Below are 56935 nucleotides of genomic sequence, written 5' to 3'. Positions count from 1 at the left end.
GGGGCCGACGATGCGGGTGAAGAGGGTCAGCGCCTCCTCGGGGCTCATGACGTCGAGGTCCACCAGGTGGGCCCCGGCCAGGTCCACCATCCTGGCCCGGCTGGTGATCAGGGTGGCGCAGCCTGCGGTGCCCGGCAGCAGGTGCCTGACCTGGGCGGCGTCCCGCGCGTTGTCCAGCAGGGTCAGCACGCGGCGCCCGTCGAGCAGCGAGCGGTACAGGGCGGCGCGTTCCGCCAGGCCCTCGGGGATCGCCGAGTCCGCGGCGCCCAGGGCCCGCAGGAAGGAGCCGAGCACCGCGCCCGGGTCGGCCGGGGCCGAGCCGGCGCCCTGGAGGTCGACGTACAGCTGCCCGTCCGGGAAGTCCTCCCGCGCGGCGTGCGCGACCTGCACGGCGAGCGTCGTCTTGCCCACGCCCCCGATCCCGGCGACCGCGGAGACGGCCATCACCCGGCCGCCCGCGGTGGCCAGTTGGGCACCGAGCTCCGCGACGAAGGCCGCGCGGCCGGTGAAGTCGGACACGGCGGCCGGCAGCTGGGCCGGCCTGACCTGCGGGGCGGCGGTGGTGGACGGCTCCTGCACGTGGTTGAGGGAGGCGTCGGCGTTGAGGATGCGGTTTTGCAGGTCGGCCAGCTCGGCGCGCGGCTCCACGCCCAGCTCCTCGATCAGCAGGCGGCGCGCGTCGGCGTACACGGCCAGGGCCTCGGCCTGCCGCCCGCTGCGGTACAGCGCGAGCATCAGCAGCTCCCGCAGCCGTTCCCTCAGCGGGTGCGCGGTGGTCAGCGCCGTCAGCTCGGACACCGACTCGGCGTGCATCCCGGCCTGGAGGCCGACGTCGAGGCGCTGTTCGAGCAGCGCCAGGCGCCGGTCGGCCAGCTTGGTGCGCTGCATCTCCGCTTCCGGGCCCGGCACCCCGCCCAGCGCCTCGCCGTCCCACAGCTCCAGTGCCTGCCCGTACAGGCCGTGCGCCTCCACCAGGTTTCCCGCGGCCAGGGTCTTCTCGGCCGCCGTGGTCAACTCGCCCACCCGGTCCAGGTCCAGCCGGTCCCGCGGGCCGAGGCGCAGCGCGTAGCCGCCGAACTGACTGACCAGCACGTCCGTGCGCGGCGCGAAGGACTTGCGCAGCCGGGAGGCGTACGTGCGCAGCGCGGCCACCGCCTGCTGCGGGGGCTCCTCGCCCCACAGCGCGTCGACCAGCTCCTGCGCCGTCGCGATGCGGCCACGGCGCAGCAGCAGAGCGGCGAGCAGCGCCCGTTGCTGAGGAGATCCCGGGGGCAGCTCGCGCTCGCCCTGCCGGGCCCTGACCGGCCCCAGAACAGCGAACTCTAAGGCAGGCGCGTGCTCCCCCGTGGTCCCCTCAAGATCGACCATGGCGTCCTCTGCTCTTACCTCTTCACCTATGGGGCGCGAACATCGAAGTCTATCGGCCCGAACTGCCATCCAGGAAGACGGGATTCGACGGGCCGGGCAAGGCAACGGTACCCGCCGGGGGCGTGGGGGGTCCCCGCCTCCCCGCCCCCCGGGCCGGGCCCCCCGCCCCGCCGGGGCCCGGCCGGGGCACGCGCCGCGGCGGCCCGCCGGGCGCGGCACCGTGTCCGTGTGTTCGGGTCCGCTTCTATGCTCGGGGAATGACTACGAGCGCGCAGGAACCGACTGCCAACGCGATGCGGCGCGCGCTGCGCCGGGCTCGCGACGGGGTGGCCCTGGACGCGGCGGAGGCGACCGTGCTGCTCCAGGCCAGGGGGGCCGACCTGGAGCAGCTGGCACAGGCGGCGGCCCGGGTGCGGGACGCCGGACTCGAAGCCGCCGGCCGGCCCGGGGTGATCACGTACTCGAAGAAGGTGTTCATTCCCCTGACCCGGCTGTGCCGGGACCGCTGCCACTACTGCACCTTCGTGACCGTTCCCGGCAGGCTGCGCCGGGCCGGCCACGGCATGTTCCTCTCCCCCGACGAGGTGCTCGCGCTCGCCCGGCGCGGCGCGGAACTCGGCTGCAAGGAGGCCCTCTTCACGCTCGGCGACAAGCCGGAGGACCGCTGGCCCGAGGCCAGGGCGTGGCTCGACGAGGCCGGCTACGACGACACCCTCGCCTACCTGCGGGCGATGGCGGTGCGGGTCCTGGAGGAGACCGGGCTGCTGCCGCACCTCAACCCCGGCGTGCTGACCTGGCAGGACTTCCAGCGGCTGAAACCCGTGGCCCCCTCAATGGGGATGATGCTGGAGACCACCGCGACCCGGCTGTGGTCCGACCCCTCGGGGCCGCACCACGGCTCGCCCGACAAGGAGCCCGCGGTGCGGCTGCGGGTGCTTGAGGACGCCGGCCGCTCCAGCGTCCCCTTCACCACCGGCATCCTCATCGGGATCGGCGAGGACCACGCGGAACGGGCCGACTCCCTGTTCGCGCTGCGCCGGGTGGCCCGCGCCCACCGCGGCATACAGGAAGTCATCGTGCAGAACTTCCGGGCCAAGCCGGACACCGCGATGCGGGCCATGCCGGACGCCGAACTGTCCGAGCTGGCGGCGACCGTGGCCGTGGCCAGGCTGCTGCTCGGCCCGGCCGCCAGAATCCAGGCCCCGCCCAACCTCGTGGACGAGGAGTACGCGCTGCTGATCCGCTCCGGGATCGACGACTGGGGCGGCGTCTCCCCGCTGACCCCGGACCACGTGAACCCGGAGCGGCCCTGGCCGCACATCGAGGAACTGGCCGCCAGGACCGCGGCCGCCGGCTTCACGCTGCGCGAACGGCTCACCATCTACCCGGAGTTCGTCCGCCGTGGCGAGCCCTGGCTCGACCCGCGGCTGCTGCCGCACGTCACCGCGCTCGCCGACCCCGCCACCGGCCTGGCCCGCGAGGAGGCGATCCCGCGGGGGCTGCCCTGGCAGGAGCCGGACCGGCCGCTCAGTGCCGCGGGCCGCACCGACCTGCACCGCGCCGTCGACGCCGAGGGCCGCACCGGCGACCGCCGCACGGACTTCGACGAGGTGTACGGCGACTGGGAGGAGCTGCGGGAGCTGGCCGCGCCGGGGATGGTGCCCGAGCGGATCGACGCCGACGTCCGCGAGGCCCTCTCGGTGGCCGCCGCCGACCCGACCCGCCTCACCGACGCGCAGGCCCTCGCCCTGCTGCACGCCGAGGGGCCCGCGCTGGACGCCCTGTGCCGGGTCGCCGACGACCTGCGGCGTTCCGTGGTCGGCGAGGAGGTCACCTACGTCGTCACCAGGAACATCAACTTCACCAACGTCTGCTACACCGGCTGCCGTTTCTGCGCCTTCGCCCAGCGCCGCACGGACGCCGACGCGTACACCCTCTCGCTGGAGCAGATCGCGGAGCGGGCGGCGCAGGCCTGGGAGGTGGGCGCCGTCGAGGTCTGCATGCAGGGCGGCATCCACCCCGACCTGCCGGGCACCGCCTACTTCGACATCGTGCGCGCGGTCAAGGAACGGGTGCCAGGCATCCACGTCCACGCCTTCTCGCCGATGGAGATCGTCAACGGCGCGGCCCGCACCGGGATGCCGGTGCGCGAGTGGCTGCTGGCCGCGAAGGAGGCGGGGCTCGACACCATCCCCGGCACGGCCGCCGAGATCCTCGACGACGAGGTGCGCTGGGTGCTGACGAGGGGCAAGCTGCCCGCCGCGACCTGGATCGAGGTGGTCTCCACCGCGCACGAGCTGGGGCTGCGTTCCTCCTCGACGATGATGTACGGCCATGTCGACCAGCCGCGGCACTGGCTCACCCACCTGCGGACCCTGGCCGCCATCCAGCGGCGGAACGAGGAGAAGGGCGTGGCCGGTTTCACGGAGTTCGTCACCCTCCCCTTCATTCACACCAACGCCCCGGTGTACCTGGCCGGAATCGCCCGCCCCGGGCCCTCGCACCGCGACAATCGAGCGGTGACGGCGATGGCCAGGCTGCTGCTGCACCCGCACATCACCCACATCCAGACCAGCTGGGTGAAGCTGGGCACCGAGGGCGCGGCCGAGATGCTGCGCTCCGGCGCCGACGACCTGGGCGGGACGCTGATGGAGGAGACCATCTCCCGGATGGCGGGCTCGGCCTACGGCTCCTACCGCTCGGTGGCCGAGCTGCGGGCCATCGCCGCATCGGTGGGCCGCCCCTCCCGGCTGCGCACCACCACCTACGGCGAGGTGACGGCCGAGCGCGCCGAGCGGGCGCGGGCGGCCGACGGGCACCTGCCGCGGCTGCTGCCCGTGCTGGGAGGTGCGTGATGAGCACACCGGCGGACGGCGCGCTGTGGGGGCGCGCCGACCAGCAGGACTACCGCAGCCGGGTGCGCGGCTGCCTGCTCGGCGGCGCGGTGGGCGACGCGCTGGGCGCCGCCGTGGAGTTCCTGTCCTGGGCGGAGATCCGCGAGACGTACGGGCCCGAGGGCATCACCGACTACGCCCCCGCCTACGGGCGGCGGGGGGCCGTTACCGACGACACCCAGATGTCGCTGTTCACGGTGGACGGCCTGATCCGGGCGCACGTGCGGCGCGACACCGGCGCCTGGCACCCGCCCACCGACCTGCACGCCGCCTACCGCCGCTGGTACACCACGCAACGCGAGTGGGGCCCGGACGAGCGGCGGCCCGCGGACGGCTGGCTGGCCAGGCAGGAGTGGCTGTACGCGCAGCGGGCCCCGGGCCGCGCCTGCCTGAGCGGCCTCGCGGACGAGGTGATGGGCACCCTGGAGCAGCCGAAGAACCCCGACTCGAAGGGCTGCGGCACGGTGATGCGCTCCGCGCCCTTCGGGCTGCTCGTCGGCTGGGAGCCGCACCTGGTGTTCCAGCTCGGCGTGGAGTGCGCCGCGCAGACCCACGGCCACCCGACCGGGCTGCTGGCCGCGGGGGCGTTCGCCGCGATCGTGCACGCGCTGGTGCGCGGGGACGACCTGGACACGGCCGTGCAGAAGGCGCTCGTGCAACTCGCCTCGCGGCCGGGGCACGAGGAGACGACGGACGCGCTCAAGCAGGCGCTGGGCGCGGTCAGGCAGGGCCTGCCGAGCCCCGAGCGGGTCGCCTCGCTCGGCGAGGGCTGGACGGCGGAGGAGGCCCTGGCCATCGGCGTCTACTGCGCGCTGGTCGCCGAGGACGTCAGGCACGGCCTGCTGCTCGCCGTCAACCACGGCGGGGACTCCGACTCCACGGGCTCGGTCTGCGGGAACCTGCTGGGCGCCCTGCACGGCGACACGGCCCTCCCGCCCGCCTGGGTGGCGGAGGTGGAGGGCCGCGCCACGATCCTGGAACTCGCCGACGACTTCGCCATGGAGATGACCCAGGGCCCGGCCCTGCACGGCCCCGCGGACTCCGCCCGGGTCTGGCTGGAACGGTACCCGCGGGGCTGACCCGCGGGGCCGGCCCCGCGGGGCGGGCGCCGCGCTCCGGGAAGGGCCGGCTCAGTCCCCGCTCAGGTCGTACAGCGTGACGCCGTCGACGGTGGTGGCGGTGAAGTTCTCCGCCACCCACTGGGTGATCTGCGCGGCCTCGGAGTCCCCTGAGCCCATCATGCCCATGCCGCGGTCGGTGCCGTCGCCCACGAAGTAGTGGATGCGGCCGGCGGCGACCAGGCCCTGGAAGCGTTCCAGGGTGGGGGAGGGGTCGGTGCCGTTGAAGCCGCCGACGGGCATCACCGGGTCGCCGGTGGCCAGTTGGTAGCCGGAGGCGACCTGCGAGCCGACGGCGGCGGCCACCCAGGTGTAGGAGTCGGCGTCCTCCTCCAGGGCCGCGGTCAGCTCGGCGCTCGGCTCGCTGGCGTCGAGCAGCCCGCCCTGGCCCTGGCCCGGGCCTGAGGCGCCCGGCTCGGGGCCGCCGTTCGCGCCGCCCTGGCCCTGGGGGCCGTTCGCGCCGCCCTGCGGCTGGGCGCCCCCGCCGGGCGCCCGGCCGCCCACCGGCGCCTGGCCTCCGGCCGGCGCCTGGCCCGGGTTGGCCTGCCCCGGCTGACCGGGCCCGCCCCCGCCGGGCCCAGGGCCCTCCAGGAACACGCGGGCCCCGCCCATCGCGCCGGCCGTGGCGGGGCCGGCCAGCGGGATGGAGCCCGTCTTCGGGGTGTTCGCGGTCTGCGCCGCGAAGGCCGCGGGACCGGCGAGCGCGGACAGCAGCGCCGCCGCCCCCGCCGCAAGCGCCAGGCGCCGCCCCCAGCGGCCGGCGGCGAACCCGCCTACCCCCGGCGCCGCTTCCCCGGTCCCGGCGCGGGAGAGGAGGCCCGCGACCGCCCCGGCGAGCAGCCCGAGCGCCGCCAGGAGCCCGGTGACCAGCACCACCCCGCGCAGCCACGGGTGCCAGCCTTCCGCGCGGCCGAGCAGCACGTACGCCCAGCAGGCCGTCAGCGCCGTGGCCGCGGCCAGCGTCGCCGCCGCGGCCGGATGCCTGCGCCGCCGCCACAGCACGGTGGCGCCCATGGCGACGACCGCGCCGATCGAGGGGGCGAGGGCGATGTTGTAGTACTGGTGGAAGATGCCCTGCATGTAGCTGAACACCAGCCAGTGCGTGACCAGGAAACCGCCCCACAGCAGGAAGGCGGCCCGCACCGGGCTCGTACGGCGGCGGCGCCTCGTGGCCCACAGGCCGGCGACGAGCAGCAGCAGCGCGGCCGGCAGCAGCCAGGCGATCTGGCCGCCCATGTCCGAGCCGAAGAGCCGCCCGATGCCGGTCTCCCCCCAGCCACCGCCCTGCGGCGCTTCGGGTGCCTGCGTCGCCTCGGTGCCGGGAGCGAAGATCACCGCTCCGCCGGTGCTGCCGGTCTCCTCGCCGTTCAGCCGCCCCAAGCCGTTGTAGCCCAGGGTGAGTTCGAGGATGCTGTTGTGCTGCGAGCCGCCGATGTAGGGGCGCGAGCCGGCCGGCCACAGCTCGACCAGGGCGACCCACCAGCCCGCCGAGGCCACCAGTGCCAGGCCGCCCGCCAGGAGCTGGCCCACGCGGCGCAGCGGCCCGGTCGGGGCGCACAGCAGGTAGACCAGCGCCAGGGCGGGCAGCACCAGGAACGCCTGCAGCATCTTGGCCAGGAAGCCGAAGCCCACGCAGGTCCCCGCGAGCACCAGCCACCGGGTGCGGCCGTCCTCGACCGCCCGCAGCACCGCGTACCCGGACAGGGTGAGCAGCAGCACGAGCAGCGCGTCGGGGTTGTTGAACCGGAACATCAGCGTCGCCACCGGCGTGAGGGCCAGCGTCGCGCCGGCCAGCAGCCCCGCCCCCGGGCCGAACCGGCGCCGCACCGCGGCGTACAGCACGCCCACGGTGGCCACGCCCATCAGGGCCTGCGGGACCAGGATGCTCCAGGCGTTCACGCCGAACAGCCGGGCGGAGAGCTCCATCACCCACAGCGAGGCGGGCGTCTTGTCGACGGTGATGGAGTTGGCCGCGTCGAAGGAGCCGAACAGGAACGCCTTCCAGCTCTCGCTGCCCGCCTGCACGGCCGCCGAGTAGTAGGCGTTGGCCCAGCCGGACGCCCCCAGGTTCCACAGGTACAGCGCGGCGGTCAGGGCGAGCAGCGCGAGCAGCGCGGGCCGCGCCCAGCGCGGGTCGCCAGGGCGGCCACGCCACAGGCGGCGGCCGAACTCGCCCGCCGGGGGCAGGCGCCGCGGGCGGCGGTGGGGCGCCACGCCGGGTGGCGGGGCGGCGGCCGGGGCGGGAAGCGGGGGACGGGTGGGGGGAGCGGTCATCGTTCCTTCTTCTGACGGGGGGCAGGCAGCGGGCGGGGGGAGGTGGGGCGCGGGGGCGCCGGGGCCGCGGGGGGCCGTCTGCCGAACACCCAGGCGCGGAACAGCAGGAACCGCACCAGGGTGGCGGCGAGGTTCGCGGCGATCAGCACCGTCAGCTCCACCGCGTGGGAGGGTTCGCCGCCCGAGGCGTGCAGGAGGGCGAGGGAGCCGCTGGTGAGGGCGAGCCCGAGCAGGAACACCGCGAGCCCGCGGGCCTGGTGCCGGCCCGCCCTGGCCCGCCCGCGGACCCCGAAGGTGAGGCGGCGGTTGGCGGCCGTGTTGCCGACCGCGGTCAGCAGCAGCGCCAGCGCGTTCGCCCACTGCGCGCCCACCGGGCCGCGGAGGGCGACGAAGAGCAGCAGATACGCGAGGGTGCTCGCCGCCCCCACCGCGCAGAACCCGATCAGCTGCCTGCCGAGCCCGGCCGGCACGCCCGGCACCCCTGGCACCCCTGGCACCCCTGGCACCCCCGGCACGTCACCGTACGGGTCCCCCGCCCGGTGCAGGGCCGCCAGCGGCAGCCGCCCGCGGGCCAGGGCCCGGCCGACGCGCACCATGCCCTTGAGGTCGGCCACGGCGGTGGCGACGATGTCGACCCGGCTGTCGGGGTCGTCCACCCAGTCCACGGGCACCTCGTGGATGCGCAGCCCGGCGCGCTCCGCGAGCACCAGCAGCTCCGTGTCGAAGAACCAGCCGGTGTCCGCGACCATCGGCAGCAGCCGCTGGGCCACCTCCCTGCGTATCGCCTTGAAGCCGCACTGGGCGTCGGAGAACCTGGCGCGGAGTGTCCCGCGCAGCAGCAGGTTGTAGGCCCGGGAGATCACCTCACGGCGCGGGCCGCGCACCACCCGCGAGCCGTGGGTGAGCCGGGAGCCGATCGCGAGGTCGGAGTGCCCGGAGATCAGCGGGGCGACCAGCGGCAGCAGGGCCGCCAGGTCGGTGGAGAGGTCCACGTCCATGTAGGCGAGCACGGGCGCGTCCGAGGCCGACCAGGCGTGGCGCAGCGCCCTGCCCCGGCCCTTCTCCGGCAGGTACACGGCCGTCACCTCCGGCAACTCGCGTTGCAGCGCGGCGGCGACCTCGGCGGTCGCGTCCCGGCTCGCGTTGTCCGCGATGGTGATCCGGAACGGGTAGGGGAACGTCGACCGCAGGTGCGCGTGCAGCCGCCGCACGCAGGGCTCCAGGTCGCGCTCCTCGTCGTAGACCGGGATCACCACGTCGAGCACGGGGGCGCCACGGGCGGCGACCACCGGCCCGCGGGCGGGCAGCGCGCCCGGCTGTGGGGTCAGTGTGTCCATGCTGGCGACCCTCGAATCCCGCCCTGTCCCACCCATGTGACCCGCCTGTGTGCCACCTGTGAGTCGAGCCGCGGGCCGCGGCCTGATCTCGGGCCGTGGGAAGAAGGCTGTGGGCCTGATGCGCCGGGGGCCGCGGGAAGTGGGTTGTGGGCCGCGGGAAGTGGGCCATGGGCCAGGTGCCATGGGCCAGGTGCCGTGTGCGGTCGGGGCGGGGCTTGCGGGCCGCGTCCGCTGGGGGTGGGGGCCTGCGTGCCGCGTCGGGTCGGGGCTTGCGGGCTGCGCCCGCTCGGGGCGGGGCCACGAGCCATGCGGGTGGGGCCGGGCGGGAACTCGGCCGCGGGGCCCGCGAGGAAACCGGCCGGGCCGCCGGCGAGTGCGCGCGGCAGGGGCTCAGCCTGCGGGGAACTCGGCCGTGTCCTGCACCGGGTCCGGGGCCGGGGCGTGAGCCGGATCGGGGGCCGGGCTGTGAGCCGGTTTGGGGGCCGGGCGCGCGGCTGTGCCCCGAACGGCCCCTCGGACAGCGGCCGTTCCCCGAGCCGCGTCCTGCGCCGGGTGGATGGCCGCGTCGCGCACCGGCTCCCGTACCGCCTCGCGCGGTGGATGGGTGGCTGCCTCGTGCGATGGGTGGGCGGCCGTGTCGCGCGGTGGGTGGGCGGCCGGGGGCCGCGCCGGGTGGGTGGCCGGGGCGGGCGTGCGGGCGGCGGGCAGCGACACCGTGAACTCCGTGCGGCCCGGCACGCTGCGCACCGACACGGTGCCCTGGTGCGCGGCCACCACCGCCGTCACGATGGCCAGGCCGAGGCCGGTGCTCCCGGCGGCCCTGGAGCGCGAGCCGTCGCCCCGGGAGAACCGCTCGAAGACGGTCGGCAGCACCTCGGGCGGGATGCCGGGCCCGTCGTCGGCGACGCGCAGCACCACGTACTCCCCCTCGCGGCGGACCGAGGCCGTCACCTCGGTGCCGGGCGGGGTGTGGGTGCGGGCGTTGGCCAGCAGGTTGACCAGCACCTGCTGGAGCCGCGCCGGGTCGGCGCTCACGCACATCGGCTCCCCGGGCAGCGCGAGCCGCCAGCGGTGGTCCGGGCCCGCGGCGCGCGCGTCGCCGACCGCGTCGACCACCAGCGGCGACAGGTCGACTTCCGTCTTTGCGAGGGGGCGTCCCGAGTCGAGCCGCGCCAGCAGCAGCAGGTCCTCCACCAGCGAGGTCATCCGGGTCGCCTCCGCCTCCACCCGGCGCAGCGCATGGGCGGCGTCGGGCGGCAGCTTCTCGTGCCCGCGGCGGGTCAACTCGGCGTAGCCGCGGATCGAGGCCAGCGGGGTGCGCAACTCGTGGCTGGCGTCGGCCACGAACCGCCGCACCCGGGTCTCGCTCGCCTGCCGGGCCGCGAGCGCGGAGGAAACGTGGTCGAGCAGCCGGTTCAGCGAGGCGCCGACCTGCCCCACCTCGGTGCGCGGGTCGGTGTCCGCGGCCGGCACCTTCTCCAGCCGGCCGACCTCCCCGCGGTGCAGGTTCTGCCCCGAGACCCGGATGGCGGTCCCGGCGACCCGGCGCAGGGGGCGCAGGGCCAGCGTGACCACCGGCACCAGCGCCAGCCCTCCGGCGAGGAGCGCCGCGGCGGCGAGGACCGCCTGCACGGCGACGACCTGCTGCACGGTGTCCTGAACGGTCGTCATCGGCACCCCGGTGACCACCGTGTCGCCGTTGTGGCCCTGCACCGCGATCAGCCGGTAGTCGCCGAGGCCGGGGATGGCGTGCGTGTGCGGCTCCCCGTCCGTCGGCACCTCGACGGAGGCGGCGACCTGCGCGGCGGACAACTCGTCGACGGCGGGCGGGGTACCGCCGTCCAGCACGCCCGCGCTCACCGTGCCCTCGTCGCGCACCAGCACGCCCAGGGCGCGCGAGTCGATCCCGGGACGCTTCAGGAAATCGAGGCCGGGCGGCAGCTCTTCCTCGTCGCCCAGGTGCATGAACACCGTCCCGGGAACGGCCTGTTGACCCGCCTCCCGCACCCGCTGGTCGAGCTGCTCCATGAGGAACGCCCGGATCGCCACGGTGCTGACCAGGGCGCCGGCCGCGAGCACCACGGCAAGCAGCAGCAGACAGGAGGCCACGAGGCGGGTGCGCAACGGGCGCCCGTGCCACCACCCGGCCCGCGCCGCCCGGGGTGGCGCGGAAGGCGGAGGCGGAGCGGGGAACTCAGGGGAGCGCGGGGAAGGGGGCATGGCGGCGTGGGGCACGAGGAAACACCAGGAAGCACCGGGGAAAAGGGGACTCAGGCGAGAGGCGCACGAGTCGTGGGGGGAGCAGGAGGAGTGGGAGAAGCAGGGGCAGCGGGAGGAGTGGGAGAAGCAGGGGACGTGGGCAGCGAGGGAGGTGCGGGGGGCGTGGGAGGGGTGGGCGGCGTGGTGGGCGCGGGGGCCGCCGGCTTGAGGACGTAACCGGCGCCGCGCTTGGTGTGGATCATGGGCGCGCGTCCGGCGTCGATCTTGCGCCGCAGGTAGGAGATGTACAGCTCGACGACGTTGGCCTGTCCGCCGAAGTCGTAGGACCAGACCCGGTCGAGGATCTGCGCCTTGCTGAGGACCCGCCGCGGGTTGCGCATGAGGTAGCGGAGCAGCTCGAACTCGGTCGCGGTCAGCTCGACCGGGTCCCCGGCCCGGTGCACCTCGTGGCTGTCCTCGTCCAGGGTGAGGTCGCCGACCACGAGCAGCGACTCGGGCCGCCTGACCGCCGCGCCGGAACGCCGCAGCAGCCCGCGCAGCCGGGCGACGACCTCCTCCAGGCTGAACGGCTTGGTCACGTAGTCGTCGCCGCCCGCGGTGAGCCCCGCGATCCGGTCCTCCACCGCGTCCCGTGCGGTCAGGAACAGGATCGGCAGGTCGGGGGCGTGCGCCCTGATCCGGTGCATCGTCTCGATGCCGTCGAAGTCCGGCAGCATCACGTCGAGCACCACCGCGTCCGGCCGGAACTCCCGGGCGGCCCGCACGGCCCCCGACCCGTCCCCGGCGGCCCGCACCTCCCAGCCCTCGTAGCGCAGAGCCATCGACAGCAGATCGGCGAGCGAGGACTCGTCGTCGACGACGAGCACCCGCAACGCGCGCTCGGCCCCTGAGGGAACCAGCGAGTGGGAAGACCGCATGCGGCCACCGTGCGCGGCGAACCTGAGCGTTTCCTGAGAGACGGCTGTGAACACCCTCAGAACGCGCCCCGGCCCCCAGGGGCACGGCCCCCGCCACCCAGCCGCCCCCGGCCCGCCCGGGGGCAGTCCCTCCCGAGGGAACCGGGCCGCGGCCCGGCGCCGACCCGGGCGCCGCCCCCGGCCCCGGGCGCCGGCCCGCGGGAGGCGCGGCTCCGGAGGGCGCACCGGCACGCGGCAGCCCCCCGGCTCCGGGGCGGGCGCTCAGGCGGCGGGGCCGTGCACCTCGCCGAGCAGCCGGAACCTGCGCGGCTCTCCCGCCACCGGCCAGGCGCCGTCGCCTTCCCCGGCGCCCGTCGCGTAGACGAGGGCGTGGCGGCCGTCCTTGCCGACGAGCAGGTGGGCCGCGGCCAGCCCGGCCGGAGGCGCGGCCCGCAGGGCATCCGCGGCAGCCTCGGCCCAGGCCCGCGCCTCCTCCGCGCTCTCCGTCTGCCGGTGCACCAGCGTGACCACCTCTCCGGAGGAGCCGGACTCCGCCAACCCGCCCGGCCCCGCGGCCCCGCCCGACCCGGCAGGCGCGGGAACCCGGGCGTCCCCCGCGCCGGAGGCACCCGAGCCGGCCTCGAACCGCACGCTGCCGTGCAGCCGGTAACGCACCACACCGGGGCGCTCGATGCCCTCGATCGCCTCGTCGATACGCCCCACCATCGCCGGCCGGTGGGTCCGCATCCACTCCCGGTGCGCCTCGTCGCTCGTCCACCTGGCGTGGCAGAGCAGCACGCGCCCGTCCACGCTCGCGAAGCAGCTCAACCGCCGGAACGCCACGGGCCGCAGCCGCCTGCTCAGCTCCCGCCACTCCCCGAGCAGCGCCTCGGCGGCACGCCGCTGCCGTTCCGGCGTCCCGACGATCCACTCGCTGATCAGCGTCGTTCCCGCATCGAAGGTGCCCATCCCGATTCCTTTCCCTGGGCCGGGCGACCAGCCTGAAACATCAACCTCCCTTGAAGTCAACTGTCCGCGGAGGCGGCGCCGCACCGCCGGCCCCCGCACCCCTCACCCCCGAGTCCCCTCCGCACTCCCGCGCGGCCGGGCCCTCCGGCCCCCGGCGGGCGGGCGGCGGCGCGGGTGGGAAGCCGGCCCGCCGCTCAGGCCACGCCGGAGACCAGGCCGACCCGGTAGGCGAGGACGACCGCCTGCACGCGATCCCGCAGCCCGAGCTTCGACAGGATGCGCGACACATAGGTCTTGACCGTCTCTGCCGTGATGAACAGGGCGGCGGCGATCTCCGCATTCGACATTCCCTCGGCGATCAGCTTCAGCACCTCCACCTCGCGGGGGGCCAGGGCACGCGTCACCTCCTCCCGGGCCGGGCGCGCGGAGTCCGCCGGGCGCAGCCGTTCGGCGAAGTGACCGATCAACTGCCGGGTGACGGCGGGCGCGAGCAGCGCCTCGCCACGGGCCACGGTCCGGACGGCGCTCACCATCTCCGCGGGCGGGGCGTCCTTCAGGAGGAACCCGCTGGCCCCCGCCCGCAGGGCCTCGTAGACGTAGGAGTCCACGTTGAAGGTGGTGACGACCAGGATCTTCGCCGGGTCGGTGGCCTCCGGGCCGGCCAGCCGCCTCGTCGCCTCGATGCCGTCCACCAGGGGCATCCTGATGTCCATCACGATCACATCGGGCCGCAGCCGCCGCGCGCACTCGATCGCCTCGTGGCCGTTCTCCGCCTCTCCGGCGACCTCCATGTCGGGCTGCGCGTCGAGAATGGTCGCGAAGCCGGCGCGCACCAGCGCCTGGTCGTCGCAGACGAGCAGCCGGATGGGCCGGGGCACGTCGCTCATGGGCACTCTCCTGGGTCGGCGGGGCCGGGGCGGCACGGAATCACGGCCCGAACGCTGAAGCCGCCGTCCGGCCGGGCGCCGGCGATCAGTTCACCATCGAGCATCCGCACCCGTTCGCGCAGGCCGTTCAGCCCTCTTCCCCCTGCCGGGAGGGGCTTTCGCGGCTTCGGCAGGTGCGCGTCGCGCCCGGGGCCTTCCGTCGTCACCTCTATCTCCAGTCGCTCGTCGCCGTGCCGCACCTCCACCGCGGTCGGCCGCCCGGTCGCGTACTTCATCGCGTTGGTGAGGGCCTCCTGCACCACCCGGTAGGCCGCCAACTCCACGTCCACCGGCCGTGGCCGGGGCGCGCCCTCCTCCCGCCACTCGACGGGCTGGCCGGACAGCCTGGCCTGGCCGACGAGGTCCGACACCTTGCCGAGGGCCGGGCCGCGCCCCGCGCCCTGGGCGTCCCCCGCGGGGGCGGCGGCGCTGGTCGCCTCCAGCACGCCGAGCAGGGAACGCAGCTCCGTCAGCGCCCGCCGCCCGGTGCCGCTTATCGCGGTGAGACTCTCCCCGGCGCGGTCGGGCGCGGTGCCGAGGAGGAACTGCGCCGCGTCGGCCTGTACCACCATGGCGGTCACGTGGTGGGTCACGACATCGTGCAACTCGCGTGCGAGGCGCGCGCGTTCGGCGCCGATGGCGAGCTCGGCGGCCAGCAGCCTGCGCTCCGCCTCCTCCGCACGCCACCTGCGCACGGCGGCGCCGGCGAGCCACGCCACCGCGAGCACCGCGTAGAAGGCGAGGTAGTCGGGGACCTGCTGGGGCGAGCCCCGATGGTGCAGCACCGCCGCCAGCACCGCGTAGCCCGCGCTCGCCGCCACCGCGAGACCCTGGCGGTGGCGCGCCCGGTGCGCCCCGGCCGCGTACAGGGCCAGGTAGAGGCCGATCCCCCCGAAGGTCTGCGGGCAGCCCAGCGCCTGGTGCGCCGCGAAGGCGGCGCCGATGACCGCGAGGCAGGCTCCCGGCCGCCGACGGCGGAACATCAGCGGCAGGGACTGCGCCAGGGCCAGGGCCACGCCGGCTGCGTCCTGCCGGCGTTCGGGCAGGTCTCCCAGCTGGGGGCCTATGGCGGAGAGGGTGGGCACGAGGGCCAGCAGGGCGAGTGCGGCGGCGAGGACGGCGTCCTGAACGAACGCGCCGCGCCCGCGCCACCAGCCGAGGGGCGCCCGGAGGAGACGAGCGCTCCGGGCCGCCTGGGTGAGCATCACAGCCGTTTCCTTCGGTGCGGTGGTCCCGGTGGGCCTGTCGTGGCGTCCGGGGGGTGGTCAGCGGTCGGCGTGCCGCCTCGGGAGGAGGCCGCCGCGCCGGTGGGCGAGGAGGAGCATGGGGAGGGCGAGCAGCAGGCTGAGGAGAACCGGTACCAGCGAGGCCTCCAGGCCGAAGTCGCCCCCGGTCAGCAGGGCCGGGCCGTCGAGGTCGGCGCGCAGCAGGCCGTCGCCGGTGTGGCCGGAGACCGGTATGCCGAGCAGCTGCTCCGTGGCGTTCCACGCGAAGTGGAGGCCCGCGGCGAACCAGATGCTGCGCCGCCACAGGAAGGCGGCCCCGAGCAGGACCCCGGCCTCGATGGCTATCGCCAGCGAACTCCAAAGGCTCGCCCCCGGGTTGCCCAGGTGCAGGAGGCCGAACAGGGCCGCGGTGACGGCCAGGGCGCCGCGGCTGCCGCATATCCGCTCGAGCGCCTGCAGGGCGATGCCGCGCAGCATCAGCTCCTCGGTGATCGCCGCGCCCGCCGCCGTGACGAGCACGGAGGCCGCCACCGGGAGGAGGCGGTGGCCCGACGAGCCGAAGGAGTATCCGCCGAAGGCCGCTATCAGGGCCACGGAGGCGAGGACGAACCCGAGGCCGGTCCCCGCGCCGAGCAGTGCCTCGCGCCCGGCGCCCGGGCGGGCGGTCTCCGGGGTGCCGCGCCGGGCGAGGCGGCGCATCACCAGCTGGTAGACGCCCAGGGCGCCGGCCGCACCGAGGAGGGGGAGGAGGGTGCCGCTCACGGTCCCCTGCTCGCCTCCCGAGGTCAGGGCCGAGACCGCGCCGATGCCGAGCAGGCCGGCCGACATCCAGCCGAGCGGGGACCGGGCGAACCGGGCACCGCGGCCCCGGGCCTCCGCGCCGGCATCCACAGCGGCATCCGCGGCGGACTCGGCAGCGAACTCCGGGGCGGCGCCGCGGCCGGCGGGCGGGGGTGGGGTGAGCGTCGTAACCATGGTGACCTCCGTGGGATTGGCCGCCCTCCGGCGACCCACTCCGTACGGTAGGAAGACGGGCGCCCCCGCGAATCACCCGCCGATGGACGGTTTTTGTAGCTCTCACGGGGGACAACGGCCGCCCACAGCCCATCCTTTCGTCACCCGCGCCCTGCCCACGCCCCGCCCTGCCCCACCCTGCCCACGCCCCACCCTGCCCGCGCCTTGCCGAGCCTGCGTCCGCACCCGCCCCGCGCCCGCACCGGCCCCGCCGGGCCCCGGCCCGCGCGTGCACCGGCCCCGCCGGGCCCCGGCCCGCGCGTGCACCGACCCCGCCTCGGCCCGCGCGTGCACCGACCCCGCCTCGGCGCCGCCCTCCCGCCCCCGGCCCACGCCCGCGCGCCTCGCGTACCGTTCCGGTGCCGGGCTCCGCCGCATCGGGCCCACCGCATCGGGTGCCCCACCGCATCGGGCTCCGCCGCATCGGGCCGCGCCGTTCCGGAGCCGTGCCGAGGACCGAGCCGTCCCGCACCCGCCCCGGCTCAGGCCGTTGCCGCCGGGCGGGGGGCGGCCCTCGGGGCGAGGCTGCCGGAGGCGGCCAGGACGAGCAGGCCGGCCACGGGCACGACGAGCAGCCCGAGCCGAATGGAGTGGGCGTCGGCGATCACTCCGACCACGGGTGGCGAGAGCAGGAAGCCGACGCGCATGAGGAAGGCCGTGACCGTGATGCCCGCGCCCGGCCACAGGCCGGGCAGCTCGTCGGCGGCGTGGAAGGCGGCGGGGATCAGGGTGGCGATGCCCAGACCGCTGAGGCCGAAGCCGACGATGGTGCTCGCCGTGCTCGGCCACAGCAGGGCCGCGCCCATGCCGAGGACGACGAGCAGGCCGCCCACCCGCGCGGTCGTGCGGTCGCCGAGCCGCTGCACCACGCGGTCGCCGAGCAGGCGGCCGACGGTCTGCGAGCCCTGGAGCGCGGTGAAGGCGAGGCCGCCGACGAACGGCCCGGCGGACAGCTCGTCCCTGAGGTACACCGAGCCCCAGGAGGCGCCGGAGTCCTCGGCCACGGCCGCCGAGGCGCTGAGCAGCCCGAGCGCGCCGAGCGCGAGCGCCGCGTGCCACCCCAGCCGCCGCGCGCCCCCGGCGCCCGCTCCCGCCCCCGCTCCCTCCGTCTTCGTCTCGCGTTCGGTGTCCTCGGCCCCTGGCAGCAGGTACCGGAAGGAGCCGAGCGCCAGCGCGGCGGTGAGGGCGCCGGTCACGCCCAGGTGCACGGCCAGGGGAATGTCGGCCTGGGCGGCCCCCGCGCCGCTGAACCCGCCGAGGACGGCGCCCACGCTCCACACGCCGTGGAAGGCATTGAGGATGGAGCGGCCGTACAGGCGCTGGACGCGCAGGCCGTGGGCGTTCATGGCCACGTCGGTGACCGCGTCCAGCGCTCCGGCGAGGAATATCCCGGCGCACAGCAGCGCGTAGCCGGGGGCGGTGCCGATGCCGAGGACGGTCAGTCCCAGCAGGGTCAGGGTGCTCACGGCGGTCCGCGCCGAGCCGAACCGGGTGATCAGCGGGCTGGCCAGCAGGCCGAGCACCAGCGCGCCGAGCGGCATGGCGGCGATCGCGGTGCCGAGGGCGGCGTTGGACAGGCCGAGGTCCGACTTGATCTCGGGGTAGCGCGGCACGACGTTGGCGAAGACGAAGCCGTTGCCGAGGAAGAGCAGCGCCACCGCGGCGCGCGCCCGCCGCGCCGTCGTCCGCTGCTCCGCCGCGCGGTCCGCCGCGGCGGTCGTCATGCCGGGGAACCCGGGCCGGCCGGCCCGTGACCGCAGGACTGGCGGAGCGTGAGCCCGGGCTTGACGGTCACCTGCCGCAGGGCGAGCGGTTCCCCACCCGCGGCGGCGTGGTCGAGCCGGTCGAGGAGCATCTGCGCGGCCTGTTCGCCGAGTTGCCGCTTGGAGGGAGCCACGGCAGTCAACGGTACCTCCGCCATGGCCGCGATCTCGTCGTCGTAGGCGATCAGCGCGAGGTCCTCCGGGGTGCGCAGGCCGCGCGCCCGCAGCCGCTGGAGCAGCTCGATCGCGTCGTGGTCGGAGTGCACCAGCGCGGCCGTGGTGCCGCTGGCCAGGCAGGACTCGATGAACGTGTCGTACTGCCTGGCCGCAACCGCCGAGCCGAGCGGCGGGCGTCCGCCGTCGAGCAGCGGCGCGGCGGGGTCGAGGCCGAGTTCCCGCACCGCGTCCGCGTGGCCCTCGCGGACAAGCGGGCCCGTGGGGCTGCCGGTGAGGTAGAGGGCGACCCGCCGGTGCCCGAGCGCGTGCAGGTGGCGCACGGCGTGGTAGGCGCCGTGCCGGTGGTCGGAGACGACGAACTCGCAGGGCTCGTAGGGGTCCTCGGGCTGCCGCTCAAGCAGCACGAAAGGCAGGCCGAGTTCGCGCAGTCCCGCCATGGTGGCGGAGGGCACGTGGTGCGGGCCCGCGGTGGCCACGAGCAGCCCGTCCGCGCCCGAGGCGGCGAGCTCCTCCAGCTGTTTCAGGTCGCGTGGCCTGACGTAGTCGGTGAGCCCGATGACCACGCGGGCGCCGCGCCGGGCGGCGACCGCCCTGACCCCGGCGAGGACGCGCGGGTAGTAGTAGGTGGCCGAGGGCACGAGCAGGCCGAGCGTCCGGGAGGGCGGCGGTTCCACGGGCTCGGGCTGCCCGTCGCCCTCCGCCGCCGCGGCGTCGGCCACCGCCCGGTCCACCGGTATCGCGCCGCCGCGGACCTTGGTCAGCCGGCCGAGGTCGGCGAGTTCTCCCAGGTCCCGGCGGATCGTGCCGGGGGAGACGCCGAACCGCGCCGCGAGCTCGGTGACGCGTACGGCGCCGGTGGCGTGCAGCTCCCGCAGCAGCAGCTCCTGCCGTTGTTCCACGAGCATGTCCGCCATGTCCCGTCCCCTTTCGCCACCGCCGGGACGTCCTCGCGCCCGGTGCGGCTCGTCGGCGGACCGGCGCCGAGCGGCGCGGCCCACAGGTACCGAGCGCTGAGCCTAATGGATGAACCCAGGTGATCGCGCGAGACTTCTGATCGCTTGTTGTCGCTCATTGGCGATCCTGCTCATTTCTATTGACTAGTTGACGAAGTTGGGTCAGGGTGCGGTGGCACACGCCACACAAGGAGCCGCTCACGTGTTCACACGCACCGTCGCCGCTCTGGTCGGCCTGGCGGCGTCCCTGCTGCTCGCGTCCTGCGGGCTGTCGGACGACGCGAACGGGAACCAGCCGACCACGATCACGTACTGGTCCTGGGTGTCCGGTTCACGGGAGATGGTCGACCGCTTCAATGCCACCCACGACGACATCCGGGTCAACTTCGAGCTGATACCGTCCGGAACCTCCGGCGGCTACTCCAAGATGTTCAACGCGGTCCGGGCGGGACGCGCCCCCGACATCGTCACCGTCGAATACCCCGAACTTCCCGGCTTCGTCACGCAGAACGTCGTGCAGCCGATCACCCGCTACGGCGTGGAGGAGCTGGCCGGCCGGTACCCGGAGTGGACCTGGCGGCAGGTCGCGCTGGGCGGCGAGGTCTACGCCCTCCCCAAGGACATCGCCCCGCAGGTCCTCTTCTACCGCGCCGACCTGTTCGAGGAGTACGGGCTCGAACCCCCGGCGACCTGGGAGGAGTACCGAGCCGAGGCCGAGCGGCTGCACGAGGAGCACCCGGACGTCTCCATGACCACCTTCCCCACCGCGGACGCCGGCCTGCTCGCCGGGCTCGCCTGGCAGGCCGGGGCGGACTGGTTCGACACGTCGAGCGGGCAGTGGCGCGTGGACACCACCGACGAGGCCACCCGACGCGTCGCCGACTACTGGGACTCCCTGCTCGCCGACGGCCTCGTCACCGCCGGGCCCACCTTCGCCGAGCAGCACATCACCGACCTGGAGGCGGGCCGTTCCCTCACCCTGATCGCCGCCCCCTGGACCGCCGCCAACCTCTCCCGCTTCGTGCCCGACCTCGCCGGCACCTGGGGCGTCGCCCCGCTGCCCGCCTGGGACCTGGCCGCCTCGGGCAACTACGGCGGCTCCACCATGGCCCTGCCCGTCGGCTCCCCGCACCCGGAGGAGGCCATGGAGTTCGCCCGCTGGGTCTCCACCTCCCCCGACGCCATCGCCGCCGCCGCCCCGGTCAGCACCGCCTTCCCCGCGAACGCCGACCTGGCCGACGACTGGCGCACCGCCGTCGAGGAGGCCAACCCGTACACCCACGGCATGAACCTGGCGGCCGTCGCCGCGGCCGCCGCACCCACCATCCCCCCCTCCTGGGAGTGGGGTCCCGACATGACCGACGGCTTCAGCCGGCTCAACGACGAGACGACCCTCGACATCGGCCTCCCCGGCGGCCTCGCGACGGCGTTCCGCGACTGGCAGGACGCCACGGTCGACCAACTGCGCCGGCGCGGCTACGACGTCACAGGCTGAAGGGACCACCGACCATGGCATCACTCACCAGCGCCACCCGCCTCCGTGGCCGCACGAGAGCCGCCCGGCCCGCCGCGCGCGCCGGAGCGACCGGCGGCACCGTGCGCCCCCAGCGCCGGGCCGGCGTGCTCCTCCTGCTCGGCCCGTTCTTCGTCCTCTTCGCCCTCACCTACCTCGCGCCGATGGCCTACGCCCTGTGGCTCAGCTTCTTCCGCGAGAAGTTCGAGGGCGTCGGCTGGGAAGGCCCCCAGCGGGTCTTCGCGGGCTTCCACAACTACACCCGCGCACTGACAGACACCGACTTCCTCCAGGGCACGGGACGGGTGCTGCTGTACGGGCTGGTGTACGTGCCCGTGCTGATCGCGCTCGCCGCCACCTTCGCCCTGCTGCTCGACAGCGCGCTGACCGCGGCCCGCCGCTTCTTCCAGACGGTCCTCTTCCTCCCCCACATCGTGCCGGGCCTGATCGCGGCCATCGTCTGGGTCTACCTCTACACGCCCGGCCTGAGCCCGGTGATCGACGCGCTGGACTCGGCCGGCGTGCACGTGGACTTCCTCAACGGCGGGGGCGTCCTCTTCTCCCTGGTCAACATCGCCGTCTGGCAGGCCCTCGGCTTCAACATGGTGCTGATCTACGTCGCCCTCCAGGCGATACCCCGCAACACCGTGGAGGCCGCGCGCATCGACGGCGCCGGCGAGATCCGCACCGCCTTCAGCGTCAAGCTGCCCCAGGTCTTCCCCGCGGTCATGGTCGCCACCCTGTTCACGATCATCGGCTCCCTGCAACTGTTCACCGAGCCGCAGATCGTGCAGAGCTCGGGCAACAGCTCGGTCACCGGGAGCTGGACGCCCAACATGCTCGCCTACTCCGCCGCGTTCGAGTCCAACGACTACCACTACGCGGCCACGATCTCCGTGCTGATCGCCCTGCTCGCCGGGGTCCTCTCCTTCGTCGTCACCACGCTCGCCAACCGGAGGAACGCCCGATGAGCGCCGCCGCCCCCGCCACGGACGCCACCCCGCGCGCCACCCAGGGGACGGCTTGGTGGCTGCGCCGCTCCACCGGCACGGCCCTGTGCGCGATCGCCGCCCTCTACACCCTCGCCCCGCTGATCTGGCTGCTGTTCGGGGTCACCAAGACGCTGCCCGAGCTGTACAGCAGCAACGGCTTCTCCCCGTCCGCCGGCTTCCACGTCTTCGGCAACATCGCCGACCTCTTCCGGCAGGACGACGGCGTCTTCGCCCGCTGGATACTCAACACCGCCGTCTACGCGGTCGGCGGCGCCGCCGTCGCCACCCTGCTGTCGGTCGCGGCCGGGTACGCCTTCGACAAGTTCGACTTCAAGGGCCGCGAGAAGTGGTACGCGGTGGTCATCGCCGGCGTCCTCGTCCCGCACACCGCCATCGTCGTGCCGCTGTACCTGATGGCGGCGCAGGTGCGGATGACGGACACCCTCTGGTCGGTGCTGATCCCCGTCATGGTCAACCCGTTCGGGGTCTACCTCGCCAGGGCCTACTCCTCGGGCGCCGTCCCCGGCGAACTTTTGGAGGCGGCAAGGATCGACGGGGCCGGCGAACTGCGCACCTTCTTCACCGTCGGCCTGCGGCTGATGGGCCCGGGCGCGCTCACCATCTTCCTCTTCCAGTTCATCGCCATCTGGAACAACTTCTTCCTGCCGCTCGTCATGCTCACCGACAACGACCTGTTCACCATCGGCCAGGGCCTGTTCACCTGGAACTCGGCCGTGGGGCAGAACCCGGACTACACGCGCCTGGTCGTGGTCGGCTCCGCCGTGGCTACCATCCCGTTGATCCTGCTGTTCATCCCGCTGCAACGCCGCTGGCGGGCGGGACTCGCGGAAGGCGGTATCCGTTGACCGAGCCGAACGCCACCCCCGACGCCGAGCCGAACGCCACCCCGGGGGCAGGGCCGAAGGCCGCGCCCGGGGTGGGGCCGAACGCCCCTGGCGGCTCCGGGCGGAGCGCCGCGGCGGGGGCGCGGCAGGGGGCGCGTGAGGGCACGCCGGCGCGGCCGGGGTGGGCCGCGGAGCCCGAGGACCGCGCGCTGTCCCCCTACACCGGCTGGACCAGGCGGCACTGGGAGCGCGCCGCCGACGACCTGCTCGCCGCGGTCCGCCGCTTCGTGGGACCCGGGGGCGCGCTCTTCGGGCTCCCGGGCCCCGCCAGCGGCTCGGGCCCGTACAGCGACGCGTTCGAGGGCTACGCCCGCACCTTCCTGCTGGCCGCCTTCCGCGCGGCCCACGCCGAACCCGCCGACGCACAGCGGCTGCTGGACGTCTACGCGGACGGCCTGGTCACCGGCACCGACCCGGCGGCGGCCGAACGCTGGCCCGACGTCACCGAGGTGCCGCAGGCCCGGGTCGAGGCGGCCTCGGTCGCCCTCGCGCTGCACGAGACCAGGCCCCTGCTGTGGGACCGGCTGCCGGACCGGGCCAGGCAACGCGCCGTCGACTGGCTCTCGCGGATGGCGGGCATCGAGGTCCCGCGGAACAACTGGCTCTGGTTCAGGGCCGTCGTCGCCGCCTTCCTCCGCTCGGTGGGCGCGCCGTACGCGGCGCGGGACATCGAGCAGGCCGTCGAGGCCACCGACGGCTGGTACCGGGGTGAGGGCTGGTACACCGACGGCGACGGCGCCAACTACGACCACTACAACGGCTGGGCGATGCACCTGTACCCGCTGTGGTACTGCCGGATCTCCGGCGAGGCGGCGGAGGAGGGGCTGCTCGCGCGCTACCGCGCACGGCTGCGCGCCTTCCTGGCCGACGCCCCGTACCTGGTGGCCGCGAACGGCTCCCCGCTCTTCCACGGCCGCTCCCTCACCTACCGGTTCGCCGCCGCCTCGCCCTTCTTCAACGGCGCGCTGTTCGACGCCACGCCGCTGCCGCCCGGCCGCACCAGGCGGGCGGCCAGCGGAATGCTGCGGCACTTCCTCGACCGCGGCGCCACGGAGGAGGGCGGCGTGCTCTCCCTCGGCTGGCACCGCCGCTTCGAGCCGATGCGGCAGGAGTACTCGGGGCCCGGCTCGCCGTACTGGGCGAGCAAGGGCTTCACCGGGCTGCTGCTCCCGCCTGACCACCCCGTGTGGACCGCGCGCGAGGAGCCGCTGCCCGTCGACGAGGGCGACTTCACCCGCACGCTGGCCGTGCCGCGCTGGCTGGTCTCCGGCACCTCGGCCGACGGCGTCGTCCGCGTCGTCACCCACGGCACCCCGCACGTGCCGCACTACCCGCACGTCTACACCCACCACGCCTACACCACGCACACGGCGCCCGACATGGGGGCAGGGCCCGGGAAGCCGGAAGGCGAGGGGCGGGCCCCCGGGAGCGGCGGCCAGGAAACGGGGGGCGCGGCGCCGGCCACGCACGTGGCCTCGGCCGTGCGCGGTCCCTGGGAGGTGCGGCTGGTCCGCGCGGACGGGCCGGTGCGGGTGGCCGGGCATCCGCTCGCCGGCGAGCAGCCGCCCGAGGTCCCCACGGGCAACGAGGGCGTGGTGCGGCGGCGTTCCGACGGCCTGACCAGCGCGCTGGTGCCGCTGCTCCCGGTGCCCTCGGCCACCGTCTCCCTGCGCCGGGCCGAGCACGCCAACGCGTTCGGCCCGCACAGCGCCACCCCGGTCTACGCGGCGGGCGCGGGCGGCCCGCACGCGCTCGCCGTCTTCCTCGGGGTCACCGAGGACGGCACGCTGCCCGCGCCGCCGCGCTTCGAGGCGGACACCGCGACGGTCGTCTGGCCCGACGGCACCACGGGCACCGTGGGCGCGGGCGGCCCGGCCGGGGGCTGAACCCGCCGAGGGCCGCACCGGCCCGGAGCCCGCACCGGTCCGGGGCCCGAACCCGCCCGGGGCCCCCAACCCGTCCGCGTGCCACGCCGGTTGGGGGCCCGCCGGTTGGGGGCGCGCCGGCGGGGCGCGGCGGTTGGTGGGGGCGCGGCGGTTGATGGGGGCGCGGCGGTCGGTGGGGGCGCGGCGGTTGATGGGGGCGCGCCGGTCGGTGGGGCGCGCCCCAGGGCGTTCACCAGGAGGAGATCTCCGGGATCACCTCCGTGGCGCACATCTCCAGCGCGGGGAAGGGGTCCTGCTCGGCCAGGGTCGTCAGGTAGACGGCGGTGAAACCGAGTTCGTGCGCGGCGCGCAACTCGGCCAGGACCTCGTTCGCCTTGGCCCCTGGCCCGAGGCGCAGCACCGTCGTCTTCTCGATCTCCGCGTAGTCGCGGCCCTCACGCGCGCAGTGCTCGCGCAGCGCGTCCAGCTTCCGCGGGGTCTCGGCGGTGTGGAAGATGTTGCAGGCGTCGGCGTACCTGGCGACGAGCCGCAGCGTCTTCCGCTCGCCCGAGCCGCCGATCATGATCTTCGGATGCGGCCTGCTGAGGCTCTGCGGGGAGTTGAGGGTGCGGCCCAGGCGGTAGTGCGCCCCCTCGAAGGGCTCCTCGCTCCCGCTCCACATCTGCCGGCAGATCCGCAGCGTCTCCTCAAGTCGCTCGAAGCGCTCGGCGAGCGGCGGGAAGGGCAGGCCGAGCCCGATGGCCTCCGCGTCGTTCCAGGCGGCCCCGATCCCGAGCCCCGCCCGCCCGCCGCTGAGGACGTCGAGGGTCGTGACGGCCTTGGCCAGCAGCCCCGGATGGCGATAGACGACGCCGGTGACCAGCGTGTGCAGGAGGACGCGTTCGGTGTGCGCGGCCAGGAAACCGAGCGCGGTGTAGCCCTCCAGCATCTCCTGCTCGGGCGGGCCGAGGATGCCGATCTGCCACAGGTGGTCCATGACCGTCAGCCGGGAGAAGCCACCGGCCTCCGCGGTCCGCGCGACCTTCGCCAGGGTGGGGCCGAGCTGCCGCGGGCCGCCGGGCCACGTGAAGTTCTGTACGTGCAAACCGAGTTCCATGTCGAGTCCGTTCGGAGTCGGGAGTCGATGCGGGGAAGAGGGGGCCGGGGGAGTGGGAGGGGCGGGCGTGGCGGTCGGCGCGGCCGTCGGCCGGGTGGCAGGCGAGGCACGCGCCGGCGGGGCGAGGCGTACGCCGGCGCGTTGCAGGCGGAGGCGCCGGGCCGCCGCCCTCCGGCGCCCACGCCGGTGCGTGTCCCCGCCTCACGTAACCGGAGGGTACCCTCCGAAAGTTATCCCCTGCGGAACCCGGGTGGCAAGCCCGGCTCGCCTGTCGGCACCTCCCCGCGGGCGGGCCGCCGTTGCGGCGGGCCCGGCAGCCGGGGGCCGCCCGCGCGGACGCCGGCGTCGACGGGGTGCCCGGGCCGGCCGGCGGCCTCGTCCCTCGGGCTGCCGGAGGTGAGGGCGGCGTCAAGGCCGCCGGCCCGCGCGTCAGGGGCCCGTCATCGGAGGGCGGAGCCCGGCGGGTGCGGGCTTAGCGTCGCGGTGTCACCGGCAGAAAGGCAGGTAGCCGCGATGAGCGCGGACGGTCCCGCAGATACGCTCCCGGCCGGGCGTTACCACGTTCCCGTCCGGCCGGGCCCGGCGCACACCACACGCGTGCGCCTCTTCCGCACTCCCCATGGGGAGGCCACCGTCGTCGCCTTCACCAGCGAGCGGCGGCTCGTCGCCGCACTCGGCCCGGGGCAGCCCTGGGCCACGCTCTGCGACCGCGCGCTCCTGGCGCTCACCGAGCCCCTCGGCGTCACCGCCCTGGTCGTCGACCCGCAACCGGCCGCGCTCGCCGGTCGGCCGGCGCGCCGCCTGCGCGCCGCGGCGGCGTGAGGAGGGCCGGCATGAGCGCCACCCCGCAGCCAGGCCCCGCCTCCGCCCCGGCCGCCCCCGTCCCCCACGCCCCGGCCGCCAACGCCCCGGCCGCCCCCGACGTCCCCCACGTCCCGGCCGCCCTCCACGTCCCCGCCGAACCGGACGTCCCCCACGCCCCCATCGGCCCGGACGCCCCCGCCGGTCCGGGCATCTGGCCGCGCTCCGCGCGTGCCGAGGGCGCCGACATCCTGGTCGGCGGCGTGCCCCTCACCGCCGTGGCCAGGCACTACGGCACCCCCGCCTACGTCCTCGACGAGGAGGAGGTGCGCCGCCGCGCCCGCGGCTACCGCGCCGCCTTCCGGGGCGCCGACGTCTACTACGCGGCCAAGGCATTCCTGTGCCGCGGGCTGGCGCACTGGCTGAACGAGGAGCGGCTCGGTCTCGACGTCTGCTCCGCCGGGGAACTCGAACTCGCCGTCGTCGCCGGCTTCCCGCCCGAGCGCATGGTGTTGCACGGCAACGCGAAGAGCCCCGAGGACCTGCGGGCCGCGTTCCGGCTCGGCGTCGGCAGGATCGTCGTCGACAGCACCGCCGAGATCCTCCGCCTCGCCACCCAGCTGCCGCCAGGCTCACGGCAGAAGGTCCTGGTCCGCGTGGTGCCCGGCATCGCGGCCGGCGGGCACGAGAAGGTGCGCACGGGCACCGAGGCCGCGCACTTCGGCCTCTCGATCGCCGACGGCGCGGCCCAGCACGCCATCGGCCGGATACTGGACCAGCCGGGGCTCGAACTCCTCGGCGTCCACTGCCACCTGGGCTCGCAGATCGCCACGGTGAAGCCGTACCTGCAGGCGGTGCGGCGGACCGTGGGGCTGCTCGCCAGGGTCCGCGACCAGTACGGCGTCGCCCTGCCCGAGCTGAACCTCGGCGGCGGGCACGCCGTCGCCTACCGGCCGGGCGACGAGGCGCTGGACGTTCGCCAACTGGCCGGGCGGGTACGGGCGGAACTCGCCGCGAGCTGCACCGCGGCCGGGCTCCCTCAGCCGCGGCTCGCGATCGAGCCGGGCCGCGGCATCGTGGGGCCCGCGGGGGTGGCGCTCTACCGCGTGCTGGCCGTGAAACGCGCGGGCGGGCGCACCTTCGTCGCCGTGGACGGCGGGATGAGCGACAACCCGAGGCCCGCGCTGTACGGCGTGCGGTACGCGCCCCGGCTGATCGGGCGGCACTCGATCGCCGGGCCCGGCCGGGCGACCGTCGTGGGGCGGCACTGCGAGGCGGGCGACGTGCTGGCCGAGGACGTCTCCCTGCCCGAGGACGTGCGGCCGGGCGACCTGCTGGCCACGCCGGTGTCCGGGGCGTACCACCTGTCGATGGCCTCCACCTGGAACTTCGTCGGCCGCCCGCCGGTCGTCGCGGTCCGCGCGGGCAGGCCGCGGCTCCTGGTGCGCCGCGAGTGCCTCCTCGACCTCAGCCGCCGCGACGTGGGCCTGTGACCCGGGCTCTCACCGGGCCTGCCCGCGCCCCCCGCAGGCGGCCTGGGCCTGGGGGCGGGTCGCGGGGGCGCGGAGGTTGGGGGGTGCGGGCGGTTGCCGGGGGGGTGCCGGGAGGGCGCCGGGGGGTGCCGGGGTGGTGCAGGGGCGGCGGGAGTGGTGCGGGGGTGCGGGGGGTGGTGCGGGGGCGGCGGGTCACAGCAGGCGCAACTGCGTGTCCCGGGCCGGGCGCTGCCTGGGCAGGCGCGTCTCCGCCCGCAGCACCTCGGCGGGCAGCGCGTCCAGGAAGGGCGAGCGGCGCGCCGGGCGCACGGCGCCCTGCCGGAAGCGTTCCGCCGCATGGCTCAGGTACAGGTGCCGCTGGGCACGGGTGATGCCGACGAACAGCAGCCGCCGTTCCTCCGCCTCCTCCTCGGCGGCCTCCCCCGGGTCCGAGCCGGGCCAGCGCATCGGCAGCAGCCCGTCCTCGCAGCCGACGATGAACACCACGGGAAACTCCAGCCCCTTGGCGGCGTGCAGGGTGAGCAGCGAGATCCGGTCGGCGCGCGGGTCCCAGCTGTCCACCTCGACGCCGAGCGCCAACTCGTCGCGGAACGCCGCCAGGTCCTCGCCGCAGCGCTCGGCGAGCGGGGCCAGCAGGTCGGCGGCGAGGCGCAGTTCCGCCTCGGTCACCTGCTCCTCGCCGGGCGCCGCCGCCTCGGCGTCTGCGTCGAGCAGCCTGGCCAGGGCGCGGCGCAGCCGCCCCGGCAGCGGGCCCTCCTCGGCCCGGCCGGCCTCCCCGCCCTCCCCGCCCTCCGCGGCGCCGACGAGCGCCCCGAGGAGGCGGGCGACCCCGGGCCGGTCCGCGAGCCGGTCGTGGGAGCGCTTCTGGAACGGCAGACCCGCCCTGGTCAGGGCCTCCGCCACGGCGCGCGACTGACGGTCGGTCCGGTAGAGCACCGCGATGTCGGCGAAGCCGAGCCCCTGCGCGCCCTCGGTCTCCACCCAGCCGCTGTCCCTGGCGTGGAACGACGCCCCGCCGATCAGCTGTTCCACGGTGCGCGCCACGAACGTCGCCTCCGCCTGCTCGCCGCGCGCCGCGTGCACCTCGACCGGGGCCTCGCCGTGGTCGCCGAGCGGCAGCAGGACCCGGTCGGGCACCAGGGTCGTCGGCGCGACGACCCGCTGCGCCGCCGTCAGAATGCGGGCGCTCGACCGGTAGTTGCGCGTGAGGCGCACGGTGCGGGCGGTGGGGAAGTCCGCCTGGAAACGCAGGAAGAAGCGGACGTCGGCGCCGCGGAAGCGATAGATGGCCTGGTCGGGGTCGCCGATGGCGGTCAGGTTGCCCTCGGGCGTGGCGAGTTGGCGCAGGAGCCGGTACTGCCGCTCGTCGACGTCCTGGTACTCGTCCACGGAGACCCAGCGCCAGCGGTCGCGGTAGGCGGCGGCCAGCCCCGGGTCCGCTTCGAGCAGGGCGAGCGGCAGGTCGATGAGATCGTCCAGGGACACCAGGCCGCGTGCGTGCCGGTCCGGCTCGGACTCCTCGGTGAGCGCGAAGCCGGCCGGCAGGCCCGCCCGTTCGTGCTGTTCGCGCAGGATGCGCAGCCCGAGGGAGTGGAACGTCGCGATCGTCAGCCGGGGCGCGTGCGCGGGCGCGAGGTCGGCCAGGCGCTCGGCCATCTCCTGCGCGGCGCGCCGGGTGAAGGTGATCGCCAGGCACTGCTCGGGCGGCACGCCGTGCACCGTCACCAGGCGGGCGATGCGGTGCGTCAGGGTGCGGGTCTTTCCGGTGCCGGGTCCCGCGATGATCAACAGGGGGCCGTGCGTGACCTCCGCGGCGGCGCCCTGGTCGGGGTCAAGACCGGGAACCGGGCCCGCCGGCCGGTCTCCTCCCGCTCCCCCTTCCGCTCCCGGCAGCCCGTCGCGCCCGCCGCCCGCGCCTGCCACGTCCGGGCCTGCCGCGTTCGGTTCCGCCGCGTTCGGGCCTGCCGTGCCCGGTGCTGCCACGTCCGGGCCCGCCGCGTTCGGCTCTTCCGCGTCCGGGGCCGCGCCGCCCCGTTCCGCGGCGGGGGTGGGGCGTTGCGCGGGCACGCCGGGGCGTGCGGCGCCGGACCGGCCGTCCGCCGCGGAGCCCCCGCGCGCCGGGCGCCCGCTGTCCCGGCCGTCGCCGGACGGGGGAACCTCGAAGAGGCCGTCGTCGAAGAGGGCGGGCGCGGCGTGGACCGTGAGCCGCTTCAGCTCGCCCGGCTGGAACAGCCGGATCACGCCGTACTCGCCGTCGTACCCGGCCTCGCGGATCACCTCGCCCCGGCGCAGCCTGGACACCGCCTCGCCGACCAGCGGCGCGTGCGGCTCGATGGCGTCCACGGGGACGTCCTGCAGGATGGAGAGTTCGGGGCCGAGCGCGGTGGTCAGCCGCTCGACCTCGGCGGCCACCCGCTTGCTCTTCGGGCCGACCCCGGCGATCTCGCCCACGATCTCCGGCAGCGGCACCAGGCTGTGGAAACCCGCCGCACCCGCAGGGCGTACCGGCTCCGGCCGGTCCGCGAGCTCCTGCACCCGGCTGAGCACGCCGACCGTCAGCGGCTTCGCGCACTCCGGACACCGGCCGCCGAGGGCACGGGTCTCCTCCGGCTCCAGCCGCACCCCGCACTTGCGGTGGCCGTCGACGTGGTACTTGCCCTCCTCAGGGAAGAACTCGACCGTACCCGCGTGCCCTTCGCCCGTCTGGAGGGCATGCCTTACCGAGAAGTAGTCCAACTCGGTGTCGAAAAGGGTCGTTTCACGGCCGAGCATGGGCGGCGAGTGCGCGTCGGAGTTGCTGACCAGGCGATAGCGGTCCAGGGCTGAGATCCGCCAGTTCATGTCGGGGTCGCTGGAGAGGCCGGTCTCCACCGCGAAGATGTGGTCGGAAAGATCCGCGTAGCAGTCCTCGATCCGGTCGAAACCCGACTTGGAACCGAGAACCGCGAACCAGGGCGTCCAGACATGCGCGGGAATCAGGAACGCGTCCGGGCTGCTCTCGAGGGCGGTCTCCAGCAGGTCGCGCGAGTCGAGGCCGAGGATCGGGCGGCCGTCCGAGGCGATGTTGCCGATCCGCGCCAGCCGCCGGTTGAACTCGGCCGCGGAGGCGAAGTCCGGCATGTAGACGAGGTGATGGACCTTGCGGGTGCGGTCGCCGCGCTTGTAGATCGTGGAGATCTCGACGGAGAGCAGAAATCGCACCGGCCGCTCCGCCAGCGAGGGCGGCAGGCGGCGCGTGACCTCCCGGTCGAGCTCCTCCCTGAGCCGGAACACCCCCGGCCCGGCCTCCACCAGCGTCTCGGTGAGGTGCGCGAACCACGCCGGGTGCGTGAAGTCCCCGGTGCCGACCAACGCGATGCCCTTGCGCCTGGCCCACCAGGCCAGATGCTCCAGATCGCAGTCCTTGCTGCAGGCCCTCGAAAACTTGGAATGGATATGGAGATCAGCGTGAAAGCGCACCCGTGTCATCCTTCCACAGTGAAAGAAGTACCTCTGACGGGCGGCAATGTCAGCGCTGGCGTCGTGCGGGCAGGGGAGACGGTGCGCCGGCCCGCCGGCCCCTGGACTCCCGCCGTCCACGCGCTCCTCGACCACCTCCACCACGCCGGGTACCGGGCGGCACCCCGCCCGCTCGGGATCGACGAACAGGGCCGGGAGGTGCTGACGTTCGTGCCGGGCGACACGCTCTGGCCGGAGCGCATGGACCGGCTCGCCCCCGTGGAACGGCTGCGGCGGGTGGCCCGGCTGATCCGTGAGTTCCACGATGCCGTGGCCGACTTCTCGCCGCCGGCCGACGCCGAGTGGCGCACCGTCATCGCGCCGGACGGCGACGAGATCATCGCCCATCACGACCTGGCGCCGTGGAACCTGGTCGTCGACGAAACGGCAGACTCCTGGGTCTTCATCGACTGGGACGGTGCCGGTCCCGGCACGCGGCTGTGGGACCTCGCCTACGCGGCACAGGGCTTCGTGCGGCTGACCCCGAACCCCGAGTTCACGCGCCCCGACGAGGAGGCGGCGGCGCGGCTGCGCGCGTTCGCCGACGCCTACGGCCTCGACGAGGCCGAGCGCCGCGCCTTCGTGCCGCTGCTCGGGCGGCGCACGCGCGCGATGTACGACTTCCTGCGCGAGCAGTCGGCGCTGGGAACCGAGCCGTGGACGACGCACTGGCGCGAGGGGCACGGCGAGGCCTGGCGCGAGGACGCCGAGTACGTCGAACGCCGCGCCGCCCTCTGGACAAGCGCGCTCCTCGACTGACGCCGCCGACTCGGCGGCTGGGAACGGGGCTCGGCCGGTGGGGACGGCTCGGCTGATGCCGTCGGCTCGGCTGGTGGGGACGGCGGAGCGCACGCCGCGCGCCCCCACCACGCCCCAGCACGCCCCCAACCGGCCACCGCGCCCCCATACCGCCCGCCGCGCCCCCATACCGCCCGCCGCAACCCCACGCACCTCCGTCCGCGCCCCGCCACCCCGGGTCAGCTCCGGTTCCACAACGCCAGGTCCGAATTCCGCCAGTCCCGTCCCCCCGCCCCGCCGCACACTCGGGGACATGAGCACCACCGTCACGCGTTACACCACGATGGAAAGCCCGCTGGGCGAGCTGCTGCTCGTGGGCGAGGGCACGCGGCTGAGCTCGCTGTCCATGCCGGGGCAGCGCGGGGGTGTCTCCGCGCTGCCAGGCTGGCGGCGCGACCCGGCGGCGCTGGCTCCGGCCGTGGCCCGCGTCCGGGCCTACTTCGCCGGCGAACTCACCCGCTTCGACCTCGACTTCGACACCAGCGGCACCCCCTTCCAGGAACGCGTCTGGCGGGCCCTGGACGACATCCCCTATGGCACGACCACGACCTACGGCGAGCTGGCCGCGCGCCTCGGCGTGCCGCGCGCCGAGAGCCGCGCGCTCGGCGCCGCCGTCGGCGCGAACCCGCTGCTGCTGGTGCGCCCGTGCCACCGCGTGATCGGCGCGGACGGCTCCATGCGCGGCTACGCGGCCGGCGTCGCCCGCAAGACCGCGCTGCTGACCCACGAGGGCGCCCTGCCCCCTGCCCTGTTCCCGGCGGAGGCGGCGGAACACCCATGACGGGGCCCGCCCCACCTCCCGCCGCACCTGGCGCCCGCCGCCACCCGCCACCACCTGTCAGCGGCACGCTCCCTCGCCGCTCTGCCGGCCGCGTTCCCCGGCCGCGCTGCCCGGCGGGCCCGCGCACGGCGGGCGGGTGTCAGGCCACGCGCGCCAGCGCCTCCGCGAGTGGCTCCAGCACGGCGGGAGTGTAGGGCGACGGCAGAGAGACGATCGCGAGCTCCGCACCGGCCTCGCCGAACGTCGCCGCGTCGGCTGCCGCCGCGGCCGGATCGCCGTGGTACCGCACCTGGACCGAAACCAGGATGTCCGCAGGGTCGCGGCCGACGTCGGCGCAATGCCGGTTCAGCGCGTCGCGGGCTCGGAGGAACTCCGCGACCGTGCCGTTGTCGAAGTTCCAGTGCTGAGCGAAGCGGGCCGCCGTGCGCAGCGTGCGCTTCCGGCCGCTGCCGCCGATGCAGAGTGGCGGGTGGGGCCGCTGCAAGGGCTTGGGCTCGCACCGGGCGTCGGTCAGCTGATAGAAGCTGCCCTTGAACGTCGTGGTTTCCTGGCCCAGCAGTCCCGTGATGACCTGGCAGGCCTCCTCGAACCGGTCGCTCCGCTGCCTGGCGGTGCCCAGTTCGATGCCGTAGGCACGCGACTCCTCCTCATTCCAGCCCGCGCCGATGCCCAGCTCCAGCCGCCCGCGGGACACGACGTCGAGGGTCGCCGCCATGTTGGCCAGCACCGCCGGGTGGCGGTGGTGAATCCCGGTGACCAGGGTGCCGATGCGCAGCCGGTGGGTCGCCTGCGCCAGTGCCGTGAGCGTGACCCACCCCTCAAGGCGCGGAACGGAGGGGGCAGCGCCGTGGGTCGGGTAGAAGTGATCGGAGGTCCAGCCGGATTCGAAGATCTCGATGCCGTCCGCGACCTGCCACACGTTCAGCAGGTCCTCCCAGGACGCGTTCTGCGGCGAGGTCTTGAAGGCGAAACGCATGCGTCCAGGCGACGTTGCGTCAGCCATCCTGTCAAGAACGGCACCTCACTTCCCCGGCCGCGCCCCGGGCTTGGCCCCGCCGGTCGTCACCCGCGAGCAGAAAACGCCGGGAACTCCGACCCGCCGCCCCTCGCCCACGCCCGCACGGCCCACCCCGGCAGCCCGGCCACCCGCCCGAGCAGCCCGGCCGGACGGCCCTCCTCCCCGCGACCGCCCCTCCCCACCCGCGACCGCACCGCGCGTTCCGCACGCGGCAGGTCGGTCGCTCCGGTCCGCTACGCGGTGAGTGCCGTGCCCGCGGGGGCGCCGTCACACGCGGGGACTCGCCTTCCAGGAGGCCGCGTAGGCGCGCGCCGGGTTGTCGACGAAGATCGCGGTGGCCACACGCGTCCCCAGCTCGCGCTCGATCCGCGGCCGCAGCCCACTCAGCAGAAACGGCATCCCCGGCCCCTCCCCGCCCGCCGCCCGGGCCACGGCCGTGGTGGTGTCGCCGCCGAGCAGCAACTGCCCCGAGTACCCGGCCTCGCACAGCGCGGCCAGCGTGTCGAGCAGCCGCCAGTCGGTGGCATGGTGCGCGCGGGACGGGCCGTCGAACACCAGGAAGGCGCCGGCCTCCGCCACCCGGCGATGCACCCGCACGTCGGGGGACCGGTTCAGGTGGCCCAGGAGCACCCGCTCCGGCGGCACGTCGAGCCAGTCACACAGCAGGGCCAGGACGTCGAGCGCCGCCGTGCCGCCCTCCAGGTGCACGCCGATCGGGGCGCCGGTCGCGTGATGGGCCTCGGCCGCCGCCGTCATCACCCGCCTGGCATGCGCGTCCACCCCGTGAAACGCCCCCGCCACCTTGATCATCCCGGCGCGCGCGGTCCCGTGGGGGCCGTCGGGATCGTCGTCGTTGCGCAGCCCCCGCGTGAGCTCGTCGACGAACAACTCGGTCAGCCGGTCGCGCACCCGCTCCATCAGGGTGGTCCCGATGTGCCCGAGCTGATGCAGCCCGGTGGCGGCGACGATGTGCACCCCGGCCGCGCGCGAGACCTCACCGAGCCGCCCGGCCCGGCGCCCCATCCCGAACGGCGTCCACTGCACCACCGCCCGGCCCCCGAGCGCCGCGAACGCCCGCAACTCCGCCGTCGCCGCCGCCGGATCGTCCAGCTCCTGACCCGCGAGCAGCAGAGAGCGCATGAACAGGTGATCGTGGGCGTCGCACACCCCGAACTCCTCCGGCGCGACATCCCCGAGAACGGTCCTGATGACCGGCTGTCCGCTCGCCTCGGTGCTCATGCGGTCAGGCTACGTGCCCCCAGCTCACCGCCTCCCGCTCTTCCTCTCGCCTCCTCTCCTGGCGAATCCCTCCTTGCCACGCCCGCCACTCGGGCCGCATTCACCCGGCCTCATCCCGTCCCGAGGGGCGGTGCCGCCTCGGGAACCCGGCGCCACCCCCAACGGTCACATCCCCACACCGCCCGGCCGCGGAGTCTCCACCACGATCCCGCCGCGCGGTCCGCTCGCGAGCCTTCGCCGCGGAGTGCCGGCCGCCGGGCCGCGACCGCCCCGAACCCTCAACGGGCGCCGCCCGACCCGCTCTCCGGAAGGGGCCGGTAGACGGACACGGTGAACGACATGGTGACCCCGAGGGGCGTCGGCAGAGCCGCCACCCGGCGGCGCACCTCCTCTCCCGTGACATGGCGGGCCGCCGGCCCCATCAACACCACGTCGGCCACGTCCTCGCTCGCGAGCCGTCTGACGTACTCGAGTGGCGTGACCCGCTCCCGCGTGAAGTGGCCCGCCAGGGCCCGCCGCAGCCGGTTCTCCTTCTCCGCGTCGACCCGGAGCAACAGCCCCTCCCACGCGCGCAACTCCCCCAGATGCCGCTCGGTCGGCGTCACCACCACGAGCCTCCCCGAAGGCCGCAGCACCCGGTGGAACTCCGGCCCGTTCCGCGGCGCGAACACGTTGAGCAGCACGTCCACCGCCCGGTCCGGGACGGGAAGCGGGCGCCACACGTCCCAGCTCGCGGCCCCCGCCCTCGGATGTGACCGGGCGGCCCGCCGCAGTGCGAACTTCGACGCGTCGAGCCCGAGCCCGACCGCCTCCGGCAGCGCGTCCAGCGCCGCGGCGAGGTAGTACCCCGTGCCGGCCCCGGCGTCCAGAACCGTCCGCGCCCCCGGCGGGCAGGACGCGGCCACCGACTCGGCGAGCGGCGCGTAGTGCCCGGCGGCAAGGAAGGCGACGCGCGCCCGCACCATGTCCGCGCTGTCCCCCTCGCCCGTCACCTGGCCGCCCGCGAGCAGGCTCACATAGCCCTGCCTGGCGATGTCGAACGAGTGCCGTCTGCGGCAGCGGAGGGCGCCGTCCGCGGCGGCGAGGGGCTCCTCGCACACCGGGCATCTCAGAAGGCCGAGCGGCTGCGGGCGGTGAGAGGAGGGACGGGGGGCGGGTTCTCGCATGGTGGTTCCTGAGGGCCGCGGCCGTGGACGAGGGCCGGACAACGAGTGTGGGCGCGCACGGACGGCGGCATCGGAGACGGCGATGCTACCGCGGCCTGCCCGAACTCCCCCGGTCATCCGGCCGGGAACGGCGGCTCGGCGATCAACTCGCCTCCGCGTAGGGGCGCAGCGCCACCTGAGCGGACAGGGCCAGGCCATTCGAACCCGCGCCGGCCGGCAGGCCGAGTATTCGGTCGAGGACGCGTCCCAGCGGGCCGCACTGTGACGTGCGGGGGGCCGCGAAGTCCCGGTCCTCGGCGGCGAAGTGCACGATCAGCGGGTCCTGGGAGATCACGGAAGTGGGCTCGGTGTCCTTCAGCACCAGGTGTATCGGCTCTGCCTGGGTGCCTATCGTGCAGCCGCGTGGCAGCCCGGGACCGGAGAGGCCGAGCGTCATGTCCAACTCGCCGCGCCGCTCGTCGTTCGACTGGAAGTCCGCGTCGCCGCCGTACCCCGGGGTGATGCGCCACGGAGTGCCGGGCAAGGGGAGCGGAGACGCGGTCATCGCCCCGAAGACCTGCCGGTAGGAACCGTCCACCGTGCCTTCGGCGAACGTGATCGTCATCGGCCGGTCGACCGGGATCTGCAGGCGGCCGATCGACAGGCTTCCCTCGGCCGCCATGGCCTCGCAGCGCCAGTCGGCGGGGTCGGCCCCGCTCGGCAGCGCGGCTACGGAGGGACAGGAGGCCAGGTCGAAGCCCGGCGCCGCCGCGCCCGGCTCCTCCGCGCGGGCGGTGGCCGTGGCTCCGAGGACGATGCCGGCCAGTGCCGCCGCCACGCCGACGGCCCGGCGCAGGGTGGGGAGCGGCGAGCCAGGGGAGGCGAGGCGCGGCAGGAGCCCGAAGGGCCCGGAGGGGCGAGTCGGCTCTGCCGCGTGAGCCGACCGGCCGCCGGTCGTGCTGCTCTTTCGGGACATGGGAGGGGCTCCTGCCGCTGGTGGGGAACGCTGTGTGTTTCCGAGACTACAGAGTTTCCTCTGCAGAGGCAAGTCTGCAGAGAAAACTCTGCGAGTAGGCTGGGTGCATGAAGGACTCAGCGGCGGCCTCCGGCCCGGAGGCGGAGCGGGACACGATCAGCGATCCGGCGGCGCTCAAGGCGCTCGCCCACCCCTTGCGGCTCAAGATCCTGCGCCACCTCGGGGTCTCAGGACCCGCCACCTCCACCACGCTCGCCGCGGCCCTCGGCGAGAACACGGGCACGCTCAGCTATCACCTTCGCCAGCTGGAGCGCGGAGGGTTCATCGAGGACATCCCCGAGCGCGCCTCCGGGCGCGAGCGCTGGTGGCGCGGCGTGCGCGGACTCGACGTGCGGCGGCCGGCCCCGGAGGAGATGACCGACGCGGAACGCGCCGTCGCCGACACGCTCGACCGCATGCGGCTGGCCGAGGACATCGAGCTGGCCAGGAGGTTCCAGGAGGGGCAGGCCGAGGCCGGCGGCTGGATGCGTGGCTCCCGAAGCCTGAGCCATCTCACCAGAGAAGAGCTGAATGCCTTCCACGACGCCTACCTGGAGCTTCTCGCCCGCTTCTCCCGAGGGCCCGAAGAGGCGCCGCCAGGCGCAAGGCCGGTGCTCCTGCGCTGGTTCGGCCTGCCGGCCGACTGAGCTTCGCCGGACGCCGGCCGCTGTGGCACGTTGTCACTCGCGCCCGGGTGCGGAAGATCCTTGTCCGTAAGCGTTGACGTGCCGAAAACCCGACGGAGGAGTAAGACACATGACGATCAGGCCGGCGAGGACCGAAGAGGCCGGTCCCCTGAGCGAGTTGGCCCTCAGATCGAAGGGGCACTGGGGCTACGACGCCGAGTTCCTCGAGTCCTGCCGCGCGGAACTGACCCTCACCGCCGAGGACATCGCGCGCGGCGGCACCGCCGTCGCCGAGCGGGACGGAACCGTCCTCGGCTTCGTGACAGTGGTGGGCCCGCCGCCCACGGGCGAGCTCGCCATGCTGTTCGTCGAGCCCCAGGCCATCGGTCAGGGCATCGGCCGTGCGCTCTTTACGCACGCGGTCGCGGCGGCGCGGGAGGCCGGTTTCGAGCGGCTGGTGTTCGAGGCCGACCCCCACGCCGAGCCGTTCTACCGCGCGATGGGCTCCGAACGAGTCGGCCTCGTTCCCTCCGGCTCGATACCCGGCCGCTTCCTGCCGCAGATGGCCTTCGCACTCACGGCCGCGCCGCTAGCCTGAACGTTCGTCGGCCGTGCGTTCTCGCCGGCGCACCACGCAGACCGCTGGGAGACTGATGTACGAGCCCCCCGCCCACGCCGCGAACGACCGCGAGGCCCATGGCGCGTTCGGTACCTCATTCGGCGCCGGTGAGGCGCAAGAGAGCGACACGGGAGCACAGAGCCGGCCGACGGCGGACGCAGCCGCCACACTCCGGTCCGCGCCGCTGCGGCGCGCCCTGGCATGGCTCATCGACTACGCCCTGGTGATTGCCGTCGCCGTCCTGCTCGGCATCCTCACCTTCCACCGTGTCGAAGCCCTGGCCACCGACGTACCCGGCCTCACCGAGCGGGGCGCCTGGCAGATCGTCCGATCCCGCGGCGACCTGGGCGCTTCCGCGAGCGGCCTCGGCAACTCGCTGTGGCACTCGGTGGTGACCGACGTCCAACAGGCCTTCGGCGCACTGGTGCTGTTCGCCTTCTGCTACCGCTTCGCGACCCTGGCCTGGCTCGGCCGCACGCTCGGGCAGGCGGCCGCCGGCCTGCGAGTGGTCCCGCACCGCGCATCCGCTGCACCACGGCCCACCCGCCGCTCGGCGGCGGTCAGGGCCGCCGTCACCACCTGCTGCGACGTCGCCTGTTACTCGCTCGCCTGCTGCCTGCTCGTCGACGGCTCCCTCGTCCTCTCCTTCCTGTGCTGGGCCCTCGCGGTCCTCCTGTTCTGGGCCAACGCCCTGCCCGCTCTCGCCGGCTCCGGCCGCTCGCTCGCCGACCGGGCGGCAGGCACGCGCGTGCTCCGTGTGGGCGTGCTGCGGGCCGCGACGACCGTGGCGATCGCCGGAGGGCGCTACGCCGGACGACTCGCCCGCCAGGCCGCGGGCTCGCCACTCGGCCGGGCCACCGCGCAGCGCGCCCGCGCCACGCTCACCCGCGCCCGGCCGGCGGAGAGCGCCGAACTCACCTCAGGCTCGGGCGAGCACCCCACCCAGCCGCGGCCGTGACCTTCACCCCCGTCGCACTCACGGAAGGATGCGCGCGGCCCTCGCTGCACTGAGCCAGGCGGGGAACTCGCCGGTCAGCGCGTCGTACAGCACCGAATCGGGAACGGCGCGCGGCGTTTCCCCGACGGGGAAGAAACCGGCGTTGTCCACGATGCGCTTGCCGGGAACGGGCAGATCGTCCAGCCTGCGCAGGAAGTTGAACTGCTTGCTGTCCGGCGGGCCGAAGCCGAGGAACTGCCAGAACAGGGGCAGCCGCGCGGCAGCACACAGCGCCTGCTCTGCGGCGGAACGAGAAGAGGGTCCGCCGTCCGTCTGGAAGACCACCAGGGCGGGATGAACGGCTCCCGACGCGGTGTAGTGGTCGATGACGGCCTGCATGGCCAGGTGGTAGTTGGTCCGGCCCATGTGGCCGAGGCCCTTATGGAGGTCGTTGATCCTGCCCTCGTGGCCGCCGAGCCCTATCTCCGCTATGCCGTCGACCTCTGTGGAGAAGAAGACGACGGGGACGGTGCCGTCGTCGTCCACGTGCGCGGAGAGCCCAAGCACCTGCTCGGCCAGGTGCTGCATGGTGCCGTCCTTGTAGTGCCCGCTCATGCTCCCGGAGCGGTCGAGCACCAGATACACGGCGGCCCGCTGTCCCGCGAGCCCCGACTTCTCCAGCGAGACCCGGGCGGACTCGTAGAACCCCACGAGCCCCGGCGCTGCCTGGCGGACCTTCTCCAGGCTGATCGCGGAGTCCACCCCCTGCGCGGCGCTCCCCTGCACGTCCCCCATGTCGACCTCCCCTGCCGAACCACCCACCGACTCCGAGGACGATACGCGGTCTCCCGACCTCGGGGATACCAACGAAAGTAGGGAAGAAGAGCGACTGAAGGAGATCATTCCGCGGCCGGGCAGCGGGTCCGGAAACTCCCGACGAAAGTCGGAACGAGTCGAGCCGTAAGACAGAAGCGCGTGACCGCCTCCCCTCCATACCGTCGAGGAGCACGGTGAAGGCAGACCAGGAAGGGCCGGCAGGCATGATCACTCTGGAGCGGCTGACCAAGCGTTTCGGCGCGCGCACCGCCGTCGACGACCTCAGCGCCGAGATCACAGCGGGGTCGGTGACCGGGTTTCTCGGACCCAACGGCGCGGGGAAGTCCACCACGATGCGGATGATCCTCGGCCTCGACCGGCCGACGTCGGGGCGGGCCCTCATCGGCGGCCGGCCGTACCAGGAGCTGCGGTACCCGCTGCGTGAGGTGGGGGCGCTGCTCGACGCCAAGGCCCTGCATCCCGGCCGCCGGGCGCGCACCCATCTGCGCGCCCTGGCCCGCAGCCACGGGATACCCGCCGCCCGGGTGGACGACGTGCTGGAGATGGTGGGTCTTGGCGGGGTGGAGCGGCAACGCGCGGGCACGTTCTCCCTGGGGATGAGCCAGCGGCTCGGGATCGCCGCGGCGTTGATCGGAGACCCGGGCATCCTGCTCTTCGACGAGCCGGTCAACGGCCTCGACCCGGACGGCGTGCTGTGGATTCGGACGCTGATCCGCTCGCTGGCGGCGGAGGGCCGGACGGTCTTCGTCTCCAGCCATCTGATGAGCGAGATGGAGTTGATGGCGGACCAGCTCGTCGTCATAGGGCGCGGGCGGCTGATCGCGCACGCTCCGGTGGCCGAAGTGATCGCCGCCAGCTCCCAGGCGGCCGTCGTCGTGCGAGGTCCCGACCACGAACGCATCACCGGTCTCGGCCGGCACCTGGCCGCGGCGGGCGCGCGAGTGGAGAGCGAGGAGGAGGGACGGCTGCTGGTGTCCGGCGCCCCGATCGAGGACGTCGGCCTTGCGGCCCACCGTCTCGGCGTGCCGCTCTTCGAGCTGAGTTCCCGCCGGGCCTCGCTCGAGCAGGCCTACATGGAGCTGACCGCAGACTCGGCCCAGTTCACCGCGTCCTGAAGGCCACGTCCCGGTCCCGTCTTGCGACGAGCCGCTCCGGCCTCGGCCGGCCCCGCCCCCTGGTGAGCCGCCCACGTCCCGCCTTCGGGCTTCCGACGCCCCCACACACTTTTTGCCCACGTCCCCTGCCCACGAGTTCTGCCCGTACCCGACTTCCCGGACGCACCGGCTCCGACCCAAAGAGAGGCCCCCATGTCCACCCCAAGCACGCTCCTCGCCCGCACCGGGCCCCTGCGCGGCACCCTGGGCGCCGAGTGGACCAAGTTCTGGTCCGTGCGCTCCACCTGGTGGTCCCTGTTCAGCGGCCTGGCCCTGATGGTCTGTGTCAGCGCGATCCTCGGCATGGACTTCGCCAACGACGTCGAAGCGGGCGAAACCACGGACGGCACCACGATGGGATTCGCCGAGCCCGCGGCGAACGCGGTGCTCCTCACCCAGTTCGCGGTCGTCGCCTACGCGATGCTCGTGCTCACCTCGGAGTTCGCCACGGGCGCGATGCGGGTCACACTGACGGCCGACCCGCGGCGAGGCCGCGTGCTGCTGGCGAAGACCACGACGGTGACGCTCGTGACGGTCCCCTTCGCCCTCGCGCTGGCGCTGCTCGGCCTCGCCCTCGGCCACCTGACGCTCGGCTCACACGGCACCGGGAGCGCGGAAGAGCAGGTGGGCGATCTGGCCGCGGTGACCGTGTACCTGATACTCACGGCCATCCTCACGGTGGGCGTGGGCGCGATACTCCGCAGCTCCGTCGGCACCCTGAGCGCCGTGCTCGTCGTGATGCTGGCGCTCCCGCTGATCGTGACGACCACGGGCTCGGAGTACCTGCCCGGGCGGGCCGGCCTGATCATGCTCTCCAACGAGCAGGAGCCACTGAGCCCGGTGGGAGCGGGGGTCGTGCTGGCGATATGGGCCCTGGCGGCGCAGCTGGCGGGCTATGTGGCACTGCGCCGCCGCGACGTCTGAAGCGCTCTTCGCGGGCGAGTGGGCCGACCCTGGGCGGTGTGGGCGGGGGTGGCCGCAGCCGGGAGCCGACCGCGACCCGGCGGAGAGCGGCGGCTTCCCGGCGCCGGGTGCCGGGGGGGCCACGGCACCGGCCCGGCACCGCTCAGGTCGCGGCCTCCTCGACCAGGCCGGCCTCGTAGGCGACGATCGCGGCCTGGACCCGGTTGCGGACGCCGAGCCTGGCCAGGATGGTGCTGACGTGGGACTTCACGGTCCCCTCCGTCAGACGCAGACGGTGGCCGATCTCCGCGTTGGACAGGCCGGAGCCGAGCAGCGCGAGGACCTCGCGCTCCCTGCCGCTGAGCGCACCCGTCCGGTCCCCGCCGTCCGGCCCCGGGTACAGCCTGCCCCGGCCGAGGCGCGCGATGACCCGCTTGGCGACGCGGGGCGACAGGTAGGCGGCGCCTTCCGCTGCCGCCCGCACCCCCGCGATCAGCTCCCGTGGGTCCCCGCTCTTCAGCAGGAATCCGGTGGCTCCCCCGTCCAGCGCCCGCGCGATGTACGCGTCCTCGCCGAAGGTGGTGAGGATGACCACGGCGGTCTCCGGCAGGACCCGTCGCAGCTCCGCCGTGGCGGCGAGGCCGTCCAGCCGCGGCATCCTGATGTCGAGCACGGCCACGTCGGGCCGGTGCCGCAGGGCCAGTTCGACGGCGTGCTGCCCGTCACTCGCCTCGGCAACCACCTCGATGCCCGGGTCGGTCGTCAGGATGGCCCGCACCCCGGCGAGGATCAGCGGTTCGTCCTCCGCCAGCAGCACCCGAAGCGGTCGCCGCGCCTCGTCCGGCGCCTCCCGGCCGGGCGTCTCGGGCTCTCGGTCGGTCATCGTGGTCCTCGTCGTCCCTGTCGTTCGCACCTGTCGTTCGCACCTGTCGTTCGCATCGGCCGGCATCGTTCCCGTGGGCCTCGTCGTCCGGAGCGTCCTGTGCACGTCGTGTCCCTCGCGGGCCACGTTCACCGCCGCACGTGCCGGCTTCCGGTCTCCGGCCACTCTCGCATCCGCCGTGCCCCGTGGCCGCAGCACCGCCGGGGCAGCGGGCACGGGCCGGTTCGGCCGTGCCGCATCGAACACCCCACCGTTCGGCCCCGCCCCGCGTCGCCGGTCCCGGCTCACCCGCCCGCCCCGTCCGCACCGTGCAGCGGGAGATCGGCCTTGTCGACCAGCACGCCGTTCCTGAAGCACAGGCGGTAGACGTGTGTGGAGGAGCCGTCGTCTGGCGAGTAGTACTCGCAGACGGCGTCCGAGGGTACCGGGGGCTCCCGGTCGGGGCGCGTGTGCGCCTCCCGCCGGGGAAGCAGATGGTCCAGGTCCTCGCGGGATTCGCCGACGTGCATGCGCGCGAAGGAACCGGCCGACAGATCGGAGTCGCCGACCACGAAGTAGTAGACGGAGGCCGTCAGCGCGAGGGCGGCCCCGGTGAACCCGAGAGCCCTGACGAAGCCGAAGCGCAGAGACCTGCGTTGCCTGGCGACCCGTTCGGCGACCGCGGGTTCCGGCGGCGAGGCGGGGGCCGACGCCTGGTGCGGCAACGTGGCTTCGACCCGGAAGCCGCCCTCCTCGGTGCGCTCGGCGGTGAAGGTGCCACCGAGCAGCCGCGCCCGTTCGCCGATGCCGACCAGTCCCCGCCCGCTGCCCACCGCCGGGGCGGCGAGCTCCCCAGGCGCGGGACCGTTGACGATCCGCAGCCGGGTCTCCTCCGTCGAGCCGTCCACGGACAGCTCGACCGGCGCCCCCGGCGCGTGCTTGGCGGCGTTGGTCAGCGCCTCCCGCGTGATGCGCTCGACGGCGTGACTCGTCATCGGCGGCATGTCTCCCGGGCCGGACCGCCGCAGCGTCACCTCCATGCCGGAGGCGCGGCAGCGTGCCACGAGTTCCTCCAGGCTCTCGTGCGCGCCGGCGTGCACGGGCGTGACCGGGGCGGCTTCCGTCGCCTCACGGAGCACGCCGATGATGTCGTGGAGCCGCTCGGTGGCGGCGGCCGCCCCGGCCCGCAGCTCGGCCGCCTGGGTTCGCTGCCGCTCGTCCAGACCGGCGGACAGCTCCAGGGCGGCGGCGCGGACCGCTATGAGGCTCAGGTCGTGGCCGAGGGAGTCGTGCATGTCCTGAGCTATGCGGGCCCGCTCGCGCAGCCTGGTCTGCTCGGCGATCATGCTCTGTTCGCGCTCCAGTTGTTCTGCGTGCTTCCAGCCCGCCTCGCCCAGCGCGACCCGCTGGAACTGGTAGCGACCCACCAGCCAGGGCAGCACGACCGTGCCGAGCAGTTCGACGGGCAGCGCGAGCAGACGTGTCCAGGTGCCGGTGACAAGGGCCGCACCCACCGAGACGAGCACGGAGGGCAGCCACTCCCGTGGTCGTGGATCGCCGGTGGTGCGGCGGCCCGCCAGGAAGGCCACCAGCGCCACCGCCCCGAAGAAGCGGTCGTTCCATTGAGCCAGACCGAGCGCGAGGGCCAAGCCCGCCGGTCGGGAACCCCTGGCCAGCGCCGCCACCGCCAGCACGCCGCCCACCAGCAGGCACAGATAGCCGGAGGAGGGAGGCCAGGGCATGTTGATGCTGAGCATTCCGGCCAGGACGAGGCACCACCAGCCGAGGTCGGCCAGCAGCCCGCTCCTGGTCGCGATCCGCCGCAGTCTCGCGGGCACCCCTGTGGACAGGTCGCCGGCCGCGATCCGCCGCAGCCTTCCCGCCCCGGGCGCGAGCCTGCGCGGCTGCCCGGGGAGCAGGCGTGACGCGAGCTGGCGCACGTCCATGCGTCCGTGCGCCCCGGCACCGCTCTCCGACCCGCTTTCCACCTGTCAAGGAGTACCACGAGCCCGCGCGGCCGCTCCCGGCCCCGGTGCCCCGCCCCGGCCCTCACGCCCGGGGGACGCCGGCTCCGGCCCCGGTGCTGCCCGGTGTCCGCACGGGGGCGCCCCGGCCGGGTTCCGCGCGCCTGCCCGGCCGTCCCCCGCGGGCGGGCCTGGCCCTCCCCGCGCCCAGCCGTCCCCGCGGGCCCAGCCGTCCGCGCAGGGCCAGCCGGTCCCAGCCGTCCCCGCGCCCCGCGGTCCCCGTGGTCCCGGCCGCCCCCGGCGCCGGGGCCCCACCCCGGTTCCCACTTCCTGGGGCCCCGGTCCCGACCCCGCACCCCCGTTCCGCCCACGTCCCCCCACACCGCGTCCCCAGGCCCCGCCACAGGCCCCCGTCCACCTACGGTGCCCCACCCGCGGGGTGGAGCCGCCGGGCGGTTCGCGCACGGCGTGGGTCAGGCGGCGCGCAGGGCCGGGAGGACCGTGCGGATCTGACCGATCGGGTCGTCGCCGAGGGGACGCAGCACGACCGTCGTGGTGCCGGCCTCCCACAGTCCGGTGACGCGCTCCGCGACCGTGGCCACGTCTCCGGAGGCCATGTACACCTCCTCGGGGGCGATGCCGAGCCACTCGGCCGTCTCGGCGACGGTCGTCGCGGTCGCCGCGGCCACCCGGGCGGGGTCATCGGCGGTGAAGAGGTAGGTGAAGACGGCGAGTTCGTGTCCGCGTTCCTCGGTGGCCGCGGCCCTGCCCTTCGCGATGTGGCCGAGCGCCGCCGCCACCGCGGACGGCCCCTGGCCCTCGGACAGGATCGTGCCGTCCGCGACCCGCCCCGAGAGTTCCAGGGACCTGGGCCGCATCACTCCCGCGACGACGGGCGGGGCCTCGGCCGGCGGGTGGACCAGCCGGACGTCGCGGACCCGCACCGCGCGCCCCTCGACGTTCGCGGTGGCGCCGCGCACCAACGCCCGTACCACGGTGATCGTTTCGCCGAGCAGCGCCAGCTTGGCCGGTGAGGCGGCGCCGACCTGCTCCATCCACTCCTGCACCCCGTGCCCGACGCCCGCGATCAGCCGGCCGGGGAACACGCGGGCCAGCGTGGCCAGTTCCATGCCGAGCAGCGCCGCGTTGCGCAGCGGCGCCGGGGTGATCCCGATGCCCACGCGCAGCCGGGAGGTGGCCGCCAGGGCGAGCGCCGCGGAGGAGACGGCCCCGGCCCAGGCCAGATCCTCCACGACCCACAGGTCGTCGACTCCGGCTTCTTCCGCCTGCCGTGCGAAGGCGGGCAACTCCTCGGGCCTGCGGTCCCGATCGAACATCACGCCGATGCGCCGGCGCGGCGAGGTCTGCTTGTTCACCACATCACCGTACGTGGGCCCGCGGACGAAGTAGTGTCCCGGCAAGCCACTTCCCACGGGAGGTATCAGGGAAACCGGCCGACGATACGCGGGGCAAAAGCGCCCAGCCGGGCAGGCGCACGACAAACTGTGATGATCACCACACAGCGTCGAAATCCTTTCCGGTACCTACCGGTAAGGATCTAGCGTAGCGTCAGTTCCATCCGGGTGCGAGGTCGTACGGTCCCAGCGCCCGTTCATGCACGAACGAGGGAGGGATATCTCCCATGCCAGCAACAAGGTCGGCACCCTCCGGCTTAAGCGGCTACACCGGCCGCGGAATTCGATTGCACACGCCCAGCGGAACGTACATCGACTGCGCCTCAGGTACGTTCAACCTGTCGCTGGGATACTCGAACCGGCAGGTCATCGACGCCCTGCATGCCCAGTTGGACAGGGCGAGCCACCTCTCCTCCGAGCTCACCCGCGACACATCCGCTGAAATCTTCGCGTTACTCCGAGAATTTCTTCCCTCTCACATCGAGGCTTTCTGGTTCCGCGACATCATCGGGTCCACGGCGAACGAATGCGCCGTCCGTATCGCCCAGAAAGCAACCGGGAAAAGCGACGTCGTGTCGCTGTTCCTGTCCCATCACGGACAGAGCGCGCTGGCGACCGGGATCTCCGGCAACGCATTCCGCCAGCAGAGTTTCTCACTTCCCTTCGCCGGCTCTCTGAAGATTCCGGCGCCCGACTGCGCGCACTGCTTTTACGGCCAGACCCCCGACGCCTGCGGCATGATGTGCGCCCGGAGGCTCGACGACTTCGTGGAGTACGCCTCCAGCGGGCAGGTGGCCGCGCTCCTCATCGAGCCCGTCCTCGGCAACGGCGGCAACATCGTGCCCCCGCCCGAGTACTACGGGGTGCTCCGCGAGGTGTGCGACCGTCATGGCATCCTGATCATCGCCGACGAGGTACAGACCGGTTTCGGCCGTACCGGAACGTTTTTCGCCTCGACCGGCGTGGCCAAGGACCTCAAACCCGACATCATCACCTTCGCCAAGGGCGCGGGAGGCGTGGGTATTCCCGTCGCCGGCGTGGTGATGCGGCGCGAGCTCGACGTGCTCGAGCCCTGGGAGCACTCCACCACCTCCGGCGCCAACCCGCTGGCCCTGGTGGCCATGGAGGAGACGCTCAAGTACATCAGGGACCACGGCGTCCTCGACCAGGTCGCGGCGACCTCCGGCGTCCTGCGCAGTGGGCTGCGCGAGCTGGAGGATCGATTCTCCTGCGTGTCCAACCCGCGAGGCGTCGGCCTCATGCTCGCCTTCGACCTGCCCACCAGCGGGGACGTGGCCCGTTTCATCGGCCTGGCCAGGCAACACGGGCTCATGCTGCGCGGCAGCCGCTACGGCTTCGGGACGGCCGTCAAGGTCCGTCCGCCACTGATCACTTCGGAAGAGGAGGCGCGCGAGATCGTGGACCGCCTCGGATCGGCATTGACCCACTTCGAGAAGGGTGAATGACATGAGGGCTCTGAAGTTCCGCGGCGCCTGGGACGTGGCGATCGAGGACGTGCCGGAACTGCACGCCGAGGGCCCCGACGACGTCGTCGTGGACATCGCCTACACCGGCATCTGTGGCACCGACCTCGGCGTCGTCTCCGGCTCCTACCCCGTGGCCGTCCCCGGTACCACCCTGGGCCACGAGTCCACGGGCGTCGTCGCCGAGATCGGCCCGGAGGTGACCGGCGTCGCCGTGGGCGACCGCGTGGTCATCAACCCGACGCCGTACTGCGGCACCTGCCGGATGTGCCGGACCCAGCGGATCAACCACTGCGTCAACAAGCACGGCACCGAGAGCGGCATCAGCTACGACGGCACCTACGCCGACCGCTACCGCACCACCTCGGCCTTCGTCCACCGCCTGCCCGACCACACCACGCTGCGGGCGGCGGCCCTGACCGAGCCGCTGACCTGCGTGCTCAGCGGAGTGCGGAAGATCCAGCCGCCCTCCCTCTCCGCCTACACCTACGTGTTCGGCGCCGGCCCGCTCGGCCTGCTCTACACCTGGGCGCTGACCCTGAAGGGCCTGTCCCCGGTGGTCGTGGAGACGGCTCCGGCGCGGCTCGAGTTCGCCAAGCGGGTGCTGCCCGAGGGAGTCACCGCGCACGCCTCGCTCGAGGAGGCCAGGCGCGACCACTTCGGCGACGAACGGGCCCCGCTCGACGTCGTCGTGGACACCACCTCGGGTCTCCTGGAGCGGCTCTACACGGAACTGGCCTGCGGCGGCGCCTACATGTCGATCGGACTGAAGTCCAAGCAGGTCACCATCGACGCGATGCACATCGCCGACCGAAGCCTTTCGATCATCGGCTCGATCGATTCCCTGCACGGCTCATTCGACGAGGCGTACCACCTGGTCACCACCGGGCGTATACCGGTCGACCGGCTGATCAGCCACGTCGTTCCGCTCGAGGAGTACAAGGAGGGCTTCGCGACGCTCGGCTGCGACATCGACGGCAGAACCCTCGGCGGGGCCACCACCGAGAGCTGCAAGGTCCTCATCGCCTCCGCGCCGCCGGCCGGGGAGCGGTGAGCGCCGCACCGCGCGGGGAACGCGCGTTGAAGTTCAGCATCGTCATCCCCTACAAGCAGCGGCTGGACAACATCCGGCTCGCCCTGGCCTCGCTCGCGGAGCAGACCCTCGACGCGGACGAGTTCGAGGTCATCGTGGGCGCCATGGAGTACGCGCCGGAGTTCACCGAGGCCTGCCGCGAGTTCGCCGGAAGACTGCGCCTCACCGCGGTCCACTCCGCCGCGGACTGGCAGGTCGGCCTCGCCAGGAACCTGGCCCTGCGCCAGGCCACCGGCGAGATCGTGGTCTGCCTGGACGCGGACATGATCCTGCCCCCCGACTGCCTGAGCACCCTGTACGAGCGCTACTACGCCTACGGTCAGCGGGTGTGCGTGGCGGGGCAGATGATCGACTACGACAACAACGCCGACGACGTCACCTCCGTCACCGTCCACCCCTTCGCCCACTACCGCGAGACCCTCGCCGCCCTCTCGGAGGGCGGCGGGGCCCGCTCCGACCCGCGGCTGAGCGCCGAGCACGTCATCCCCTGGGCGTACGCCTGGACCGCGTTCGTCGCGGTGCCGCGGGTCCTGGCCGAGGAGCACGGCCTGACCTTCGACCTGGCCTTCACCGGGTACGGGGTCGAGGACCTGGAGTGGGCCTACCGCATCGCGCGGACCGGCACGCCGATCGTCATGGCGCCCGAGGTGTGGGGCGTGCACCTGCCCCATCTGCGCAACGTCGCCGCCAATCGCGAGACCGAGCGCAGGAACTACCGCTACTTCGTGGGCAAGTGGCCCGAGTACGACGTGGAACTGGCCGCCGCCTTCGGGGACTTCGAAGCCAACGGGCTGGCCCGTGAGTACCGCGCCGCCCTCCGCGAGGCGGCGGGCGCCCCCGGGCTCTCGCTGGCGGCGGTCCGCGGCAGCGTCCAGGGCGAGGAGACCCTGTTTCTTGGCGCGTTGAGTGACGGGAGGGGCGTGCCGAAGGACGTGGGCGCCCTCCTGGACACCGGTGCGCCCCATGAGGTGCTGCCGCTCGCCGGGTTGGCGCTGCCCTACGAGGACGGGGCGTTCGCCGAGTGCCGGGTGCTCGCGCCGGTCACCCGGCTGCCGGACCGCTACCTGGACGCGGTGCTCGCCGAGGCCGGACGCGTGGCCCGCGCCGTGAGGAGGGACTGATGGAGACCCACACCGGCTTCGGCGGAATGAGCTGGCTCAACGAGCCGCCGAGCTGGTCCGTCGAGGACGGCCGTCTCACCGCCACCACCGGTCCAGAGACCGACTTCTGGCGCGAGACGTTCTACGGGTTCGTCCGGGACGACGGCCACTTCCTGTACCGGGAGGTGCACGGCGACTTCACCGCCCAGGTGACGCTGTCGGGGGACTACGAGACGCTCTACGACCAGTCCGGGCTGATGGTGCGCGGCGACCGGCGGACCTGGCTGAAGACGGGCGTCGAGTTCACCGACGGCCTGCCGCATCTCAGCGCCGTGCTGACCCGGGAGCACTCGGACTGGTCGGTCGTGCCGCTGCCGGAGCTCCCGGGACCCGAGGGGACGCTCACCCTGCGGGTGACCAGGCACGGGGCCGCGCTCCTCGTGCAGTACCTCCGACCGGACGGGCGCTGGCAGTTGCTGCGCCTCGGGCACCTGCCGCTCGGCGAGGTCAGCCGGGTGGGGGTGATGTGCTGCTCGCCCGAACGCGGCGGCTTCACGGCGCGTTTCACCGGCTTCTCCGTCGGCGACCCCATCGAGCGGAGGCTGCATGAGTGACGGTGCCGGGTCACTCCCGGGCGGGGCGGGGCCCGCATGAGTGAGGCCACCGCGCCGGCCCCGGGCGGTGCCTCGGAAGCGCCGGGGGCAGGTGGCGCCTCGGGCGTGCCGGGGGCGGGCGGAGCCTCGGGCGTGCCGGGGGCGGGCGGAGCCGCGGGAGTGGCCGCGGCGGCGGAGGCCGCCGACCTCCTCGGTCTCGCGGTACGCGCCGCCCGCCTCGGCGGTGCCGAACTCGGCCGCAGGGCCGGGCAGGTCACCGGCGTCTCCTACAAGTCCTCGGCGACCGACCCGGTGACCGACGCCGATCGGGCCGCGGAGGCGGCGATCGTCGCCCTGCTCGCCCGCGAGCGGCCGGGCGACGGACTCCTCGGCGAGGAGGGCACGGAACGCGAGGGCAGCTCGGGGCTGCGGTGGGTCCTCGACCCGCTGGACGGCACGGTGAACTACACCTACGGCCTTCCGCACGCCGCCGTCAGCGTCGCCTGCGAGCGGCGCGAGGGCGGGCGGTGGCGCGCCCTCGCGGGCGCCGTGCACGACCCGGCGCGCGGCGAGACCTTCGCCGCCGCCCGCGGCGCGGGCGCCACCCTGAACGGCGCGCCGCTGCGGGTGAGCGACCCGGTCGCGCCACCGTCCGCCCTGGTGGCGACGGGCTTCTCCTACGAGGCCGCCTCGCGGGCCAGACAGGCAGAGGTGCTCGCCGCCCTGCTGCCGCGGGTGCGGGACATCCGCAGCGGCGGCAGCGCGGCCCTCGATCTGTGCTGGGTCGCGGCCGGCCGGTGCGACGCCTACTACGAGGACGAGTTGCGGCGCTGGGACTGGGCGGCGGGCGCGCTGATCGCCGCCGAGGCGGGTGCGTCCGTCACGGCGTTCGGCGGCGGGGTCCTCGCGGCGGGACCGGCGCTGCACCGCGACCTCAGCGTGCTGCTCGGAGCGCCGGCCGCGGCGGCCCCGGTCTGAGCGCCTCCTCTCGGCGCGGGGAGCACCCCGCGCGCGACGCGCAGGCACACACGCCGGCGCGTGCGCCCTCCCGCGCCGAGCGCCGCGGCCCGCGCCGCAACGGGCCGCGGCACCCCTCCGTCCGGATCGCCGCGCCGCACCCCGCCGCCGTGTTCGGCGCGTGCCGTACCCGCCGCCGCGGGCCCCGGCCTGCGGCTACGCGTCCGGCTCGGGCGCCACCGGCCGCGGCGCCGGCACGGGGTCCTCGCCGAACACCCAGGGAGCAAGGACCACGAGCCAGCCGTCGGGGTCGGGGAACAGCACGGCGCCGCGCTCGGGCCAGTACACGTTCTGCGCGGCGGCCCGCCGGTGGCCGCGCTCCTCCAGCCGGCGCACGGCCGTGGCGAGCGCCTCGGGCCCGCGCAGGTAGAGGACCAGCTGGTTCTCGGGGTCGGGCGCGGGGATCACCGGCGGGCTTCCGTGCTGTGTGATCTCCATGTGCACCGGGGTGCCCGGCAGTCCGAAGACCACGCCGTCGTATCCGGCGTGGTCCCGCCACTGTGCAAGGACGGGCAGTCCGAGGTCGTCGCGGTAGAACGCCAGCACGGCGTCGTAGCGCGCGGTCGGGCGGGCGAAGCGCACCGCGCCCACGTCGAGGTGGGAGGGCCAGGAAGTGCTCATTCCCCCACCCTGCCCCGCGCGCCGCGCCCGGCCCACGGACCACGGCACGAGCCGTGCTACCCCGTCGGTCGTAGGTCCCTTCGCCCGCACTTCCGCGGTTCCTCCGATTCCCGTGTGTCCTCGGCATTCCCACGGATTCGGGCGAATTTCCGTCGCCCAGGCAACCTCTTGGGCGGTTTCGTCCGTTGAGAGAGTGTGAGGGTCGTGGATGTGAGGGAGAAGGCAGTGAGGACAGGGCGGCGAGGGGAAGGGCGCCGGGGCGCGGGGCGCGCGGCGCGGCAGCGGGGTCCGCGTGGGGCGCGGGCACCGGCGGCGCGTCTGCTCAGGCCGCGTCAGGCCGCCATGCCGACCCTGGCCGCGGCCGTCCTGGGGGCGCTTTCCGCCTGCGGGGTCCTTCCCGGCGGCGAGCCCACCGCGGGCCAGGCCAGGGCGGCGGGGGCGGCCGAGCGTCAGGAGGTGCACGCGGGGGAGGCGGCAGCGGGCCCGCTGCCCCGGCGGCCCCCCGGTCTCGGCCCGCGCACGCTGGCCGAGATCCCGCGGGAGGCCGGGCAGGTCGTGCTGGTCAGGGGTGAGGGGCCGGATTCCTCCGACTCCTCGGTGGTCCTCTATGAGCGCACCGCCGCGGGCTGGCGCGCCGGGGCCTCCTGGCCCGCGCACAACGCGCTGCGTGGCTGGACCGCCGACCACCACGAGGGCGACCTGCGCTCGCCGATGGGGGTGTTCACCCTCTCCGACGCGGGCGGGCGGCTCCCCGATCCGGGCAGCAAGCTCCCGTATCACCGTTCGGATGCCTTCACCGCCGACGGCACCGGCTTCGAAGGCGAGCCGCTGGCCGGCGCGTTCGACTACGTGGTGGCCATCGACTACAACCGCTCGCCCGGGGTTTCCCCGCTTGACGCGACGAGACCGCTCGGCGTCGACCGCGGCGGCGGCATATGGCTTCACGTGGATCACGGCGGCCCGACGCACGGCTGCGTCACCCTCGCCGAGGAGCACATGCGGTTGCTGCTGCGCCGCCTCGACCCCGCGAGGCACCCGGTGATCGTCATGGGCGACGCCGCTTCGCTGAGCCGCTGAGCCGTTGCAGCCGCCGGACGGCGGGCGGAGGAGGGCGCCGGCCCGGTGCCGGCCCGGGCTGCGGGAGCGGCGGAGGCGCGCATCGTCGCCGCGCCTGGCTGCCGCCCGCCGCCCGAAACGATGGCCATGGCCTCAGTCCTCTTCCCCGTTGAGGCGCCGGAGGAGGCCGAGGAGGGTGGCGCGGTCGGCTGCCGGCAGCGGGGCGAAGCAGTCGGCGAGCACCTTGTCGGCGACCTGATGGCCGGCCGCCAGGACCTTCTCGCCCGCGGGCGTGAGGTGGTGCTCGATGCGACGGCCGTGGCCGGGGCGGCGTTCGATCAGCCCCTGGGCGACCAGGCGCCCCGCCAGCGCGCCGAACGCCTGCTCGCTCTGGAATGTTGCCGAGGCCAGCGCGCGGGCCGAGGCTCCGGGGGCGCGGGCGATGGCGCGTAGGGCATCCCACTGGGCCAGCGTCGTGCCGACGGCCGCGAGGGCGCCGTCCAGCGCCCGATGCTGGCGGTACTGGGCCTGTTTGACCGCTCTGCCGAGGGTCTGCAGCTCACCGTGCATGAACCGAGTCTAAAGGAAGGACACAACTAGCTTATATAAAGATCCTTAGTTACAGTGACGGCATGACGTTGACGACCACGCAGCACGCGACCGACCGCTTTCCCGATCTCGCCCTCACGATGACCGAAGCGGGGGCGGGCAGGCCGATCCTGGTCCTCCACGGCGGCGGGGGTCCGGCCACCGTTGCGGGCCTCGCCGCACACCTGGCCGGGAGTGCCCACACGCTGACGCCTGTTCACCCGGGCTGGGAGGGCACCGAGCGCCCCGAGTGGCTCGCCGGCATCGGCGACCTCGCCGCCGTGTACCTCCAGTTCCTGCACGAGCGTGGGCTGCGCGAGGTGATCGTCGTCGGCTCCTCGCTCGGCGGCTGGACGGCCGCCGAAATGGCCGTCCGCGACACCGGGGGAGTCGTCGCCGGCCTGGTGCTGCTGGACGCGGTCGGCGTGCGCGTCGAAGGCGAGCCCATCAGGGACTTCTTCGCGCTCGACGCCCGCGGGGTCGCCGAGTACGCCTGGCACGACTCGGATCGCCACTACGTCGACCCGGCCGGCGTCCCCGAGGAGCAACGCGCCCGGCAGCGAGCCAACATGGCCACGATGCGTGCGCTCGCGGGCGTGCCCTCCATGCACGACCCGGAGTTGCCGGGCCGGCTGGGCGGCGTGCGGGTTCCGGCGCTCCTCGTCTGGGGGGAGAGCGACCGGATCGTCACCCCGGCCTACGGTGCCGCCTACGCGGCCGCCTTCGCCGACGCCAGGTTCGAGGTGGTGCCCGAGGCGGGCCACCTCCCGCACATCGAACAGCCCGAGGCCACCTTCGCCTTGATCGACGCCTACCTCGACGGGGTTGCCGCCCCCGCGGCGAGGTGACCACGGCGGGCGCCGGGAGCGGGGGAAATTCCCCCGGGTTACGGTGAACGCATGTCGCATCCCGTCGCCCCCGTCACGCCGGACGTTACGCCCGAGGCCAAGGACCTGCTCGATCTGCTGTACCGGGTGAGCGGCCGGGCCACGCTCGCCGGACAGCACAACCAGCCGGTGCACGGCTCGGCCTGGACCGAGCGGCTCACCGGGATCACCGGCCTCGTTCCCGCGGTGTGGGGCCAGGACATCGGGTTCTCCGCCCCGGGCACGCTCGACGGCGTCGACCGCCGCCGGCCGAACGTCGCCGAGGCGGTGGCCTGGGCCAAGCGCGGCGCCGTCGTCACCTACACCTGGCATGCGGTCTGCCCGCCGGACGAGGAGCCCGTGGTCTTCGACGGCGGCATCATCCGGGACTTCCCGGCGGCCGACTTCGACGCCGTGCTCGACCCCGGCTCCGGCCTGCACGCCCGTTGGTGCGCGCAGGTCGACCTCGCCGCGTCCGTGCTGGGGGCCCTGCAGGAGGCGAACGTGCCCGTACTGTGGCGGCCGTACCACGAGATGAACGGCCCGTGGTTCTGGTGGGGCGGCCGGCCGGAGCGGCTGACCGCGCTGTGGCGGCAGTTGTTCGACCGCCTGGTCCACCACCACGGCCTGCGCAACCTGATCTGGACGTGGAGCCCGAACTCGGCCTACGACAGTGCCCGTCCCTTCGCCCCCTACTTCCCCGGGCACGACGTGGTCGACGTGCTGGCCGTCGACACCTACGGTGGCCACTACGAGCGGGAGCACTACGACGCCCTGCTCGAACTCGCCGAGGGACGTCCGATCGGCCTGGGCGAGATCGGCGACCTTCCCGCGGCCGAGGTGTTCGAGGAGCAGCCGCGCTGGGCCTGGTTCATGGCCTGGCCCGAGGTGGTCACCGACCGCAACGAGGACGCGGCGATTCGCGCCCTCTACCACCTGCCGCGCGTCCTCGACCTGTCCGGCCTGAAGGACTGGCGCGCCTGAGGACCGGGGGAGCGGCCGGCCGGGCGCGTCACCGGGCGTGCACGGCCCACCGGTCCCGCGAACGGGCGTGCACGGCCCACCGGTCCCGCCGGTCCCCTTCCGGCGAACGCCGGCGATCGGTGAACGCCGTCACGGAACCGCGGCCGGGCCGGGGCGAGTTCAGCGCCCGGCCGCCCGGCGCGCGGCGGCCACCTGGTGGAGCACCTGGCCGATCACCCCGCTGCCCCGGGGCGGCAGCGGCGGCTCGTAGGTCCAGGCGTGCCCCACCCACGGGTCGGCCAGGTGGTCGCTCGGCACCGGCGTCAGCCGCAGCAGCGAGCGCCACAGCGGGTCGAGGACGGGGCCGAAGGCCCTGGCGTCCTCCCGGTCGGCGACCATCATCAGCACGACGCCCACCGAGGGGCCCTCGTCCGCCAGGTAACGGAGCTGGGTGACCGAACGGTCGTCGAAGCCGTGCGGGAAGTCGTGGACGATCAGCAGCTGGTCGGAGGTGTCGAGGCCGGGCGGCAGGGCGTCGGCCGCGCCGGAGCGCACGGCCATCTGCACCAGGTCCACCCGCTGGGTCAGCCGGGCCAGCAGGGTGCTCACCCCGCCCGAGCCCGCGGCCGGCGGCTCGCTGAGGACGCCGCTCTCCAGCAGCGGCGCCAGCGAGGGCGCGGCGGCCCCCGCGGGGTCGATGATGCTCACGTTGAACTCGTCGACCGGGTGCGCCGCGAGCAGCCTGGCCGCTATGGCGGTGGCCGTCTCGCCGGCCAGCCGCCGCAACTCGTCCGGGTCGGCGACGGCGGAGTCCACGGAACCGCGGCCGTAGTCGATCCACAGCCCGCGTTGCAGCGGCATCCGCACCAGCATCGGAATGCGCAGGGAAGTGTGCTCGGGCAGGCCGAGGTCGCCCAGCCGC

General features: G+C 74.5%; 46 protein-coding genes and 1 pseudogene (2 of these 47 running past the window's edge). 23 read left to right on the top strand and 24 right to left on the bottom strand.

Features of this window, described 5'->3' with window-relative positions:
• Window positions 1–1368, bottom strand: partial view of an SARP-family global regulator AfsR gene (afsR, locus tag D7294_RS14390; protein ID WP_120679547.1) — the 5' portion only. It extends 1563 nt beyond the left edge of the window; only the first 1368 of its 2931 coding nucleotides appear in the window; its start codon is at window positions 1366–1368; its stop codon lies off the left edge, out of view.
• Window positions 1369–1625: 257 nt separating this feature from the next.
• Between afsR and D7294_RS14385 the strand changes: the two genes are divergently transcribed.
• Together D7294_RS14385 and D7294_RS14380 are read left to right on the top strand one after the other, a co-directional pair.
• On the top strand, window positions 1626–4223 hold the full coding sequence (locus tag D7294_RS14385; RefSeq protein WP_120679545.1) for a bifunctional FO biosynthesis protein CofGH: 2598 nt from the start codon (window positions 1626–1628) through the stop codon (window positions 4221–4223).
• Window positions 4223–5341, top strand: a complete 1119-nt coding sequence (locus D7294_RS14380) for an ADP-ribosylglycohydrolase family protein (RefSeq protein WP_120679543.1) — start codon at window positions 4223–4225, stop codon at window positions 5339–5341. Before D7294_RS14385 ends, D7294_RS14380 begins: the two co-directional genes overlap by 1 nt.
• A gap of 51 nt (window positions 5342–5392) precedes the next feature.
• Here D7294_RS14380 and D7294_RS14375 read toward each other — a convergent pair whose 3' ends face one another.
• The 10 genes and pseudogenes from D7294_RS14375 to D7294_RS14330 form a co-directional block, all read right to left on the bottom strand.
• The gene (locus D7294_RS14375) at window positions 5393–7654 is read right to left on the bottom strand and encodes an ArnT family glycosyltransferase (protein WP_120679541.1); all 2262 of its coding nucleotides are present in this window, start codon (window positions 7652–7654) and stop codon (window positions 5393–5395) included.
• Window positions 7651–8991: a bifunctional glycosyltransferase family 2/GtrA family protein gene (locus D7294_RS14370; protein ID WP_120679539.1), complete on the bottom strand. Its 1341-nt coding sequence runs from the start codon at window positions 8989–8991 to the stop codon at window positions 7651–7653. Before D7294_RS14370 ends, D7294_RS14375 begins: the two co-directional genes overlap by 4 nt.
• A gap of 390 nt (window positions 8992–9381) precedes the next feature.
• Window positions 9382–11211, bottom strand: coding sequence for a sensor histidine kinase (locus D7294_RS14365; RefSeq protein WP_120679955.1), 1830 nt, complete (start codon window positions 11209–11211; stop codon window positions 9382–9384).
• A 194-nt stretch (window positions 11212–11405) separates the two neighbouring features.
• Window positions 11406–12128, bottom strand: a pseudogene (locus D7294_RS14360) (response regulator transcription factor); the annotation flags it as partial.
• Between the two features lie 261 nt (window positions 12129–12389).
• Complete coding sequence (locus D7294_RS14355) at window positions 12390–13076, bottom strand: antibiotic biosynthesis monooxygenase (protein WP_120679535.1); 687 nt, start codon at window positions 13074–13076, stop codon at window positions 12390–12392.
• Between the two features lie 194 nt (window positions 13077–13270).
• Complete coding sequence (locus D7294_RS14350) at window positions 13271–13963, bottom strand: response regulator (protein WP_120679533.1); 693 nt, start codon at window positions 13961–13963, stop codon at window positions 13271–13273.
• Window positions 13960–15207 (bottom strand): sensor histidine kinase, encoded by a 1248-nt coding sequence (locus D7294_RS14345; RefSeq protein ID WP_120679531.1) that lies wholly within the window; start codon window positions 15205–15207, stop codon window positions 13960–13962. Before D7294_RS14345 ends, D7294_RS14350 begins: the two co-directional genes overlap by 4 nt.
• Window positions 15208–15267: 60 nt before the next feature.
• On the bottom strand, window positions 15268–16203 hold the full coding sequence (locus D7294_RS14340; protein WP_120679529.1) for a CPBP family intramembrane glutamic endopeptidase: 936 nt from the start codon (window positions 16201–16203) through the stop codon (window positions 15268–15270).
• A 521-nt stretch (window positions 16204–16724) separates the two neighbouring features.
• Window positions 16725–17966 (bottom strand): MFS transporter, encoded by a 1242-nt coding sequence (locus tag D7294_RS14335; protein WP_120679527.1) that lies wholly within the window; start codon window positions 17964–17966, stop codon window positions 16725–16727.
• Window positions 17963–19096, bottom strand: a complete 1134-nt coding sequence (locus D7294_RS14330) for a substrate-binding domain-containing protein (RefSeq protein WP_241562354.1) — start codon at window positions 19094–19096, stop codon at window positions 17963–17965. The genes D7294_RS14335 and D7294_RS14330 overlap by 4 nt, the downstream gene beginning before the upstream one ends.
• Window positions 19097–19337: 241 nt before the next feature.
• Between D7294_RS14330 and D7294_RS14325 the strand changes: the two genes are divergently transcribed.
• The 4 genes from D7294_RS14325 to D7294_RS14310 are packed head-to-tail and all read left to right on the top strand — an operon-like array spanning window position 19338 to window position 24431.
• Entirely contained in the window at window positions 19338–20630 is a 1293-nt protein-coding gene (locus tag D7294_RS14325; protein ID WP_120679525.1) for an ABC transporter substrate-binding protein, read from the top strand.
• Between the two features lie 14 nt (window positions 20631–20644).
• Window positions 20645–21619, top strand: a complete 975-nt coding sequence (locus tag D7294_RS14320; protein WP_120679523.1) for a carbohydrate ABC transporter permease — start codon at window positions 20645–20647, stop codon at window positions 21617–21619.
• Window positions 21616–22506 (top strand): carbohydrate ABC transporter permease, encoded by an 891-nt coding sequence (locus D7294_RS14315; protein ID WP_120679521.1) that lies wholly within the window; start codon window positions 21616–21618, stop codon window positions 22504–22506. Before D7294_RS14320 ends, D7294_RS14315 begins: the two co-directional genes overlap by 4 nt.
• Window positions 22503–24431: a DUF2264 domain-containing protein gene (locus D7294_RS14310; protein WP_120679519.1), complete on the top strand. Its 1929-nt coding sequence runs from the start codon at window positions 22503–22505 to the stop codon at window positions 24429–24431. The genes D7294_RS14315 and D7294_RS14310 overlap by 4 nt, the downstream gene beginning before the upstream one ends.
• A 229-nt stretch (window positions 24432–24660) precedes the next feature.
• Here the strand turns inward: D7294_RS14310 and D7294_RS14305 are convergent, their stop codons facing one another.
• A complete protein-coding gene (locus tag D7294_RS14305; protein ID WP_479681728.1) occupies window positions 24661–25515 on the bottom strand; it encodes an LLM class F420-dependent oxidoreductase in 855 nt (284 codons plus the stop codon).
• Window positions 25516–25554: 39 nt separating this feature from the next.
• On the opposite strand from D7294_RS14305, the gene D7294_RS33860 reads away from it, so the two are divergent.
• The gene (locus D7294_RS33860) at window positions 25555–26349 is read left to right on the top strand and encodes an SAV_915 family protein (protein ID WP_338325655.1); all 795 of its coding nucleotides are present in this window, start codon (window positions 25555–25557) and stop codon (window positions 26347–26349) included.
• 11 nt (window positions 26350–26360) lie between these two features.
• Window positions 26361–27821 carry a diaminopimelate decarboxylase gene (gene lysA / locus D7294_RS14290; protein WP_120679511.1) on the top strand — a complete coding sequence of 487 codons (1461 nt, stop codon included), beginning with the start codon at window positions 26361–26363 and terminating at the stop codon, window positions 27819–27821.
• Window positions 27822–28013: 192 nt separating this feature from the next.
• On the opposite strand, the gene D7294_RS14285 is transcribed toward lysA, so the two are convergent.
• A complete protein-coding gene (locus tag D7294_RS14285) occupies window positions 28014–31280 on the bottom strand; it encodes a UvrD-helicase domain-containing protein (protein WP_120679509.1) in 3267 nt (1088 codons plus the stop codon).
• Window positions 31281–31298: 18 nt separating this feature from the next.
• Between D7294_RS14285 and D7294_RS14280 the strand changes: the two genes are divergently transcribed.
• The gene (locus tag D7294_RS14280) at window positions 31299–32078 is read left to right on the top strand and encodes a phosphotransferase enzyme family protein (RefSeq protein ID WP_338325649.1); all 780 of its coding nucleotides are present in this window, start codon (window positions 31299–31301) and stop codon (window positions 32076–32078) included.
• Between the two features lie 292 nt (window positions 32079–32370).
• On the top strand, window positions 32371–32898 hold the full coding sequence (locus D7294_RS14275; RefSeq protein ID WP_120679505.1) for a methylated-DNA--[protein]-cysteine S-methyltransferase: 528 nt from the start codon (window positions 32371–32373) through the stop codon (window positions 32896–32898).
• A gap of 139 nt (window positions 32899–33037) precedes the next feature.
• On the opposite strand, the gene D7294_RS14270 is transcribed toward D7294_RS14275, so the two are convergent.
• From D7294_RS14270 to D7294_RS14255, 4 genes are all read right to left on the bottom strand, one after another.
• The gene (locus D7294_RS14270; protein WP_120679503.1) at window positions 33038–33874 is read right to left on the bottom strand and encodes an LLM class F420-dependent oxidoreductase; all 837 of its coding nucleotides are present in this window, start codon (window positions 33872–33874) and stop codon (window positions 33038–33040) included.
• A gap of 309 nt (window positions 33875–34183) precedes the next feature.
• A complete protein-coding gene (locus tag D7294_RS14265) occupies window positions 34184–35155 on the bottom strand; it encodes a phosphotriesterase family protein (RefSeq protein WP_120679501.1) in 972 nt (323 codons plus the stop codon).
• Window positions 35156–35433: 278 nt separating this feature from the next.
• The gene (locus tag D7294_RS14260) at window positions 35434–36321 is read right to left on the bottom strand and encodes a putative RNA methyltransferase (RefSeq protein WP_120679500.1); all 888 of its coding nucleotides are present in this window, start codon (window positions 36319–36321) and stop codon (window positions 35434–35436) included.
• A gap of 142 nt (window positions 36322–36463) precedes the next feature.
• Window positions 36464–37276, bottom strand: coding sequence for a hypothetical protein (locus D7294_RS14255; RefSeq protein ID WP_206619507.1), 813 nt, complete (start codon window positions 37274–37276; stop codon window positions 36464–36466).
• A 107-nt stretch (window positions 37277–37383) separates the two neighbouring features.
• On the opposite strand from D7294_RS14255, the gene D7294_RS14250 reads away from it, so the two are divergent.
• The 3 genes from D7294_RS14250 to D7294_RS14240 all read left to right on the top strand — a co-directional run bounded on the left by D7294_RS14250 (window position 37384) and on the right by D7294_RS14240 (window position 39518).
• Window positions 37384–37962: an ArsR/SmtB family transcription factor gene (locus D7294_RS14250; protein WP_120679498.1), complete on the top strand. Its 579-nt coding sequence runs from the start codon at window positions 37384–37386 to the stop codon at window positions 37960–37962.
• Window positions 37963–38071: 109 nt separating this feature from the next.
• Window positions 38072–38539, top strand: coding sequence for a GNAT family N-acetyltransferase (locus D7294_RS14245; protein WP_120679496.1), 468 nt, complete (start codon window positions 38072–38074; stop codon window positions 38537–38539).
• A gap of 55 nt (window positions 38540–38594) precedes the next feature.
• The gene (locus D7294_RS14240) at window positions 38595–39518 is read left to right on the top strand and encodes an RDD family protein (protein WP_120679494.1); all 924 of its coding nucleotides are present in this window, start codon (window positions 38595–38597) and stop codon (window positions 39516–39518) included.
• 18 nt (window positions 39519–39536) lie between these two features.
• Here the strand turns inward: D7294_RS14240 and D7294_RS14235 are convergent, their stop codons facing one another.
• Window positions 39537–40292, bottom strand: a complete 756-nt coding sequence (locus tag D7294_RS14235; RefSeq protein WP_120679492.1) for a VWA domain-containing protein — start codon at window positions 40290–40292, stop codon at window positions 39537–39539.
• A 245-nt stretch (window positions 40293–40537) separates the two neighbouring features.
• On the opposite strand from D7294_RS14235, the gene D7294_RS14230 reads away from it, so the two are divergent.
• Both D7294_RS14230 and D7294_RS14225 read left to right on the top strand, forming a co-directional pair.
• A complete protein-coding gene (locus tag D7294_RS14230) occupies window positions 40538–41449 on the top strand; it encodes an ATP-binding cassette domain-containing protein (RefSeq protein ID WP_120679490.1) in 912 nt (303 codons plus the stop codon).
• 192 nt (window positions 41450–41641) lie between these two features.
• Window positions 41642–42412: a hypothetical protein gene (locus tag D7294_RS14225; RefSeq protein ID WP_120679488.1), complete on the top strand. Its 771-nt coding sequence runs from the start codon at window positions 41642–41644 to the stop codon at window positions 42410–42412.
• Between the two features lie 142 nt (window positions 42413–42554).
• Here the strand turns inward: D7294_RS14225 and D7294_RS14220 are convergent, their stop codons facing one another.
• The 3 genes from D7294_RS14220 to D7294_RS14210 all read right to left on the bottom strand — a co-directional run bounded on the left by D7294_RS14220 (window position 42555) and on the right by D7294_RS14210 (window position 46554).
• Entirely contained in the window at window positions 42555–43274 is a 720-nt protein-coding gene (locus tag D7294_RS14220; RefSeq protein ID WP_120679486.1) for a response regulator transcription factor, read from the bottom strand.
• 284 nt (window positions 43275–43558) lie between these two features.
• Window positions 43559–45199, bottom strand: a complete 1641-nt coding sequence (locus D7294_RS14215) for a sensor histidine kinase (RefSeq protein WP_120679484.1) — start codon at window positions 45197–45199, stop codon at window positions 43559–43561.
• A gap of 491 nt (window positions 45200–45690) precedes the next feature.
• Window positions 45691–46554: an LLM class flavin-dependent oxidoreductase gene (locus D7294_RS14210; RefSeq protein ID WP_120679949.1), complete on the bottom strand. Its 864-nt coding sequence runs from the start codon at window positions 46552–46554 to the stop codon at window positions 45691–45693.
• Between the two features lie 365 nt (window positions 46555–46919).
• Between D7294_RS14210 and D7294_RS14205 the strand changes: the two genes are divergently transcribed.
• The 5 genes from D7294_RS14205 to D7294_RS14185 all read left to right on the top strand — a co-directional run bounded on the left by D7294_RS14205 (window position 46920) and on the right by D7294_RS14185 (window position 51880).
• Window positions 46920–48098, top strand: coding sequence for an aspartate aminotransferase family protein (locus D7294_RS14205; protein WP_206619506.1), 1179 nt, complete (start codon window positions 46920–46922; stop codon window positions 48096–48098).
• A gap of 1 nt (window position 48099) precedes the next feature.
• Complete coding sequence (locus tag D7294_RS14200) at window positions 48100–49170, top strand: zinc-dependent alcohol dehydrogenase (protein WP_120679480.1); 1071 nt, start codon at window positions 48100–48102, stop codon at window positions 49168–49170.
• Window positions 49167–50330, top strand: a complete 1164-nt coding sequence (locus tag D7294_RS14195; protein WP_158674623.1) for a glycosyltransferase family 2 protein — start codon at window positions 49167–49169, stop codon at window positions 50328–50330. Before D7294_RS14200 ends, D7294_RS14195 begins: the two co-directional genes overlap by 4 nt.
• Window positions 50330–50923: a DUF1349 domain-containing protein gene (locus tag D7294_RS14190; protein ID WP_206619505.1), complete on the top strand. Its 594-nt coding sequence runs from the start codon at window positions 50330–50332 to the stop codon at window positions 50921–50923. The genes D7294_RS14195 and D7294_RS14190 overlap by 1 nt, the downstream gene beginning before the upstream one ends.
• Window positions 50924–51082: 159 nt before the next feature.
• The gene (locus D7294_RS14185; RefSeq protein ID WP_241562352.1) at window positions 51083–51880 is read left to right on the top strand and encodes an inositol monophosphatase family protein; all 798 of its coding nucleotides are present in this window, start codon (window positions 51083–51085) and stop codon (window positions 51878–51880) included.
• A 195-nt stretch (window positions 51881–52075) separates the two neighbouring features.
• On the opposite strand, the gene D7294_RS14180 is transcribed toward D7294_RS14185, so the two are convergent.
• Entirely contained in the window at window positions 52076–52540 is a 465-nt protein-coding gene (locus D7294_RS14180; RefSeq protein ID WP_120679476.1) for a VOC family protein, read from the bottom strand.
• A gap of 342 nt (window positions 52541–52882) precedes the next feature.
• On the opposite strand from D7294_RS14180, the gene D7294_RS14175 reads away from it, so the two are divergent.
• The gene (locus tag D7294_RS14175) at window positions 52883–53617 is read left to right on the top strand and encodes a L,D-transpeptidase family protein (RefSeq protein ID WP_120679474.1); all 735 of its coding nucleotides are present in this window, start codon (window positions 52883–52885) and stop codon (window positions 53615–53617) included.
• A 132-nt stretch (window positions 53618–53749) separates the two neighbouring features.
• Here the strand turns inward: D7294_RS14175 and D7294_RS14170 are convergent, their stop codons facing one another.
• Window positions 53750–54166, bottom strand: coding sequence for a MarR family winged helix-turn-helix transcriptional regulator (locus D7294_RS14170; RefSeq protein WP_120679472.1), 417 nt, complete (start codon window positions 54164–54166; stop codon window positions 53750–53752).
• A 62-nt stretch (window positions 54167–54228) separates the two neighbouring features.
• Between D7294_RS14170 and D7294_RS14165 the strand changes: the two genes are divergently transcribed.
• Window positions 54229–55032: an alpha/beta fold hydrolase gene (locus D7294_RS14165; RefSeq protein WP_174248351.1), complete on the top strand. Its 804-nt coding sequence runs from the start codon at window positions 54229–54231 to the stop codon at window positions 55030–55032.
• 51 nt (window positions 55033–55083) lie between these two features.
• Window positions 55084–56034: a glycosyl hydrolase gene (locus D7294_RS14160; RefSeq protein ID WP_120679470.1), complete on the top strand. Its 951-nt coding sequence runs from the start codon at window positions 55084–55086 to the stop codon at window positions 56032–56034.
• A gap of 159 nt (window positions 56035–56193) precedes the next feature.
• Here D7294_RS14160 and D7294_RS14150 read toward each other — a convergent pair whose 3' ends face one another.
• Window positions 56194–56935, bottom strand: partial view of a TerD family protein gene (locus tag D7294_RS14150; RefSeq protein ID WP_120679466.1) — the 3' end only. 1223 nt of this gene lie beyond the right edge of the window; the window shows 742 of its 1965 coding nt (coding positions 1224–1965); its start codon lies off the right edge, out of view — the gene reads right to left on this strand; the stop codon is at window positions 56194–56196.

The sequence above is a fragment of the Streptomyces hoynatensis genome (assembly GCF_003626535.1).
GTDB classification, from domain to species: domain Bacteria; phylum Actinomycetota; class Actinomycetes; order Streptomycetales; family Streptomycetaceae; genus Streptomyces; species Streptomyces hoynatensis.
This window is presented reverse-complemented; position numbering and strand designations above follow the sequence as displayed.

Bases quoted from the DNA above. Each gene is read 5' to 3' on its own strand.
- D7294_RS14385 (WP_120679545.1), top strand. From the start codon at position 1,626: ATGACTACGAGCGCGCAGGAACCGACTGCCAACGCGATGCGGCGCGCG.
- D7294_RS14380 (WP_120679543.1), top strand. From the start codon at position 4,223: ATGAGCACACCGGCGGACGGCGCGCTGTGGGGGCGCGCCGACCAGCAG.
- D7294_RS14375 (WP_120679541.1), bottom strand. From the start codon at position 7,654: ATGACCGCTCCCCCCACCCGTCCCCCGCTTCCCGCCCCGGCCGCCGCC.
- D7294_RS14370 (WP_120679539.1), bottom strand. From the start codon at position 8,991: ATGGACACACTGACCCCACAGCCGGGCGCGCTGCCCGCCCGCGGGCCG.
- D7294_RS14365 (WP_120679955.1), bottom strand. From the start codon at position 11,211: ATGCCCCCTTCCCCGCGCTCCCCTGAGTTCCCCGCTCCGCCTCCGCCT.
- D7294_RS14355 (WP_120679535.1), bottom strand. From the start codon at position 13,076: ATGGGCACCTTCGATGCGGGAACGACGCTGATCAGCGAGTGGATCGTC.
- D7294_RS14350 (WP_120679533.1), bottom strand. From the start codon at position 13,963: ATGAGCGACGTGCCCCGGCCCATCCGGCTGCTCGTCTGCGACGACCAG.
- D7294_RS14345 (WP_120679531.1), bottom strand. From the start codon at position 15,207: ATGCTCACCCAGGCGGCCCGGAGCGCTCGTCTCCTCCGGGCGCCCCTC.
- D7294_RS14340 (WP_120679529.1), bottom strand. From the start codon at position 16,203: ATGGTTACGACGCTCACCCCACCCCCGCCCGCCGGCCGCGGCGCCGCC.
- D7294_RS14335 (WP_120679527.1), bottom strand. From the start codon at position 17,966: ATGACGACCGCCGCGGCGGACCGCGCGGCGGAGCAGCGGACGACGGCG.
- D7294_RS14330 (WP_241562354.1), bottom strand. From the start codon at position 19,096: ATGGCGGACATGCTCGTGGAACAACGGCAGGAGCTGCTGCTGCGGGAG.
- D7294_RS14320 (WP_120679523.1), top strand. From the start codon at position 20,645: ATGGCATCACTCACCAGCGCCACCCGCCTCCGTGGCCGCACGAGAGCC.
- D7294_RS14315 (WP_120679521.1), top strand. From the start codon at position 21,616: ATGAGCGCCGCCGCCCCCGCCACGGACGCCACCCCGCGCGCCACCCAG.
- D7294_RS33860 (WP_338325655.1), top strand. From the start codon at position 25,555: ATGCGGGGAAGAGGGGGCCGGGGGAGTGGGAGGGGCGGGCGTGGCGGT.
- lysA (WP_120679511.1), top strand. From the start codon at position 26,361: ATGAGCGCCACCCCGCAGCCAGGCCCCGCCTCCGCCCCGGCCGCCCCC.
- D7294_RS14275 (WP_120679505.1), top strand. From the start codon at position 32,371: ATGAGCACCACCGTCACGCGTTACACCACGATGGAAAGCCCGCTGGGC.
- D7294_RS14270 (WP_120679503.1), bottom strand. From the start codon at position 33,874: ATGCGTTTCGCCTTCAAGACCTCGCCGCAGAACGCGTCCTGGGAGGAC.
- D7294_RS14265 (WP_120679501.1), bottom strand. From the start codon at position 35,155: ATGAGCACCGAGGCGAGCGGACAGCCGGTCATCAGGACCGTTCTCGGG.
- D7294_RS14260 (WP_120679500.1), bottom strand. From the start codon at position 36,321: ATGCGAGAACCCGCCCCCCGTCCCTCCTCTCACCGCCCGCAGCCGCTC.
- D7294_RS14255 (WP_206619507.1), bottom strand. From the start codon at position 37,276: ATGTCCCGAAAGAGCAGCACGACCGGCGGCCGGTCGGCTCACGCGGCA.
- D7294_RS14250 (WP_120679498.1), top strand. From the start codon at position 37,384: ATGAAGGACTCAGCGGCGGCCTCCGGCCCGGAGGCGGAGCGGGACACG.
- D7294_RS14245 (WP_120679496.1), top strand. From the start codon at position 38,072: ATGACGATCAGGCCGGCGAGGACCGAAGAGGCCGGTCCCCTGAGCGAG.
- D7294_RS14240 (WP_120679494.1), top strand. From the start codon at position 38,595: ATGTACGAGCCCCCCGCCCACGCCGCGAACGACCGCGAGGCCCATGGC.
- D7294_RS14235 (WP_120679492.1), bottom strand. From the start codon at position 40,292: ATGGGGGACGTGCAGGGGAGCGCCGCGCAGGGGGTGGACTCCGCGATC.
- D7294_RS14230 (WP_120679490.1), top strand. From the start codon at position 40,538: ATGATCACTCTGGAGCGGCTGACCAAGCGTTTCGGCGCGCGCACCGCC.
- D7294_RS14225 (WP_120679488.1), top strand. From the start codon at position 41,642: ATGTCCACCCCAAGCACGCTCCTCGCCCGCACCGGGCCCCTGCGCGGC.
- D7294_RS14220 (WP_120679486.1), bottom strand. From the start codon at position 43,274: ATGACCGACCGAGAGCCCGAGACGCCCGGCCGGGAGGCGCCGGACGAG.
- D7294_RS14215 (WP_120679484.1), bottom strand. From the start codon at position 45,199: ATGGACGTGCGCCAGCTCGCGTCACGCCTGCTCCCCGGGCAGCCGCGC.
- D7294_RS14210 (WP_120679949.1), bottom strand. From the start codon at position 46,554: ATGTTCGATCGGGACCGCAGGCCCGAGGAGTTGCCCGCCTTCGCACGG.
- D7294_RS14200 (WP_120679480.1), top strand. From the start codon at position 48,100: ATGAGGGCTCTGAAGTTCCGCGGCGCCTGGGACGTGGCGATCGAGGAC.
- D7294_RS14190 (WP_206619505.1), top strand. From the start codon at position 50,330: ATGGAGACCCACACCGGCTTCGGCGGAATGAGCTGGCTCAACGAGCCG.
- D7294_RS14180 (WP_120679476.1), bottom strand. From the start codon at position 52,540: ATGAGCACTTCCTGGCCCTCCCACCTCGACGTGGGCGCGGTGCGCTTC.
- D7294_RS14175 (WP_120679474.1), top strand. From the start codon at position 52,883: ATGCCGACCCTGGCCGCGGCCGTCCTGGGGGCGCTTTCCGCCTGCGGG.
- D7294_RS14170 (WP_120679472.1), bottom strand. From the start codon at position 54,166: ATGCACGGTGAGCTGCAGACCCTCGGCAGAGCGGTCAAACAGGCCCAG.
- D7294_RS14165 (WP_174248351.1), top strand. From the start codon at position 54,229: ATGACGTTGACGACCACGCAGCACGCGACCGACCGCTTTCCCGATCTC.
- D7294_RS14160 (WP_120679470.1), top strand. From the start codon at position 55,084: ATGTCGCATCCCGTCGCCCCCGTCACGCCGGACGTTACGCCCGAGGCC.